Source organism: Chitinophaga sp. ARDCPP14 (assembly GCF_051362515.1).
Taxonomy (GTDB): domain Bacteria; phylum Bacteroidota; class Bacteroidia; order Chitinophagales; family Chitinophagaceae; genus Chitinophaga.
The window spans coordinates 346029-403699 of sequence record NZ_JBKIXB010000008.1; the positions used below are offsets into that span (position 1 = coordinate 346029).

The 57671-nt window shown below is 43.9% G+C and carries 39 protein-coding genes and 1 tRNA gene (2 of these 40 cut by a window edge); 20 read left to right on the plus strand and 20 right to left on the minus strand.

From position 1 onward, the window contains the following. The 3 genes from ACLHR0_RS22570 to ACLHR0_RS22580 all read right to left on the minus strand — a co-directional run. Positions 1 to 1520 carry the 5' portion of a hypothetical protein gene (locus ACLHR0_RS22570; protein WP_436489707.1) on the minus strand. 193 nt of this gene lie to the left of the window's left edge, so 1520 of the gene's 1713 nt are visible here — the first part of the coding sequence; the start codon lies at positions 1518 to 1520; its stop codon lies off the left edge, out of view. A 20-nt stretch (positions 1521 to 1540) separates the two neighbouring features. Continuing rightward, positions 1541 to 4732, minus strand: a complete 3192-nt coding sequence (locus tag ACLHR0_RS22575; protein ID WP_436489709.1) for a TonB-dependent receptor domain-containing protein — start codon at positions 4730 to 4732, stop codon at positions 1541 to 1543. Between the two features lie 150 nt (positions 4733 to 4882). Beyond that, a complete protein-coding gene (locus ACLHR0_RS22580) occupies positions 4883 to 5893 on the minus strand; it encodes a FecR family protein (protein ID WP_436489711.1) in 1011 nt (336 codons plus the stop codon). A 195-nt stretch (positions 5894 to 6088) separates the two neighbouring features. On the opposite strand from ACLHR0_RS22580, the gene ACLHR0_RS22585 reads away from it, so the two are divergent. The 3 genes from ACLHR0_RS22585 (at position 6089) to ACLHR0_RS22595 (ending at position 8548) form a co-directional block, all read left to right on the plus strand. Further along, positions 6089 to 6649: a sigma-70 family RNA polymerase sigma factor gene (locus ACLHR0_RS22585; RefSeq protein WP_429047101.1), complete on the plus strand. Its 561-nt coding sequence runs from the start codon at positions 6089 to 6091 to the stop codon at positions 6647 to 6649. 159 nt (positions 6650 to 6808) lie between these two features. Further along, positions 6809 to 7576 carry an SDR family NAD(P)-dependent oxidoreductase gene (locus ACLHR0_RS22590; RefSeq protein WP_436489712.1) on the plus strand — a complete coding sequence of 256 codons (768 nt, stop codon included), beginning with the start codon at positions 6809 to 6811 and terminating at the stop codon, positions 7574 to 7576. 69 nt (positions 7577 to 7645) lie between these two features. Further along, positions 7646 to 8548 carry a helix-turn-helix domain-containing protein gene (locus ACLHR0_RS22595; RefSeq protein WP_436489714.1) on the plus strand — a complete coding sequence of 301 codons (903 nt, stop codon included), beginning with the start codon at positions 7646 to 7648 and terminating at the stop codon, positions 8546 to 8548. A 61-nt stretch (positions 8549 to 8609) separates the two neighbouring features. On the opposite strand, the gene ACLHR0_RS22600 is transcribed toward ACLHR0_RS22595, so the two are convergent. Continuing rightward, positions 8610 to 10898, minus strand: a complete 2289-nt coding sequence (locus ACLHR0_RS22600) for a molybdopterin cofactor-binding domain-containing protein (protein ID WP_436489716.1) — start codon at positions 10896 to 10898, stop codon at positions 8610 to 8612. 29 nt (positions 10899 to 10927) lie between these two features. Further along, positions 10928 to 11383 (minus strand): (2Fe-2S)-binding protein, encoded by a 456-nt coding sequence (locus ACLHR0_RS22605; protein WP_370912998.1) that lies wholly within the window; start codon positions 11381 to 11383, stop codon positions 10928 to 10930. Between the two features lie 486 nt (positions 11384 to 11869). Between ACLHR0_RS22605 and ACLHR0_RS22610 the strand changes: the two genes are divergently transcribed. After that, a tRNA-Pro gene (locus ACLHR0_RS22610) sits at positions 11870 to 11943 on the plus strand. Positions 11944 to 12269: 326 nt separating this feature from the next. Here ACLHR0_RS22610 and ACLHR0_RS22615 read toward each other — a convergent pair. The 5 genes from ACLHR0_RS22615 to ACLHR0_RS22635 all read right to left on the minus strand — a co-directional run bounded on the left by ACLHR0_RS22615 (position 12270) and on the right by ACLHR0_RS22635 (position 19607). Then, positions 12270 to 15389: an efflux RND transporter permease subunit gene (locus ACLHR0_RS22615; protein WP_436489718.1), complete on the minus strand. Its 3120-nt coding sequence runs from the start codon at positions 15387 to 15389 to the stop codon at positions 12270 to 12272. 12 nt (positions 15390 to 15401) lie between these two features. Further along, complete coding sequence (locus ACLHR0_RS22620; RefSeq protein ID WP_436489720.1) at positions 15402 to 16460, minus strand: efflux RND transporter periplasmic adaptor subunit; 1059 nt, start codon at positions 16458 to 16460, stop codon at positions 15402 to 15404. 5 nt (positions 16461 to 16465) lie between these two features. Beyond that, complete coding sequence (locus tag ACLHR0_RS22625; protein WP_436489722.1) at positions 16466 to 17794, minus strand: TolC family protein; 1329 nt, start codon at positions 17792 to 17794, stop codon at positions 16466 to 16468. A 238-nt stretch (positions 17795 to 18032) separates the two neighbouring features. Then, the gene (locus ACLHR0_RS22630; protein ID WP_436489724.1) at positions 18033 to 18755 is read right to left on the minus strand and encodes a LytR/AlgR family response regulator transcription factor; all 723 of its coding nucleotides are present in this window, start codon (positions 18753 to 18755) and stop codon (positions 18033 to 18035) included. 96 nt (positions 18756 to 18851) lie between these two features. Then, on the minus strand, positions 18852 to 19607 hold the full coding sequence (locus ACLHR0_RS22635; protein ID WP_436489726.1) for a sensor histidine kinase: 756 nt from the start codon (positions 19605 to 19607) through the stop codon (positions 18852 to 18854). Positions 19608 to 20106: 499 nt separating this feature from the next. Between ACLHR0_RS22635 and ACLHR0_RS22640 the strand changes: the two genes are divergently transcribed. The 4 genes from ACLHR0_RS22640 to ACLHR0_RS22655 all read left to right on the plus strand — a co-directional run bounded on the left by ACLHR0_RS22640 (position 20107) and on the right by ACLHR0_RS22655 (position 24911). Then, the gene (locus ACLHR0_RS22640) at positions 20107 to 22479 is read left to right on the plus strand and encodes a TonB-dependent receptor (RefSeq protein ID WP_436489728.1); all 2373 of its coding nucleotides are present in this window, start codon (positions 20107 to 20109) and stop codon (positions 22477 to 22479) included. A gap of 16 nt (positions 22480 to 22495) precedes the next feature. After that, entirely contained in the window at positions 22496 to 23317 is an 822-nt protein-coding gene (locus tag ACLHR0_RS22645) for a DUF4249 domain-containing protein (RefSeq protein ID WP_436489730.1), read from the plus strand. A 242-nt stretch (positions 23318 to 23559) separates the two neighbouring features. After that, positions 23560 to 24594, plus strand: coding sequence for a macrolide family glycosyltransferase (locus ACLHR0_RS22650; RefSeq protein WP_436489732.1), 1035 nt, complete (start codon positions 23560 to 23562; stop codon positions 24592 to 24594). A 68-nt stretch (positions 24595 to 24662) separates the two neighbouring features. Next, the gene (locus ACLHR0_RS22655; RefSeq protein ID WP_436489734.1) at positions 24663 to 24911 is read left to right on the plus strand and encodes a hypothetical protein; all 249 of its coding nucleotides are present in this window, start codon (positions 24663 to 24665) and stop codon (positions 24909 to 24911) included. 61 nt (positions 24912 to 24972) lie between these two features. Here the strand turns inward: ACLHR0_RS22655 and ACLHR0_RS22660 are convergent, their stop codons facing one another. Beyond that, on the minus strand, positions 24973 to 27345 hold the full coding sequence (locus ACLHR0_RS22660) for a TonB-dependent receptor (protein WP_436489736.1): 2373 nt from the start codon (positions 27343 to 27345) through the stop codon (positions 24973 to 24975). 109 nt (positions 27346 to 27454) lie between these two features. Here ACLHR0_RS22660 and ACLHR0_RS22665 point away from each other — a divergent pair, with 109 nt between their 5' ends. Beyond that, entirely contained in the window at positions 27455 to 28051 is a 597-nt protein-coding gene (locus ACLHR0_RS22665) for a Crp/Fnr family transcriptional regulator (protein ID WP_429047131.1), read from the plus strand. 281 nt (positions 28052 to 28332) lie between these two features. Continuing rightward, entirely contained in the window at positions 28333 to 28863 is a 531-nt protein-coding gene (locus ACLHR0_RS22670) for a hypothetical protein (RefSeq protein ID WP_436489738.1), read from the plus strand. 41 nt (positions 28864 to 28904) lie between these two features. Here the strand turns inward: ACLHR0_RS22670 and ACLHR0_RS22675 are convergent, their stop codons facing one another. Further along, complete coding sequence (locus ACLHR0_RS22675) at positions 28905 to 29882, minus strand: GlxA family transcriptional regulator (protein WP_429047135.1); 978 nt, start codon at positions 29880 to 29882, stop codon at positions 28905 to 28907. 137 nt (positions 29883 to 30019) lie between these two features. Here ACLHR0_RS22675 and ACLHR0_RS22680 point away from each other — a divergent pair, with 137 nt between their 5' ends. The 5 genes from ACLHR0_RS22680 to ACLHR0_RS22700 all read left to right on the plus strand — a co-directional run bounded on the left by ACLHR0_RS22680 (position 30020) and on the right by ACLHR0_RS22700 (position 38142). Next, entirely contained in the window at positions 30020 to 30424 is a 405-nt protein-coding gene (locus ACLHR0_RS22680; protein ID WP_429047136.1) for a VOC family protein, read from the plus strand. A 96-nt stretch (positions 30425 to 30520) separates the two neighbouring features. Next, on the plus strand, positions 30521 to 30940 hold the full coding sequence (locus tag ACLHR0_RS22685; RefSeq protein WP_436489741.1) for a DoxX family protein: 420 nt from the start codon (positions 30521 to 30523) through the stop codon (positions 30938 to 30940). 416 nt (positions 30941 to 31356) lie between these two features. Next, entirely contained in the window at positions 31357 to 32460 is a 1104-nt protein-coding gene (locus ACLHR0_RS22690; RefSeq protein WP_429047140.1) for a glycoside hydrolase family 88/105 protein, read from the plus strand. 435 nt (positions 32461 to 32895) lie between these two features. After that, positions 32896 to 36186 (plus strand): SusC/RagA family TonB-linked outer membrane protein, encoded by a 3291-nt coding sequence (locus tag ACLHR0_RS22695; protein WP_436489743.1) that lies wholly within the window; start codon positions 32896 to 32898, stop codon positions 36184 to 36186. Between the two features lie 33 nt (positions 36187 to 36219). Next, entirely contained in the window at positions 36220 to 38142 is a 1923-nt protein-coding gene (locus tag ACLHR0_RS22700; RefSeq protein ID WP_436489745.1) for a RagB/SusD family nutrient uptake outer membrane protein, read from the plus strand. A gap of 80 nt (positions 38143 to 38222) precedes the next feature. Here ACLHR0_RS22700 and ACLHR0_RS22705 read toward each other — a convergent pair whose 3' ends face one another. After that, the gene (locus ACLHR0_RS22705) at positions 38223 to 38987 is read right to left on the minus strand and encodes a response regulator transcription factor (protein ID WP_429047146.1); all 765 of its coding nucleotides are present in this window, start codon (positions 38985 to 38987) and stop codon (positions 38223 to 38225) included. A 1-nt stretch (position 38988) separates the two neighbouring features. Then, complete coding sequence (locus tag ACLHR0_RS22710) at positions 38989 to 42207, minus strand: ligand-binding sensor domain-containing protein (RefSeq protein ID WP_436489747.1); 3219 nt, start codon at positions 42205 to 42207, stop codon at positions 38989 to 38991. Positions 42208 to 42409: 202 nt separating this feature from the next. Here ACLHR0_RS22710 and ACLHR0_RS22715 point away from each other — a divergent pair, with 202 nt between their 5' ends. The 5 genes from ACLHR0_RS22715 to ACLHR0_RS22735 all read left to right on the plus strand — a co-directional run bounded on the left by ACLHR0_RS22715 (position 42410) and on the right by ACLHR0_RS22735 (position 48170). Next, entirely contained in the window at positions 42410 to 42850 is a 441-nt protein-coding gene (locus tag ACLHR0_RS22715; RefSeq protein WP_429047148.1) for a (2Fe-2S)-binding protein, read from the plus strand. A gap of 18 nt (positions 42851 to 42868) precedes the next feature. Next, entirely contained in the window at positions 42869 to 44962 is a 2094-nt protein-coding gene (locus ACLHR0_RS22720; protein WP_436489749.1) for a molybdopterin cofactor-binding domain-containing protein, read from the plus strand. Between the two features lie 165 nt (positions 44963 to 45127). Beyond that, positions 45128 to 45454, plus strand: a complete 327-nt coding sequence (locus tag ACLHR0_RS22725; RefSeq protein ID WP_436489751.1) for a YdhR family protein — start codon at positions 45128 to 45130, stop codon at positions 45452 to 45454. Between the two features lie 138 nt (positions 45455 to 45592). Further along, the gene (locus tag ACLHR0_RS22730; protein WP_436489753.1) at positions 45593 to 46147 is read left to right on the plus strand and encodes an RNA polymerase sigma factor; all 555 of its coding nucleotides are present in this window, start codon (positions 45593 to 45595) and stop codon (positions 46145 to 46147) included. A gap of 439 nt (positions 46148 to 46586) precedes the next feature. Continuing rightward, positions 46587 to 48170: a hypothetical protein gene (locus tag ACLHR0_RS22735; RefSeq protein WP_436489754.1), complete on the plus strand. Its 1584-nt coding sequence runs from the start codon at positions 46587 to 46589 to the stop codon at positions 48168 to 48170. A gap of 82 nt (positions 48171 to 48252) precedes the next feature. Here the strand turns inward: ACLHR0_RS22735 and ACLHR0_RS22740 are convergent, their stop codons facing one another. The 6 genes from ACLHR0_RS22740 to ACLHR0_RS22765 all read right to left on the minus strand — a co-directional run. Then, positions 48253 to 49635, minus strand: coding sequence for a SusD/RagB family nutrient-binding outer membrane lipoprotein (locus ACLHR0_RS22740; RefSeq protein ID WP_436489756.1), 1383 nt, complete (start codon positions 49633 to 49635; stop codon positions 48253 to 48255). 28 nt (positions 49636 to 49663) lie between these two features. Then, the gene (locus ACLHR0_RS22745) at positions 49664 to 52705 is read right to left on the minus strand and encodes a SusC/RagA family TonB-linked outer membrane protein (RefSeq protein ID WP_436489758.1); all 3042 of its coding nucleotides are present in this window, start codon (positions 52703 to 52705) and stop codon (positions 49664 to 49666) included. A gap of 503 nt (positions 52706 to 53208) precedes the next feature. Then, the gene (locus ACLHR0_RS22750) at positions 53209 to 53481 is read right to left on the minus strand and encodes a DUF4242 domain-containing protein (RefSeq protein WP_370913016.1); all 273 of its coding nucleotides are present in this window, start codon (positions 53479 to 53481) and stop codon (positions 53209 to 53211) included. A gap of 183 nt (positions 53482 to 53664) precedes the next feature. Next, complete coding sequence (locus ACLHR0_RS22755; RefSeq protein WP_436489760.1) at positions 53665 to 54771, minus strand: DUF4998 domain-containing protein; 1107 nt, start codon at positions 54769 to 54771, stop codon at positions 53665 to 53667. A gap of 30 nt (positions 54772 to 54801) precedes the next feature. Beyond that, entirely contained in the window at positions 54802 to 55983 is a 1182-nt protein-coding gene (locus ACLHR0_RS22760) for a DUF5000 domain-containing lipoprotein (RefSeq protein WP_436489762.1), read from the minus strand. A gap of 26 nt (positions 55984 to 56009) precedes the next feature. After that, on the minus strand, positions 56010 to 57671 hold the 3' portion of the coding sequence (locus ACLHR0_RS22765; RefSeq protein ID WP_436489764.1) for a RagB/SusD family nutrient uptake outer membrane protein. The gene runs 240 nt beyond the window's last position; only the last 1662 of its 1902 coding nucleotides appear in the window; its start codon lies beyond the right edge, outside the window; its stop codon occupies positions 56010 to 56012.

Here is a 57671-nt window from a genome sequence, read left to right on the forward strand (position 1 = left end):
GGACCGCCTGCAATCACCGCGATCGTTTCCGCCCTGAGGTCCATTTTGTAAATAGTGGTGAACCCAAAAACAATATTCCCATCGAAATCGGTATCATAGGTAGTGATCGTATAGGGCAAACCTACTTCTTTGAAGGTGCCGGTCTCGTAATCACTGCGTTGTCCCTCCGGTAAGCCTACAATGGTGGAGGCCTCCCGGGTATCCAGGTTTATTTCTACAATGTTAGTGCCCCATCCGGCGCCATTACTGAGAACATAGAGTTTGCCATTGCCTGCTATTACCATGTTAGTAGCGTTATAGAAGCGTGCTTCATCACCAAATCCATCACTATGTTCCATGAGATTGATGTACAATACAGGATGGTAGGTAACGCCATCTGCGTCTTCAAAATCAAATACTTCCCTGCTAACTTTACCCATTATCGTTTTAATAGAGCCATCGGGTTTAAGCACCCGGAGCAATGTTTCCATATCCAGAAAATAGAGATTTCCATTTTTATCAAAAGTAAGCCCGTTGGGAGAAGTGATCATCGCTGAATCTGCAGGACCATCCTCCAATCCACGGTAGTTCATTACTGTATTCGAGTAATAAGCATCTATACTGCGTTTGTTATTACCGGCAAGGATGGTTACTTTACCGGTGGCGGGGTCTAAACTCTGGATCAGCGAGTAATCGGCTGGTTTTTCGTCAGGCGTTGCAGGCGCTACTGTAAACAGGTTCTTAAAGTATAATTTGCCGTCGGGCCCAGGTTTCATATCAACGGTATTGGCTGCACTGGGGCTAAAATCAGTTATTCCCAGTTTGAGTTTACTACCAGTGGTGGCAAAATAATCATCGCCTCCCCCTGCAATGGTGGTTACCATTCCGTTTTTGATCATCCGGATGCGTAGGGAGTTATCGCTCTGCTGAAAATCGATGAAGTAAAAGGTTTGGGTATTGCGATCATAGGTCAGCTGCTTCACTACGTTTACCACTGCCTGTCTGGAAGGACCGTCTTTCAGCTCAACAGGGAAAGTGTATTCGTATGCCCCGTCACTGTTTTTCAGGCTATCGGAATACGAGAAGAGGTAAGGTATTACTGTTACCTGGTTTGGAATAAGGATGTTCGGCCGTTTTACCACAAATGGAAGGGCGGGTTTTGCAAGTCCGTTCACGGAGAAGTAAATATTACCCGGACCAATGTGAGCCGCCTTGGGAACAGTGATATTAAAGGTGTCCATAGGTACCTGCACATGTTCTCCAATTGATGTTAAAAGCGTACTGTTGCCTTTACCGTGGGTGAGTACCTGGGCTTCCACGTCCGAAACGAATATTTTGACGACTGCTGCCGGATCTCCTATTTTGGCATATACCGTAATCGTTTCATCGATCTGTGCTTCCGTAATATTGACACCAGCCTTCACTACCTTAATAATGCCGGATTCGTTGTTTTGAAGATCCAGTTTTTCCCTGAATTTATTGCAGCAGCATAAGAGGAGCGGCAGCAGGAGCAGGTATACAGTGGGTGATTTTATTTGCATATGGGTACATATCATGACAATCAGAGAATAATGTTTAAAGCGAGTGAATAGTAAGGATGCTGGTAGTATCTGCGATATATAATGTCTGCCTGGTCAAAAGGGATTACCTGCCCAGGCTCAGGTGCAATACCTTTTAATTTATCAAAGTGATAGTTGTGTTTCCAGTCCTGGTAAAGCAGTACAGGCGTATTCAGCATATTCTGTACACCGGCGCCTATGCTCCACGTTTTATTGATGCGTTGCCTCCATGTCAGGTCCAGCTGATTCCTCGACTTCATCATGATGTCGGTATCCGCCCTTTTTCCCTGGTTGGCGCCCACTGCATAGATGTAGTCGGCCGCACGGTTATAGGTAATGGAAATTTTTGTGCCGAGGCCGGGGTTTTCGTAGTTGAGAGCAGCATTGATCAAATAGGGCGACTGGCCCTGCATGGGCCTGGACCTGGTGCCTTCATAGCCCACATACTGTGGCATGGAAGGCACATCTACATTGCTTTTGAACCAGGATCCATTCAGAACCACCGATAAATTCCGGAAGAAATTGCCTGAAACGAAATCCAGGTTCTTTCTTAGTTCGGCTTCTATGCCATAGACGTTAGCTTTGCCGGTATTCACATACACAAACTGGTCAAAACCTTCACTAAAGATCATCCTGAAACGTTCAATAGGCCGGTCGAGTTGTTTATAAAAGAAGCCTACATTTATCAGTTCATTACTACCGGCGCCACGGGGATACCATTCCAGTCGCAGTTCGGTGTTATGAATATTTACTGTTTTCAAATCCGGGTTACCGTTGTAGGTTTCCTGGTCCACGTAGTTAACATATTGCATAGGCGCGGCTTCCCTGAACTCGGGACGGTTCAGTGTTTTGCCATAACCGATACGGATAATCAGGGAGCTGTCTGCCTTAAAAGATGCATTCACGGAGGGCAGAATGCTGGTAAGCGGCTGATCTACAATAAGCGGATACGCAGCGAGGCCGTTTTCGTAGGATCCCAGGATACGGAAGTGGTTGTCTTCAATCCTCACGCCGCCAAATATATTAAGACGCTCCTGTAACAGGTTAATATCGGTACTGATATAGCCTGCTTTCAACGTATTGTCTGCATAGTATTGGTTATTGGGGGTTGTTTTTTCCAACCACCGGTAACCGGTTCCGTCTGTGCGGAACATGGAGGGATCAAAATAATGTTGGAGGTATTTTTCTTCAACGAGCTGACCATTTCCCATTACCTCCCCGTTGTCGCCATCATATTTTGAACCCCGGATGGCCAGGTTGGGGTCGTAGAGGTTTACACCGTTTACGATAATAAAGATCCGGTTGTTGAAATTCCTCATTCTTGACTGGTAATAGGCGCCTGCTTTAAACCCCCATACATCCGTAAGCCGGTAATTCAGGTCAGTGTTTGCCTGGTAGCTTTTTTCGGTAATGTCATTGAAAGAGCGGGATAGTGTATAGAAAGAAATCAATTCAGTGCTGAGGGCCCAGGGACTTTCTCCGGTATTGGATAGCTGCCTGTTGAATGTATAGTCGCGGTTGTCTGGCTCCTGCTTATGGATAGTGGAATAGCCTGCATTTGCTTTCAGTTCATTTCTTTTATTTTTTCCAAAAAGGTATGTTCCGGCAAATTGGCCGGAGTACAGGGTATTTTGTACATAGTAAAGATTGGTATGGCGGAATTCCTGACCCGGGTAATCATCCAGTTTGCGGTAATCTTCTACAGCAATACGCTGATTATTCACGTTGAGAAAATTATGAAGCGCCAGTGTCAGCCGGTCACTGACCTGCATTTCATTATCCTGTATTATGGAAATCCTGGCGGCATGAATACCTTGTGTGAGCTGCCCGTCATAGAATTTATATAGCGAACGTTGTTCTGAAAGTCTGTGTTCGTGGGTGTTTGAATAAGAAACGGCGCTAAGGTTTTTCAGGTATTTCCGTCCTGTTTTCCAGGCATCGTAGTAATTGAGATTCAGCCGCAGGTCCGGTAACGCCGTGTAGGTTTTATCCAGGACATAAATATTTTTGAACTGCTTTGAGTATCCGGCATTTTCTGCAGGGATAAGATGATTGAAATTTGCGGCTCTTGGTATCCCGGAGGGGAGTTTGCGCGTACCATCATCAAAACCCAGGAAATCATATTTACCGCCTGCATAAGACCAGACATTATCGAATGTAGAACCGGAACGGTACTGCGTAGAAAGCTGAAGATCCACCTGCCGGGTCATCTGGCTTTTCTTGGTATATATTTTTACAAGTCCGCCTGAAAACTCTCCAGGCAGATCAGGAGAAGGAGATTTATACACCATAATACGGTCAATTGCGTTACTACTGATCACATCATAGGAGAATGAACGGCTGTCAGCATCATTGGCAGGGGCAATTGCATCATTGAGATAGGTAAGGTTATATCTTTTGTTTAACCCACGAACGATAACAAAATTATCTTCTGAAATATTTACACCGGGCACTCTTTTTACCACTTCAGCCGCGTCACGGTCAAGTGTTCTGGCTATTTGCTCGCTGGAAATGCCGGACACTACTGATTTGGCATTGTATAGTTCCCGGATCAGCTGTGCATCTGTGGTATTGGCCACCCGTTTCCGTTTAATAGCAGTTACCACTACGGTGTTGGCAGTAGTGGATTTCACCTGTAGCTTTACATCCACCGTATTATTTCCCGCTTCTATCCGGATCATCTGGTGGGTAGTAGCATAGCCCGTATAGGTAACCGTCAGGGCGTATTTACCGGCTTGTATACTATTGATGTTGTAAAAACCTTTATCGTCACTGATGGTGATCTTGGCGGTTCCATCCAGTCGTAATGTTGCACCGGGCAAGGGCTGCGCATTTTCGAAATCAACAATTCTTCCTTTTAATATACCTTCTGCTGACGCTGTTTTTTTTTGAGGAACCGGGCTGACGGCAGCAACCTTTCTCACAGCAATATTTTTTCCGGCCACGGAAAATGCAAGACCATAATGTTCTTCCAGGTATTGTAATACTTTACCGAGGTTCGTTTTGGTAAAGTGCACGTCGCGGATGGTGATGCTGTTTAATACCGCTTTGTCTACAGAGAAAGTATAGTCCGTTTGTTTTTGTATGGATTCGAGTAACGCGGATGCGCTGATGGCGGCGGATGAATACTCAACTTTAGCTGTAAGCCCGGAGAATTTTTCCTGTGCTTGTAGCGTATAAATGGTACAACACATCAGCAGGCATAAACACCCTCGCTTTAATTGTATAGGAAGGAACTTGAATAGCAAAAGAATTTCATTTGCCTTATAGTACATAGAAAGCATACATTAATTTATTTTAAGAATAGATTATAGCGGGGATATGGCCCCGCTATTGGCGTTGGTTTAAGGCATATTGTAAACGGTGATATCCTGGCCGTGCTGTTGTATATAGCAGTTGGAGATGAAAAGTATATTATTTAAGATCTCGCTACTGCTTTCTTTCCGGAAGATGGCTGTTATCTTTTTATCTGACAGTGCTGATTGCGTTCCTTTTGCATAGTGTATAACCAGGTGATATCGTGCGGCTACTCTTTGTACCGCATCCGTGAGCGGCAGATCATTAAACACCAGTGAACCGCTTGTCCATTCTTGCGGATCATTGATTTTAATCTGCTGCCGTTTAAACGTATGGCTGCTTTTTTCGTAATCCATCACATCGCCGGGGTGAAGCCTTGTAGCCATATGATCGGCGCTGTCAGCAGATGCAACCGTAACCAGGCCACTTACCAACGACACTCTCACTGCTGCTTCATGGGGATAAGCTTCAATATTAAAGGTGGTACCCAACACACGGGTAGCCAGCTTATCTGTATACACCACAAATGGCCGGGAGGCATTTTGCGCCACATCAAAAAAAGCTTCGCCATCCAGTTTTATACTGCGCTGCCCTTTGCCGGTAAATGGCGTATAGGATAATTTACTGCCTGGCGCCAGCCACACCTTACTATTGTCAGGTAATACGGCTAGTTCGGGATTGTTATGATCATTATAAATGGTGGTCCAGGTAATGGGCGTCGTATGATTCCTGTTCGTAATAAGCCAATATGTAGTTCCTGTTACCATGAATACTACAGCAGCCGCTACGCGCAGCCAGCTTTTCCGCCATTTCTGCGAAGCACGTTCAATAGGAATAACCTGCTGCCTCCCATAAGTTTTCATTTCCAGTTGCATCAGCATACGCCGGGTAATGTCTTCGCCAATATTGCCGGCAGGCAGGTCATCCCATGATTGTTCCATAAGGGAAATGAATTCCTGATGGTCCCGTCCCGCCAGGTACTTAAGCACCTGTTGTTCTTCCTGTTGCGTGCATGTTCCGTCAAAGTATTTACTAAGCAAGGCTTTATCTATCATCATGAAGTGCATTTAAGATCTCCGCTAATAATAACACAGCACTGGCATACCAGAACCCTACCGCGAAAAGTGGAGTTAACATGGAGATAACATTGGTGAGTGGGCATGTGAATTAATCATTATCTTTTATAAGAGAAGCGGCAGAAGGTAAAACTTTTCCAACTTTGTAGCTCCCCGATAACGGGAAGTACCAGCAATATGGATATGCAATCACTTCACCTGGAGGAAAGGTTTAAGCGGATCTACCTGGACAATAAAGACCGCCTTTATCATTTTGTAAAACGATATACTAAAGATACCCTCGTGGTAGAAGACCTGGTGCAGGAGTGTTTTATTAAGGTATGGGATAACCTGCCCTCGCTGAAGGATGATGCGATGATCTATCCCTTGTTGCGCACCTATGTTTACCGTATAATAGTGAACCACAATCAGAAGGAAGCAAGGCGTTTGTTACGGGATATTGCCTTTAATGAGAAGCAACCGCTTTCTGTATCTTTCGAAGAAGACCTGATATTTAAAGATGGTTGGCGTAGTTTTCATGAAGTTATTAATTCCTTACCGGAGAAACGCCGTAAAATATTCCTCCTGAAACAACAACATGGCTATACTCACCAGGAAATTGCAGATCAGTTAAAGTTGAGTGTAAAAGCGATTGAAAAGCATCTAAACCTGGCCAACCAGGTACTGCGCAAGAAGTTTGTTGCGGATAAATTAGTGGTGGTATTGATATTATTGGGAATGCAGGCGGAGTTTATGTAGCGCCGGCAATTATGTGCAACTTATAGACATTGAATGAATAGTAGCTTCTCACCAGCGTTAAATACATTTCATTTCAGAGAAATGTATAAGTTTTACCGTTAAATGTTCAATTGCGTGACGAAAGGCTGATGGAACTTTGTGTTATAAAATTCAATGATTATGAACACAACAAATCAGCCATCAAAAATCGTCCTGGTGACCGGTGGCAGCCGGGGTATAGGGAAAAGCATTGCATTAAATGCGGCTAAACGTAATATCGGCGTCATCCTTACTTACAATAGCAATCCTGAACAAGGCCAGGCGGTAGCGGATACTATCAATGGCAATGGCGGAAAAGCTGTTGCTTTGCAGATGGATGCTGCTGAATTTAGCTCCATCAACGATTTCGTCAGCCAGGTTCAACAGGTACTTAAAAAAGAATGGAACCGGGAAGACTTCGACTACCTTGTAAATAATGCAGGGATAGCCCAGCGAACGCTGATTAAAGACACCACCCCGGAGATTTTCGACCAGCTCGTAAACGTAAATTTCAAAGGCGTATTTTTCCTGACGCAAAAGCTGATTCCCTTGATGAAGGAGGGCGGGCAGGTGATCAATATTTCATCCGGCCTGGCCCGCTTTGCTTTTCCCGGTGTTGCAGTGTATGGTGCGCTCAAAGCCGGGTTGGAAGGATTGACCAGGTATTTTGCCAAAGAATATGCGGAAAGGAAAATTCGTTTTAACAGTGTGGCGCCCGGAGCCATTGACACGGAGTTTGGCGGAGGTAAAGGGGATGAAAGTCACCGTCAGCAAATTGCCGGTATGACTGCCCTCGGTCGCCTTGGAGAGGCGGATGATGTAGGCGCTTTTGTTGCATCACTTCTTTCAGACGACAGCCGCTTTGTAAATGCCCAGCGAATTGAGGTTAGCGGCGGTATCTTTATCTGATTAACGACAGCGGCCACCTGTCAGATGGCCGCTATGTTATCGATATCTCTTTTTTTATTAATTTACTTTATGGCAACACCAACGAAGTATATCGACATCAAATCGATTTCGGAATTGCATGATTTTTTTCATTATGATAAGCCACTGCACCCGTTGATAAGCGTGGTGGATTTGTCTAAAGTGGACCGGTCGCACCGGAAGGCAGGGGCGGCCTACCGGTTGGATTTATATTCCATTGCGTGCAAGAAAATAGAAGGCTCCTTTAAATATGGGCGTACTTCTTACGATTTCTCCGAAGGTTCATTGATGTTCACAGCTCCTCAGCAGGTTTTATCGCCCGGCATAGAAAATAAAGTGGAAGGCTGGGCAATTTATATCCACCCTGATTTTTTGCACACCAGCAGGGGACAAAAGCTGACCGGCTATTCTTTTTTTGGGTATGATACCAACGAATGCCTGCATATTTCGGATGCTGAAAAAAGTGTGCTGGAAGATTGTCTGAAGAATATCAGCAGGGAGATCTCGATGAATCTGGATACTCATTCACACCATCTTATCCTGACTAATCTTGAATTGATGTTATCCTATTGCGCAAGGTTTTACGATCGCCAGTTTTTTACAAGAACAAAGGCAAGCAATGATATTATAGAGAAATTTGACAGGATTTTGAATGACTATTTCGCCCAGGATGCTCCAATAGCGTCCGGTGTACCGGATGTGAAATATTTCGCCTCGCGTCTTCATCTCTCCGCCAATTATCTTTCGGATTTATTAAGCAAATATACCGGCAAGTCGACACAGGAGCACATTCATCTGAAGCTGATAGACAAGGCTAAATCCCTGTTGTGGGGCACCGACAACGCTATTGCAACAATAGCCTACGAGCTGGGATTTGAACACCCATCTCACTTTACAAAATTATTTAAAAGCAAAACCGGTTATTCACCGAGGGAATACCGGAACTTGAATTGAATGAACAAGGCCCGTTGCAAAGCGGGCCTTGTTCATTCAATTATTTAACTATTTGCATACATCAGGCGCTCAAATCAATAGGCAGGGTATAGATGCGTTTACCTATTGCGGCATAAATCGCATTACATAATGCAGGGGTGAAAGGCGGCACGGGAGGTTCGCCAATACCGGTTGGCTGGGCATCACTTTCTATGATGTGCACATGTATTTCTTTCGGTGACTCCGGCATCCGGATAATCTGGTAGCCGTCGAAATTGTTCTGTTCCACCTGCCCGTTTTTCAGGGTAATAGCACTCTTCAACGCAAAGCTGGCCGAAAATTGCGCACCTCCTTCAAACTGCGATTTGATCCTGTCAGTGTTTACGGCCGTACCACAATCGACCGCATAATGGACGCTTGGAATCGTGATTTTGTTATTCGCATCTACCTGTACTTCCACTACGCAGGCAACGTACGTTAAAAAACTCCGGTGCGCAGCAAAGCCAAGTGCAGATCCTTTGGGCATTGTTTTTCCCCAGCCGGATTCCTTTGCAACCCGTTGGATAACGCCTTTCATCCGGCTGATTTCCCAGGGGTAATTGGCGATATCCTCTCCATAATTCGGATAAGTGGTTTTCACCAGTTCCTGGTTGAAGGTGATGTTACGGTCTTCTCCCAGAAGGTCAATGGCATTGGCAACAGCGTCCATTCCTCTTGCTTCCGCTACTTCGTCCAGCATGGTGGTAATCGCAAATGCCTGGGGAATGTTACGCACGGATCTCAGCCAGCCTATACGCATGTGTGACTTGGCATCATGCGTTTCTATTTGTATGGCAGGCGCGTTATAGGGGAAGTCAGAAGCACCCAGCGCCAGCTCTCCGTCACTGGGTTGCACCACGGAAATATCTTCTGTAGCCGAAATGGAGGGGTAGGCAATGTGGTGATTCCAGCCACTGAGCTTATTGTCGTGGTCAATGGTGGCAACAATGCGTTGTACGCTTAAAGCATGGTGGTAATCGTGATGGATATCATCTTCCCGGGTCCACTGTACTTTGATGGGAAGGCCGGATTCTTTTGCGAGTATGGCTGCTTCCAGCATGAAATCGGGCTTGGACTTACGTCCGAAAGCGCCGCCCAGCAGGGTAACATTTATCTTTACCTTTTCTGCGGAAAATCCCAATGCTTCTGCAATGGCATCCCGCGCTCCCTGTGGGTTTTGCGTGCAGGCCCAAACTTCGCAGGTGCCATTTTTTACCACTGCGAGCGCGCAGGGTGGCTCCAGGGTGGCGTGGGCAAGGTGTGGCGCCACGTAGGTATGTTCAATCACTTTTTTAGCTCCCGATTTTGCGGCGTTAAAGTCGCCCCGCTTTCTGCGCACCGTTCCATTTTTCGCGACTTCCAGCTTTAATTCCTCGATTTGTTTGGCTGAATCATAGGTAGCATTAGGTCCCAGGTCCCATTCCACTTCCAGCAGATCGCGGGCTTTGATGGCTGCCCAGGTATTTTCAGCAATAACCGCCACACCACTCAGGGGTTTTGTTAAAGTAGCCGGAAGACCCGCGCCCTTAATGGCAATAACTTTGATCACCCCTGGTATGCTGCGGGCTTTTGTATCGTTAAACGACTTTACAGAACCGCCTACTACCGGGCATCTTTTTATAACCGCCACTTTCATGCCTTCTGTCACGGCATCTATACCAAAAACGGCTTTGCCACTTACAATATCGTGCAGATCCACAATGGGAGTTGCTTTGCCAATCATATTAAAGCGGCTGCGATCTTTCAGTTTCACACTGGCCGCAAGGGGAACCGGTAAAAGGTTGGCGGCGTCCACCAACTCGCCAAAACCCAGCTGCTTATTCGATTTTTTGTGAACCACCTGGCCGTTGGCCGTGTCGCATTCCTCTACGGGCACCTGCCATTTTTTTGCCGCCGCCTGCATGAGTAAAAGTTTGGCGATTGCTCCTGCCTCACGCATCGGCTTATAGAACATCCTTATGGAAAAGGAGCCATCTGTATTTTGATTGCCATATTTCTTTTCATCGCCTTCTGCCTGCACAATCTGAACCTTGCTCCAATCGGCTCCCAATTCATCTGCTATAACCAGTGGGAGGGAAGTCCGGATGCCCTGGCCCATTTCAGAGCGGTGGGCAATGATAATCACTTCTCCGGCCGAAGTAATACGTAAATATACATTGGGAGCTAAAGTGGCAATCTTTTTTCCTTTTTCATTACAGCTAAAAATACTCACACCCAACACCAAACCTCCTGCGAGTAAACTACCTACTTTTAGAAAATCTCTTCTGGAAGCTCTGAAGATTTCCGATGCTACGGCATCGGTGTTCTTCTCAAATGGAGATATAACCTTCATGGATCTGTTCTTTTTGAATGACTGATTAATTAGACAGTAGCAGCACTTAGTATAGCTGCTTTAATCCTGTTGTAGGTGCCGCATCTGCAAAGATTGCCCTGCATCGCCTGTTCGACTTCCTGTTCGGACGGGTGCGGATTCTTTTTCAGCAAGGCTGCTGCATTCATGATTTGCCCGGTTTGACAGTAGCCGCATTGTGGCACGACCAGCTTTTCCCAGGCTTGCTGAACAGGATGATCCCCTTCTTCCGCCAACCCCTCAATGGTGGTAATCTTATCGGCGCCAACTGCGGAAACAGGATAACTGCAGGAGCGGATGGCTGTGTCATTGAGATGTACGGTGCAGGCGCCGCACAAGGCTTTGCCGCAACCGAACTTGGTTCCCTTTAAGCCAATGATATCCCGCAGCACCCATAACAATGGCATATCTTCTAACACATCCACTTCGTGTGTTTTGCCATTTACATGAATTGAATATTTAGCCATATTGCTTTATTTATTTAATCTTGATCTTGCATTGGAGGGTATATAGTACCTGGCAGGTAATGATCTGCACTTTAACATGAAAACAAAACTATTGATTAATATACTTAGGCAGTTAAGAAAAAGAAACGAATGATTATGATAATCAATCAATCGTCCTTCATCTGACAAGCAGTTATATCGATATTGAATATAATGAAAAAAGGCAACAATCTGTATTCTTACAACAAATAAGGCGGCGCGATATATCCGGAGTCTGAACAATAACAAAAATCGTCGCACAGGCATGGCCGCCTGTCGTTGCCGGAGCTGAACTTTTGATCCGTGGTAATACGGAAGAATCCCGGTGGGGGGAAAATGAGGGGTGGTCCGAAGCTTCGATGATTCCTTAGAAATGAATATTTTATAAAAAAAGTATACCTAATATTTTGAAAAATAAAATAATTAAGTACTTTTGCACCCCATCGAATGGGGAAATTACCGGTAAAACGGGACGTAGCGCAGCCCGGTAGCGCGCTTGCATGGGGTGCAAGAGGTCGCTGGTTCGAATCCAGTCGTCCCGACAAGCCTCAAAATCTTTATTAGTAAAGGTTTTGAGGCTTTTTTATTGCTGGCATTTTATACTTCCCTGCGTACGAGAAAGTAGCTGGAAAGCACAATACTTCACAAACAATTAAGCCCCGATAAATATCGGGGCCGTTTGTCTAACCTACAACTGATTACACTATATGTGTTATTGTTACCCATAAGTGTTCAGAAAGTATACATCTGCATTATGTTCAGGAGGAATGTTGGCCAAACGCAGCCCATAATACCTTAGCAACCGGCACCTATCACGATTCAACTACAAAAATTAAGGTTGCCCGGAATGAGGCGGCTTTCTTGCTGCTTATGAAGTACCCTCGATGGAAGGCTGCTTACGATGACGGGAAAGGCGGACAAGTATACCATCCACAATCAGGTACATTGCGGGTACCACAAAGAGCGTGAGTATCATAGAACTTGTCAGCCCCCCAATGATTACCCAGGCCATTCCGTTTTTAATCTCAGCTGCGGCGCCTTTTGCCATTGCTATAGGTAACATGCCAAAAATCATCGCGAGCGTTGTCATTAAAATTGGGCGAAGCCTTTCCCTGCCTGCTTCTATCAGTGCTTCTACAGTTCCATGTCCCTCCTCTTTGAGTTTATTTGCAAAGTCGACAATGAGAATAGCATTTTTAGCGACTAACCCCAATAGCATAATCATCCCAATAATTGTAAAGATGTTTAATGTTTCCATAGTTAGCGCCAGCGCCAGTAATGCACCAACCAGTGCCACTGGTATCGAAAACAGCACTACAAATGGATACACCGCGTTTTCATAAAGCGCTACCATGATAAGATATACCAGTACGATTGCGGTGATAAGTGCCAGACCAAGGCTTCCAAAGGCATCTGCCTGATTCCTGGAATCTCCCAGGTACTCAATATTAACCCCTTCCGGCACCTTTATAGATTTTGTCTTAGCTTTGATTTCATCGGCTACAGTACCCGTTGGCCGCCCGGAAACGTTTGCCTGCACCGTAATAGACCCGAGCCGGTCAATACGCTGAAGAGTGGTTTCCCCCAGTGTTTCTTTAACATCCGCGAATTGCCGCAGCAGTATTGTCTGACCATTAGCGTTTACCACCGGCAGGTCCATTATATTGCTGATATCCGATTTGCTAAACTGATCCAGCCCTGTCCTGATATCATACTCGTTCCCATTTTGTTTGAACTGGTTCTTATCATCCCCGCTAAAAGCATTCTGTAGCGCAACACCAACAGCACTCGCATTGAGTCCAAGGAGACTCATTTTTTCCCTGTTGAGCCTGATGTCCACCTCGGGTTTCCTGTCCTTTACCGACAGCTTTACAAACTGCGCTCCGGGAACATCTGCGACCACCTTCATATACTCCTGGGCAACCTGCCGAACGGCGCTCAGATCAACACCTTTGATGGCTATCTGTATCGGCGCATTGCTTACATTTCCGGTTATTGAAGTGGAGGCGACTGTAAACTTCACACCCGCTATGATAGTACTTAGTTCTTGCTGTAGATACATTCCGAGTTCCTCAGAACTTTTACTTCTCCCGTTCTTATCGACCAGGCCAACCGTCAGTTCAGCCAGGTTAGCATTTGCAGATGCTCCAGCCACACTTCCACTCACAAATCCTATGCTGGAGAAGATCTTCTTCACCTCTGGTTGTTCCCGGATAATCTTCTCCGCCTGCTGAACCTTCATATTAGTCTTGTAAATGCTTGCTGTTGGCTCCAGTTCCATATTCAGGATCAAATCACTTTGATCCGCTTTAGGAATAAACGCAGCGCCGATAAACCCCATCGGGACCAACGCAATTGATCCAAAAATCAGGCACATTACAAGTATCAGTAACCATCTCTTTTTTCTTAATACTGCTCTTAATAACCTGCCATATTCCTCTTTTATCATTTCGATAAAGTACTCGAACTTCAAATTAATCCTTCCCCAAATACTTTTTGCAGACAGCTGCTCCAGTTTACCAAACCTGCTTGCCAGCACAGGTGTGATGGTAAATGATACGAAGAGGCTCATCAGTGTTGAAAAAATAACGACGAGGGAAAATTCCCGTAAAATTGCTCCAATCATCCCGCCTGCTAATGCCAACGGCAGAAACACCACCACATCCACCAATGTGATAGATAAGGCTGTAAAACCAATCTCATTTCGTCCTTCCAGTGCAGCCTTCCGGCGATCCGCCCCCATCTCCATATGGCGGTAAATATTCTCCAGAACCACAATTGAATCATCCACAAGTATCCCCACCACCAAAGACATTGCCATTAACGTCATTAAATTCAAGGAAAATCCCATCAGGTACATGGCGATAAATGTAGGAATGATAGAAGATGGAAGAGCGATCAGTACAAATGACGCACTTCTTATACTATGGAGGAAAGCCAACATTACAATACCTACAATTATTACAGCCAAAAACAGATCGAACATAACTGCATTAGCTGCATGCAATGTATACACGCTCTGATCCGAGGAAACATTAAACAGCAGTTTCTGCCCCGAGTATTGTTTCTCTAGCTCACGAAAGCACTTCTTTACCCGATCGCTTACTGCCACTGCATTTGCGTCACTCTGCTTAATGATTTGGATACCAATTGATGGAATCCCATCTATGTGGTTGATGGCGGTAGGCTTTGCCGTCCCATCTGACACATCCGCAACATCTCCTAACTTTATGGTACCCTGAGTTGGGTGTTGTAAAATGATCAGATTACGAAGCTCCCCGATCGAATCCACATTTGCATCGTAGCGGATGGAAAGCTGTTTGTTTGTTGTTTCAATGCTCCCTGCAGGAAATGAAAGATTCGCTTTACCGATCGCATTTGTCACCTGCCCAATAGAAAGCCCATAAGCCATAAGCCTATCCTGCATTACATTTACCTGAATCTCCCGTTTTTCTCCCCCGATAATGTTAACCTGCCCCACTCCGGGAACGTTCTGTAATATTGGGCGCAACTGGTTATCAACCAGGTCAAAAATTTTCCGCGGAGGCAGGTTCCCCGTAACGCCGGCCTTAATAACCGGCGTTTCATCCAGGTTAACTTTACTTATCCCCGGCTTTTCAGCATCAAGTGGTAACTGACTAATAATTTGATCGGCTTTTCGCTGTACATCACGTTCTGCTTTATCGATATCGGTTCCCGATCTGAAAGAAATTGTAATTATTGAAAGATTCTCCTGGGAAGTTGAACTAATTTGATCCAATCCCTCAACTGAGGAAACCGCATCTTCCAATTTTTTTGTAACATTGGTTTGAACTTCAGCAGCTGCAGCCCCTGGGTAGATTGTGCTGGCAGAAACCGTAGGAACATCAATTTTGGGCAGGAGATTGTAATTTAAACCCAGGTACGACTGGACACCAAACAGGATCAGTACAGTAAAGATCACAATCAGCAGTAGTGGCCGTTTTATGGCGATTTCAGTAATTGACATACATCTTATTCTTTACTTAATAACATTAATCAAGGCACTGTCTTTCAGGTTAACCTGACCAGAAATAACCACCTTATCCTTGTCTTCCAAACCACCCAGTACCTCCAGTTCATCCCCATAATTTCTACCTACGCTGATTTCCCGCCGGATAGCCTTGCCATTTATCACCACATAAACAGCTGCATTAGTAGTACTTTCGATTAAGGCCTCCCGCGAAACAAGTAATACTTTCCGTTCAGTTTTCTTTGAGAAATCGGCGTTAACAAATGTACCTGCAAGCAGCGGCATGGATTTATCATTCGGTGCAGTAATCTCAACCTGGTAATTGAATGCCTGGTTAGCCTGGGGACTAATGAAAGTCACTAAGCCGGGAATAATTCTTCCTGGATAAACAGCTGTGGTGATACCAATTTTCTGGCCTTTAGCCACCTTGTAAACTTCATCTTCAGTCAAATTTACCTGTACTTTCAGCGACGACATATTCACTATTGAAGCCACTTCCGTTCCGGCCGCTATGAATATGCCCTGTTCAACCGGTTTGGAAGCAATAATGCCATCATCCGGCGCTTTAATACTCGCATCGGCTATCTGTTTTCGTATCTGTTGAGCAAGATTCAATGCGTCATTATAGCTTTGTTGCATACTCTCCACCTTTTCAAGGGTGACAGCGTTTCCTGCCAACAGTTCCCTGTAATTATTAATATCCCTCTCCAACTTTGCAACATTCGTTTCTGCCTTTTGCAGATCTAGCGCAAGCAACCTGCTATCAACAATAGCGAGTAACTGGCCCTTTCTTACATGGTCGCCCAGGCTGAACATCACTTTCTGCAACTGGCCGCCGGAAGCAGAAAACACCCTGGACGCTCTTAAAGGCGCCAGCGCGCCAGTTTTCACCAGCAGTTCCAGCATAATCTCCGACTTCACATTGGAGGTAGTGACAGGTATACGGATGTCTTCAATGTTAGCAGGCGAATTTTTCTCTGCAATTTTGGTTTTATTGTATGCCAACTTAAACACAATGGCAATTAACATTGCAGTAATAACCAGTATCAATACGATTCTTTTTTTCATCCCAGTTAAAGAGAATTTAAAAATGTTTTCAATGTACCCGCGGCTTTCTCAAGATCAACCCGAGCCTGGTAGTAGTTGTAGATAGCGTTCAGATAATTGTTTTGTGCTGACTTGAGGGAATTCTGGGTAATTAACCAGTCATTCAAATCAGTAGTGCCTTTCTGAAATTGAAGATTTGTTACCTTAAATACTGATTCGGCCAGGTCCATATTTCGTTTATCGTTTTCCATATTGGTCCGGGTTTGGGCAACTTTCGTCCGGGCATTTTCAAATTCAACGCTGAACTTACTTTCGGAAAGCTTCAAACTCTCCTCTGCATTGATCCGATTCAACACAGCCTGCTTATGTCTGGCATTACGTTTATAGAAGTCCAAGATTGGAATTGTAAGTTTTAAGCCGACTGTCGAATATGGCAATAATTCATCAAAGGCCCCTCTCAATTTTTCGCCAAATCCAACAGCGCCATAACGTGCATATCCCGTTAATTTGGGTAGTCCTTCGACTTTAATGCGAGCCTGTTCTATCTCTAATAATCTGATATTAGCGGATGATATCCGATAGTCAATCCGGGCTGCCGGAGAAAAACGCACCAGCGAATCCTCCGGACCAGCCAGCGGCGCTATAGCATCAACCAGATTAACGGGAAGTTTATCATCAATGGGATATCCCATCTCGAATTTCAATTGATTCTCCGCCAATTGAAAATTACTCTCAGCTACCCTGATCTGTGACATAGTGTTATTGAAATCCACGGACACCTTATCCAGGTCCTTCTGTAATACAACACCTTTAGCCACTTGCAGCCGGTATATATCCATCTGTCGTTCATATGTTTTGCTGTTAAATTCTAACAGCAGAATTTGTTGCCGGTAAACCAGCAATTGAAAAAAGGCAGCGCTAATATTGTAGATAATTGATTCCTGACTCTGTTGAATATTGAGATCCGCCAGTTCCCTATTGAACTTATTTGCTTTAAGCCCTGTCAACAATGACTGATCGTATAATACCTGGTCAAGTTGTGCAACGGCATTCGAGTTAAATTTTTGGGTAAGAGACACCTTGATTTCATTGGGTCCGAGAACTCCGGCTGGAATAACATTTTGCTGCAATTTGAGATTGTTGTCCAACATTGAAGTAAGGCTCACTTTGGGGAGATAATCTGCAAGAACCTCCCTGGCTTTAGCATCAGCAGCTATCTTCTGATTCGCATAAATGCTGGCATTCCGGTTATTTTGCAGACCATACGCTATACAATGCTTCAATGTCCAGCTCTCCTGGGCCTCAGCTTTGACATAGATGCAAAAGATGATCAGCATTAGAAAATTTTTAGCCATACATTCTAACTTATTCCTTCGTCTGTAAAAGGATTTCTGATAAAATGATGCTAAAATAGACCAGAGGAGAACGGCTTAAATTCATTTTATACCAAACCGGCTGGTTTTTATACAAAAGGGGATAATAGTAACCAATAGGGTGTTGTGAAGCTATCGTATCGCTAATCGGGAGGGTAAAGTTTCATCAAGGCTTCTTCTGGCTGAAAGCGCCTTTTGATACAGCAGGGAAATACGTATGCTACCTGTTCGCAATCTTTTTTGTTACAAATTCATTGAAAAAGAAATCCCTGTAAGTATTTCCGATGGGAATTTCGTTTGTACCTATGTACACTGTGTTATTATCCACAGAATCGATATGCTTAACATTAATGACATAGGATTTGCTTACTCTCACAAACATATCTTTTGGTAATTGATCGTAGATAGTTTTGATATTCATCGCCGTAATCACTTTCTGATTTTCGCTATGCATCACGACATAGTCTTTTAAACCCTGAATAAAAAGTATGTTATTAAAATAGATTTTAAAAATTCTCCGGTCTGCTTTCACAAAGAAAAAGTCGTCTGCTACCTGTTCAATATTGTTATCGGCGTAGTCCGCCTTGAATAATTTGGAGTAGGTGCGGGCTTTCTCAACCGCTTTTTGAAAACGGTCCGATTTTACGGGTTTTATCAGGTAGTCAATCGCATCTACTTCATAGCTGTCGGTAGCAAATTCGGAATAGGCGGTTGTGAAAATCACAAATGTTTCTTTCGGAATGGTTCGGGCAAATTCAATTCCGTTTATTCCCGGCATTTGTATGTCAAGGAAAATTAATTCAACTGTATTGTTTTCTATAAAATTTTTGGCGGTTTCGGGGCTGTTGAACGAACCGATTAAATCTAAATCATCGGTTTGGTCAATCAACATCTCTATGGCTTCTCTTGCCAATGGTTCATCATCTATAATAATGCAGTTCATAATTTATACGCTTTACTATATAACGAAATTATCGTTTGCGATATTTGAATTTGATCACGTTCATCGCTATCGGATCGTTATTGACTATTATGCAAGTTATAGCTTTATAGTTAAGGTTACGCAATACCTTTCTGAATCATCTTCTATATTTAAACGATGTGTTGCCGGGAACAAAAGTTCCAGTCTTCGTTTGATATTTGCCAGCCCCAATCCGCCTGTATTATTAACGGATTTAAGCACAGGTTTGGAATTGATACATTTAAAGAAAAGTTCATCGTTTCTAACATCGAAATACAGGTTTACATAAGATGCTTTTGTTGCATCATTGTTGTGCTTCACCGCATTTTCCACAAACGAAATGAACAGCAAAGGAGGGATTTGCACGCCGCTCAGATCTCCCTCTTTTGAAATCAGGAAATCAAAACTATCCCGCCTTACTTTCTCCAAATTTAAAAAATCTTCCAAGAAATGAATATCCGAAGTCAACAACACCTTATCTCTTGCACTGTCATAAAGTTGGTAGCGAAGTAAATCGCTCAACTTCATTAAAACCTGCGAGGCTTTTTCGGGATCTTTCTTTGTCAGAACATTGGCATTGTTGAGCATATTAAATAAAAAATGCGGGTTGATCTGGTTTTTCAATTGTTCCAGTTCTGCATCAGTTTTCGACTGCTTCAGCTCGTAGATCAATTGCTTGTCCATCATTCCCTTCTGAAACAGTTTTATGGAAGATGACGCTGCTAACAGCAGTACAGTAAGGAAGGAAAAAAGTGGAATATTCAGCGCATTTTCTTTATTAATAGGATTAAAAAAATAGCCACAAACAGCCATTACTAACAGGATGATGATCACTGATAAGCAGTATTTGATATTCTTATTCCTGAACAAAAGCTTTGGTACCAGCACGTACATATTTACATAAAACAATATTATAAAATATACAAATATCGCTATCGGGTTGGCAATTACGGAAGCGCTGTTGTACAATACACTACCTATAAAAACAATGAGCAGCAAATGACGGAATATCCTGAGGTCAGGTGAAACCAGGAAACGAAACAGCACGTTTTCGCTAATAAGCTGTTGATGGTTAAAATCATTCATTTATAAAATTGTATATAGCAAACTTAACAATTAAAGTGATGGTTTGATCCTGGTTTTATACGAAAGTGTACGCTTTTTATACGAAATCAGGACGCATTATAAAAACGCATAAGACAAGAAATATGTTTTGTAGTACCCCGGTATACTTTGCTATAAAAGATACCGCGTTTGGTATAATTAAAAAAAGGCGGTTATCCAAAGGGATAGTTTTGTAGCCAATTACAATTGTTAAATCGATTTTTAAAAGATGAGATACAAAATCATTTATACACTGCTGTTTATCGTGATTTCATTCGGGGCTTATTCACAACAGAAGGTCACATTGAGCGGAACAGTTACCATGAAAACAAACACCGAAACAATAATCGGTGCAAGTGTTTTCATCCCTGAAGCAAAAGCCTCGGCAGTTACCAATGCCTATGGCTTTTATTCTATCACGCTGCCGAAAGGAGCATATACAATCGTTATCAGTTGTATAGGATTTGAAAATATTGAGGAACATATCTCTCTGACAGAAAACACCAGGGCAAATTTTTCGATGCTTGAAAAAAGCAGAACTTTAAATGAGGTAGTGATAAAGGACATGAGTTCAACAAACAATATCCGGAATCCGGAAATGAGTGTGAATAAACTCTCTATTTCCACCATTAAAAAGATGCCGGCAGTGATGGGCGAGGTTGATATTTTGAAAGCTATTCTGCAGCTTCCAGGAGTTTCCACTGCCCAGGAAGGAGCAACCGGATTTAACGTCAGAGGAGGTTCGGTTGACGGTAATTTGATATTGTTAGATGAAGCCGTTGTTTACAATACTTCACACCTGTTCGGCTTTTTCTCCGTTTTTAATGCTGATGTGATTAAAGATCTGAAATTGTATAAAGGTGGAATACCAGCAAATTTCGGTGGACGTACTTCGTCTGTTCTGGATATTTATCAAAAAGAAGGGAACAACCAGGAATATCACGTAACGGGTGGAATTGGAGCGATTTCGAGCAGATTACTGGCAGAAGGCCCTATTGTAAAAGGTAAAAGTTCGTTCGTGGTTGCTGGTCGTACTTCTTATGCTCAATTGTTTATGAAACTGGCAGACAACCCCAATTCTGTTTCTTTTTATGATTTGAATGCGAAACTGAATTATAACATTAATGACAATAACAGGATTTTCCTTTCAGGATATTTCGGCAAGGATAAAATGGATTTCAGTAATTTTTTCAGCAACAATTATGGAAACTCATTCTTTAATCTTCGCTGGAATCATATCTTTTCCGATAAACTTTTTTCCAATGCATCGATCATTTACAGTAAGTACGATTATGGCCTGAAAATAAAGTATGTTGGCATTGATTGGGTATCGGACATCCGTAATTATAATCTGAAATATAATTTTAACCACCGTCTGTCTGATAAGCTGGTTTTGAATTATGGCATCAATTCCATCTACTACCAATTCAATCCCGGCACAATAAAGCCCATGGACGATAAATCGTCTATCAATGCCGACCAGCTTGAAAAAAAATATGCCTGGGAAAATGCGTTGTATATCAGTGCCGAGCAAAAACTCACCAATAAAATATCATTGAATTATGGTCTGCGATATAGTAATTTCATGCGGTTGGGGGAACAGAACGTAAATAATTATGCTAATAATCAGGCAGTGGTTTTCAATCCCGGCTTACAAATTTATGAGGAAGGAACGCCTACCAGTATAACGCATTACAATAAAAACGAAAAGATAGTTGGGTTTGGAAATTTAGAACCTCGTTTGGCAGTTTCTTTTGCCATAAATGACGACCAATCCATTAAGGCGAGTTACAACCGGATGAGCCAGTATATCCACTTAATTTCCAACACAGCTTCCGTTTCTCCACTCGATATCTGGGCGCCGAGCGACCAGTTTTTGAAACCCGAAATTCTTGACCAGGTTGCATTGGGCTATTTCAGAAATTTCAACAATGGAAAATATTCTTTGGAAACAGAAGCCTTTTACAAGAAAATCAAAAATAAAGCGGATTACATTGACGGAGCCGAATTGATCGCCCAAAAAGCCATAGAACAGGTATTGCTAAACGGGGAAGGAAGGGCTTACGGACTTGAGGTGATGCTGAAGAAAAATACCGGAAAACTCACAGGCTGGCTTTCTTATACACTTTCTAAAGCAGAGCAGCGCACACCGGGAAGAAACGCAGGAGAACCTGGCATTAACAACGGCGAATGGTATCGTGCCAACTACGATAAAACACATAATTTTTCGCTTACAGGCGCTTATCAACTGACAAAAAAATGGAGTTTTGGCGGCATTTTTACCTACCAAACAGGGAAAGCTGCAACTTATCCTATTGGAAAATATGAGTATCAGGGAATTACAATTGGGAACTACGGAGAGCGAAACGCCAATTCGCTTCCGGCTTATCACCATTTGGATTTATCGGCCACCTACACGCCAAAGCCTGACAGCAAAAAAAGGTGGAAAGGTGAATGGGTGTTCAGTATCTACAATGTTTACAGCAGAGGCAACGCCGCATCTATTATGTTCGAGCAAAACAGGGAAACAGGGTTGAGTGAAGCAAAGAGGATATCGATTTTCGGTATCATTCCTGGTGTAACTTACAATTTCAAATTTTGATTCTAATAATTACAAAATGAAAAACATACTTAAATACCTGATTGCTTCATGTTGTTTTTTTCTTCTGTCCTGCACAAAAGTAGTGGAAGTGGATTTGGAAACGGCAGCACCAAAATTGGTAATTGACGCATCGATTGATTGGGTGAAAGGTACAACAGGCAATGAGCAGAAAATTAAACTCTCCACCACAACGGGATATTACAGTGCGAAATTTCCAACAGTTTCCGGAGCCAATATAGTTATAACAAATTCAGCAAATACTGTTTTTAGTTTTATAGAAAATCCCGGTACGGGGGAATATATCTGCTCCAATTTCCATCCGGTTATCGGGGAAAACTATGCATTAAAAATGGTTTTAAATGGAGAGATTTATACCGCAACCGAAACTTGTATTGGTGTGCCGAATATTGACAATAATATTGTACAGAATGATAAGGGCGGATTTGGGGGTGATGAAGTGGAGATCACCTACTATTACCAGGATAACGGCAATGAGGAAAATTATTATCTGCACCGTATTCAATCACCTGTATCAACGTTTCCGGATTATAAAGCTAAAGACGATGAGAACAGTCAAGGTAACCTGATACCGGAATATTTCTCTGACGAAGATCTGAAAGCCGGAGATCCGGTAAACATCCGGCTGTATGGAATTTCCAGGAGATATTATGATTATTTCAGGAAATTGTTAGCAGCATCCGGAGCTGGTAGCGGCCCGTTTCAAACAACGCCAGGTTCGGTGAGGGGAAATATCATCAATCAAACCCATTTCGCAAACTTCGCTTATGGATATTTCAGGTTATCTGAAGTAGACACAAAGGATTATACGATAAAGTAATGAATTGCGTTCACAGACATTGCATGGTAAACGGAAAAGTGTAGATTTGGAAAAGATACCATGTTCACATCGAAATATAAAAATATGGCCACTTACGTTTTTTTCAATATTTCAGCATATGGTCATGTGAACCCAACGCTCCCCATCGTGGCAGAACTAAGTAGACGTGGCCATAAAATTTATTATTTTATTGGCGAATCCTTCACCGGGGCTGTGCAAAAAGCAGGGGCATCCCGGTCACATTGTCAGGAACTTTACGAAGTCAAAATACACCGCCACCGGGGGATAAAGAGATTGCGCTTTTACCGTTTTTAATGGCGCGTGAATCGCCACGTATAGTGCCGGAAATAGTAGAAAAGTTAAAAAGTATACGCCCTGACTGTATTGTATTTAATACCATGCTGCTTGCAGCCAGACTCGCAGCACGGATATTGCGGTTACCTGCGATCGGCTTCCGGCCATTCCATAGTCCCAGACAATCGCAAAAGATTATCGAAACGTTTACTGACCCGAATTTCAAACTACTTGCACATACTGCTAATAAAGCGCTTGCAGAAGTTACCACATTGTACCAGATTCCTGATCTTACCCTTCAGGAGCTGTTTTCAGAAGTGCCTGGATTAACGTTGGTATTTCTACCAAAAATATTTCAGGTTAATGCCGCACAATTCGACGAGCGTTTTTTGTTTGTAGGACCATCCTTTATGGAGCAACCACCAGTCCCATGGCCGATAGCGCAAAGCAGCAAATCACCAGCAATCAGGATCTATATTTCATTGGGCACATTACGAAATAATGAACCTGATTTTTACCGGATGTGTTTCTCTGCTTTTTCAGCACCCGGTTGGAGCGTGGTAATGTCGGTTGGAGATCAGGTTGACTTACATACGCTGGAACCCATTCCCGATAATTTTGTTGTAAGGCGCTCTGTTCCTCAGACCGCGCTACTCCCTCATGTGGATGTTTTTGTCACTCACGGCGGCTTAAACAGCACCATGGAAAGCCTGTATTATGGTGTGCCTTTGGTTGTGCTACCATCCATAAAGGAACAGGTAACAACAGCAGAACGTATACGGGATTTGCATCTGGGCCTTATTCTTGACCGTACAGAGTTTACTGCTGAAGCACTTCGTGAGGCTGTCACAACAGTATTCCAAAGTGAATCGATCCGGTATTCTGTACACAATATAAAGGACACAATCCATAGTGCAGGAGGCTATTTGCGTGCTACTGACGCAATTGTTGCATTTCAGCAGGAAGTGCTTCCTCCATGTTGAAGTCCGGCCCCATTATTTATCTGCCAGATGTGCACCGCCGTTTGGCTGACTGGGTAAAAAAGGGAGGGGTGTTGATTTATTGTGGCAGGGATAACGAGCCATTTCAATCCATAATGGAATGGTGGAATACCAATGGCATGCATTGCAATGTACCGTCTATGCATCTTTTCGGCTTGCTGGGTATCCATCCGGATTCCAGCAATGGCCAATCTTTTAAGGTAACGGTATATGTATTGCGGCAAAACCTGAAAGAGGTTGTGATGGGAGCCGGAGGAGCGCTCAAACCCCCAGGTATTGATGAGGATAGTTCGAAGTGAAAATCCTTTTAGTGATCGTTTTTTGGGTTTTTGAGACGAAACCCAATCCTGGTCAATTTCATTAAAAAGTAAACCTTACAAACGGCACAGGGAAAAACCCCTGCTGGTAATTGTTTACGACTTGTCCGGTACGGGCGTTCCAATCCTGTCTGAAAATATTATTGTTATTGGTAACGTTTTGCAGGTCCAGCGAAATTTCTAAAGATGATTTTCTGTATTCCTTCCGGTAGGATAGCTTTACATCCGAGCGGAAATAAGCCGATTGCCTTAATGAAAAAGCCTCTTCTTCAGTAAACTGTATTTCGCCGTCTGCAATAGATGCTGTAATGTCCACAGGTGAAAGATAGCGACCTCCGACAGCAGAGATCTTCATTGAAATGCTGAAATATCTTTCCCTGTTGAACTTCCATTCCTTGCCTGCAAGGGCATTGATTACATAACCCATATTAAACGCCGTATTTCGCAATACCCCATCGCTTCCCTGGTATTTGGAATCAAACAGGGACGTGGTAAACAGGTAATAAAGCCCTTTTGAAAAATTCCTTTCAAGGGTAAACTCTACACCGAAATTTCTTCCCTTGCCCTGGTTGATAAGACTGTCCCGCAATGTAGGAGTGGCCTCTGCTCCAAGATTGACGGTCGAAAAAGAAGACGGATGACTTTCCACAGGAAGGTCATACAACGACTGGTAATAAAGTTCGGTCTTCAGGTTTGTATTATTGTTTAATTTCCAGTTGTGTGACAACACAGCATGGTTGCTCCTTATAAACCCTAAGGATTCATTTGTATACAAGTGGCCGGAGGGAGTGGATGTTACAACCGTGTAATTTAGCAGGTTGTCCATTTGGCTGTGCATTCCGAAACCGAAGCCTAAAGTATGCCTGTTGTTTATTTTAGCATTTAGCCCTATTCTTGGCTCTATGCTTTGGCTCTGGGAAATATCCAGATATTGGTAGTGCATCCCTGCAATAAATGTCCACACATCGTTCATCCTGTATTTCCATTGAGCGTAGCTCTGCAACAGGTCCAAATCGCGTTGACGGTCAGCAATTACCAGGTCGTGCACGCCGGCGTAGATCCGTTTGTTGAGAATGGAGAAGTTGGTATAGTCATTGTAAACCCCTGCAATAAAGCTATGCCTTGCATTTAACTTATGATTCAACTGAAAAACAGCAGAATATTTTCGCGTGGAGAATTTCCAGTGCCAGTCGGGAGTAGCGATATCGGGTTTTACCGTACTGATAGAATCCCTGTCAAACCATTCGTTTGTACTGCTATAACCGACTGTTATTTTCGCAGTAGTCTTATTGCTTAGCAGATGCTCGTAACTAAGTCCTGTAATGTTGGTTTCGTAATCGGCAAAACGATTGGAGTAGCTATTTCCATAAGCCTGTCCGCCGGGATCATAATCTTTGCCCAGGCTTACAAATGAACTTCTGCCCCAAATACCGAACAAACTCAGGTTTCCTTTCGCCCCGACTGATGAGTGTACTTTATAATTTACATCGTAGTAGTCGGGTTGCCCTCCGCCAGTACCAAAGTTGAGCCCTAACTGCCGGAATACAGAAAGGGTGGAATATCTGGCATTTACGAGATAGGACGCTTTTTTACCTTTCCCGGTCGGCCCCTCTGCTCCGGCTTCAAATCCGTTGAAACCTACTTGTCCTACAAATTCATGCTTGTCTTTATTTCCATTTCGCAACCGTAAATCAAAGACGCCTGCAACAGCGTTACCATATTGGGCGGGGAAAGCACCTGATATAAAATCAGACTTGGCTATCAGGTTGTTGTTCAGCATGCTTACAGAACCTCCCATACTGTTCAGCGCACCGAAGTGGTTAGGATTGGGAATGTTAAGACCTTCAAACTGCCACAGCATAGCATTGGGGGAATTGCCCCGTATAATAATGTCATTTCTTGTGTCATTGGTGGATACCACTCCGGCAAAGTTTATAGCCATCCGCGCAGGGTCGCCAAAAGAGCCGGCATATCTTTTGGTTTCTTCCATATTGAACGTGCGGACGCTTACCGTAGCCATTTCATTGTTGGGTGATTTCCTGTTAGAAGCGCTAATGACCACTTCATCCAACATCTTAATTTTTTCACGCATTGCCACATTATTAAGTTGAAGTTCTTTCCCTGCGGTGATCAATAAATCGGAAAGAAACAAGGGTTCGTATCCTACAAACGTAATGATAATAGATTGCCTGCCTAAAGGAACTCCCATAAGCCGGAAACTTCCAAGCGAGTCCGAAAACGTATTTATCCCCGGGTAATTTGCCATTTGTATTGTCGCACCACCGATAGGAGCGAACGAGGCCTCGTCAACTAATTTCCCGTTTATAGTTTGGGTTTGGGCTTGTACATTGCTGAAAAAGGCAATGAGGAACACAGCCAATAAAGTGGCCTTATAATAGATTGATTTTGCTGCCATAATTCGCTATATTTATCTCAGGAAATTATTTTGGACAAAAATCCACAACAGGATCTTCCTGTTCATTGATCTGGGTCAATAAAGAAAGTATCCTTGGAAAAACAGTCTATTGAAGCCGGCTAAGTTTATGTTTGAAAATATTCATCAGTATTTTTTGCAATTTTTACCCAACCTTTCTGCCGGGGCGTGGGAGCCTCTTACTGAGCTTTTGGTAGTGAAGTCTTACAAGAAAGGGGAAATTATCAGTGATTTGGGTGCTGTAAACAAATGGGTGTCCTTTATTGAGAAGGGGGCGGTGATCGCATTTGATTTGTCTGACCGGAAGAAGACCGTCTACGAGTTCTTTTTTGAGCATCAATTTACTGGAGATTATGAAAGTTTTTTGACGTCCCGTCCTGCTAATTATGGAATAGAAGCCCTGGAAGATTGTGAATTGTATCATCTTCATTTCAACAGCCTGCAAAAGCTGTATGAAAGATTTCCTGAGTATGAACGCATTGGCAGGCTCATTGCAGAAGCCCAGTTTTTGCGTGTTACCCAAAAAAACGCCAGGTTGATGGGAGAAAAGCCCGAAGAGCGGTATTTGAATCTTATAAAAGAAAGGGAAGAGTTGATTCAAAGAGTACCGCAGTATTACGTGGCATCTTATCTTGGAGTTACGCCCGAAGCATTAAGCCGGATCAGGAAAAGGCTGGTTTCAAAATAGTTGAAACACCATGGTGGATAATGGAGACATTGGTTGGAAGAAAATTAAGAAGGGTCCTCTCCATGTTTTGCAAACACAACTTAATCCAATAGGAATAGCGGCTTTATTTCATTGTTAATAATTTTTGTGCTGATTTCTGATGGAAACTATCAATTCTAATTAAGTCTGCCATAAGAAAGTTCGAATTGTGTCCGGTTTTTCTAACTTACCACTACAATTGAAGGTTTAGAACCTAAGAACAGTTTTACTATTAAAAACACTTACCTTGTTATGAACAATATATGGAAACAATAATCATTGCAGAACGCAAGAGAAAATATATAGCAGATTTGATCATTTTTGCTATATTATTGGCTGGAGGACTGATTTCTATTATACAATATTCAGCTTCATTACCATCCATTATTTTTATCGTCTCATTAATCATCCCTTCAGTTGGAATAGTGAAATATTTATGGGATGTACCATCACAAATAAAACTATCAGAAGACGAGATGGTCATATACTATGGCAGAAGTATTTTAGAGGATGTAGATGCGCGAGGCAGCTTTGCTTTTCCATCAATTGTAAAACTTAAATGGGGAAATATCGCAGACTTTGAGGTAAAATCCTATACGTACTGCATCCCGGATAACGGTGGTGATAGAGGAGCCATCACAACGAACTATGAGTATCTTATCATAACCCTTAGTAATATAGATAACCTGAACCCAAACAGCAACCAGAGGTACACAGTCGTATTAAATCACTTTGAAAAGACACCGGAGGAAATTCTTGCCATTTGTAAACAATTTCAAATGGCATGGTCCTGATCCTGTACCGTGCGTTTTCCATTCCTAATATCAACCCACATCTATACTTCTGCAGTAACCTTAGCATATTTGTTCCTGTATTCTATAGGCGTTAGGCCGGTTACTTTTTTAAATGCATCCCGGAAAGCTCTGGTATCGGTGTACCCTACATCAAACATTACTTCGCTCACATTTTTCCGGGAAGCCTCAAAGAAGCGCTTAGCGGCCTCTACGCGTACTCTTTGTATATATTCCAAAGGAGTATTGCTTGTTGCCTGCCTGAACCTTCGCTCGAAGGTCCTTCTCCCGGAATTAACTATGGCCGCTAACTCGTCTATCGACATTTTCTCGTTGTAATTCATCTCGATGTAATCCTGGACCTTCATGATTTCTTCATCGGCATGTTTCTTTTGCCCCTTAAACACTGTAAATACGGCCTGGCTGCTGCGGCCAATATCTAAGGCGAAGCTCTTTGAAATTAATACGGCCGTTTCCCTGTCGGAAAATTCCTCAATCAGGTATAGGACCAAATTCCAAAGGCTGCTGGCACCTCCGCTACTATATATGTTTCCTACTTCAGTAATAATAGCGCCATCCACTACCTCAATTCCAGGGTACCGCGCTCTGAACTCGTCAAGGTAGGCCCAATGTGTAGAGCACTTTTTGCCGTTCAACAACCCGGTCTCAGCCAGCAGGAAAGCGCCTAAACACAAACTGGCAACGCTACAGCCCTTTTCATACAATTTCCTGATGTGTGGAATGGCGTCAGCATTTATTTCTATTCCGTCAGCAATATTGCCATATACAGGAGGAATTATTAATAAATCGGTTTTACTCACATCCCGGAGCAAGCGGTCGGTCCTTATCGTGTATTCACCGTCGTTTGCCGAAACAAACGGGGTAAGACCAACATATTCAACCTCAAATATCGCCTCTTTTCCCAGGGCCATAAGAAAATCATTGGCTGTCTTAAAAGCACGGTAGGGTGGCGTTACCGCTTCTATTACGCCCTTCTCTGGTGCAAAAACTGATATTAACATAGACGTTGTAAGATTAAAAGTAAAGATAATACATCCCTGTCATTTTCACCCCCCTAATTTGACGCATTTATGTATCCTCAGTCCCATGTATTTAGACCACCTTTGTCTCATCGAACTAACAATTAAAATTACACATCATGGCAAAGAAAATCTTTATCAATCTACCGGTAACTGACCTTAAAAAGGCAATGGAATTCTATACCAAAATTGGCTTTACCAACAATCCGGATTTTACGGACGACACTGCCGCCTGTATGGTACTAAGTGAAGAAATTTATACGATGCTATTGACCCATGACAAGTTCTCGCAGTTTACAAGCAAAAAAATCATTGACACTAAAACAGACATTGGTGTGATCAACTCCATTTCAGTCGACAGCCTGGAGGAAGTAAATGCCATGGCAGATGCTGCCTTAAGCGCCGGTGGAAGCGAGCCCAATTCGCCAAAGGACTACGGCTTTATGCAGCAAAGAAGCTTTAGCGATCAGGATGGTAACCATTGGGAGGTATTATATATGGATATGAGCAAGTTCCCCGGTTAACCATGATGTAGGCCGAAATCCCAGCCCGTTGGTTAACGTCGTTGACATGTACTATATCAGTTTGATATTAAGTGTTCAAAAATAAATTATACAAAAATGAAAAAGGCTAAAATTATTTTTTGGGTGTCAACTGTTTTTATATTCCTGTTTGAAGGTATCATGCCCATCAGTACCTTATTGTTTGCACCACAGTATACCAATGCAGGAACGAAGCCACTTGGTTATCCTGACTATTTTGCAGTTGCGCTGATCATTCTGAAATTTTCAGGCGCATTAGCTATATTGTTGCCCCCGATCCCGGACCGGTTAAAGGAATGGGCCTATGCGGGACTTACGTTCAACCTGGTATTCGCTATCATCAGTCATGCCGTTGTAGATGGGAACATAGGGTTTATACTACTGCCTGTGGGTGTGATGGCTGTGCTGGCGCTATCTTATTTTAACAGAAATAAAATGCAGATCGCTAAGAGCGAGAGAAAGGAGGATGGTGTGGTAATGCGGGAAAGCATAGCTTAAAAAGAATGTTCCCCTAAAGCCATGCAGAAGTAAGTTCGAATTTTGTACAGTAGTCAGGGCGACAAAGAAGGAGCTGTCTCATAACTAAATGAGGCAGCTCCTTTTTATTTTATCCACGTTCTTCATACGGGACAGAAAAAAGGCCCTGAATCTATCTTTTGCTAAGTAATCCATTGGTTATAAATATTCCTGCCATCCACGGCTGTTGCCTTACATTCCCGCTATTCTTCCTCACGCTGGTTTTTAGGATCAATTCGACAAAAAACTGAACAAAATTTAAAAGAGATATTTCATTTCTTCGCACGATCTCAGAACTGAAATATACCAGCAGCATACACTGGATGAAGTATGAGGCGGTCGTTCAAAGCATTGGAAATAATCACTAAAATTTAAATAAGTTCTACAAAAAAAGCGTTATGAGTAAATTATTTTTATCGTTGCTGGCAATGATATCTTTTCAGTTTTTGTTTGCCCAGCAGGATCATCTGACCAAATTTCCAAAGGGAGCTACACCTGGCGAGGTGGGCAAACGATTGGCCTATCACTTTGTGGACGGCAGGCATGAACTCTATGCAGGAAGGTACATTCACTATGCCGAAGTTTGTACCTGGAATGGCGCCTTGGACTACGCTATAAAAACAAAAGACCAAAAGCTGATCAGGCTTTTACAGGATAAATTTGAGCCCTTCTTCTCCCGGGAGAAAGTATTACTGCCTCCCATGAATCACGTGGACTACAATATGTTTGGCAGCGTTGCGCTGAAACTTTATCAGGTAACAAAAGACGAACGCTATAAGAAAATCGGACTGGCCTACGCCGATACGCAGTGGGAAGTGCCAAAGAATGCGAATCCGGAAGAAAAAGCCTGGGCGGATAAAGGATATTCGTGGCAAACCCGTTTGTGGATCGATGATATGTATATGATTACTGTTGTGCAAAATGAAGCCTATAAAGTAACCGGCGACCGCAAATATATTGACAGGGCGGCAAAGGAAATGGTACGCTACCTGGATGAGCTGCAACGCCCGAACGGGCTTTTCTATCATGCTCCGGATGTTCCATATTACTGGGCAAGAGGAGCTGGCTGGATGGCAGTAGGTATGCCCGATCTGCTTCGTGAGTTGCCTAAAGATCACAAAGACCGCCCGCGGATTATGGAAGGGTATCTTACCATGATGAAAAGCCTGAAGGAGCACCAAAGGCCCAATGGAATGTGGAACCAGCTTATTGATGAAGCAGATTTCTGGCCGGAAACATCCGGCACCGCTATGTTCACGTATGCTTTTATTACAGGCGTTAAGCAAGGATGGCTGGATGCGGCGGAGTACGCTCCGGCGGCGCGAAAAGCATGGACAGCTATGGTTTCGTATATCGATGAACGTAATAATGTGACCGAAGTTTGCGTTGGCACGGGCAAAAAGAATGATAAACAGTATTACCACGACCGCCCACGTAATGCGGGTGACCTTCACGGCCAGGCACCCTATCTCTGGTGCGCAGCTGCACTTTTAGGAAAATAGTTGGAGAGTTTTATAACTGCCGTTGGCGTTGGCGCCCCTGCACAGGGGGCATGACGCCAACGGCTTATCCTGAAAAGCTGTTTTCGCGTACCTGTGATTTAACACCTCCCTTTTCTATGCTTCCTTATTTTGGAATGATTCGACAAAAAGTTGAATAAAACGTATCAAAAAAGAATTTTTACTTCGCGTTACAGTATTAATATTAATAATTATCCACAAATATGTGTGTCCACTTATGAATTGGCCAGGAGTCGCGCCGGTGAATATTCCACGTATCTCAAAGAATGAAAACTTTCAAAGAACTACGTGCCTTGGCGGCGTATGTATATTATTCTATTAATCTTTTTAACGATTGTGGCTATTAAAACAACCATGGGTCTCTATAACCCAATACAGCATTATAAATTTCACCGCGATAACGACTAACTGATCATTATGGAGAAAAATTATACAGCAACCGGGAAAAGCAATGCCTCTTCTTTGTGTAAGATGTTCTTATTGCCTGGATTATTCTGGGCTTTATTGTTGCTGCTGTTTCCCTTTTGTGCCCATGCACAACATCAAAGTATAACCGGCAGGGTTACTGACTCTCTCGGTCATGGAATAGCTGATGTTACAATCGCCGCTAAGGGAACAACCGTGATTGCAAAAACAGATGTATCGGGTAATTTTAGCATTCAGGCTGCCAAAGGAGTGCCCCTGAGAGCATCACACGTAAGTTATGTCAGCAGAGAGGTGATACCGGATGGAAAGCCTTTGATTATTATACTGCAACAAGCTACCAATGACCTGAACAATGTGGTGGTGATTGGTTACGGTACTATGAAGAAAAAAGATCTTACCGGGGCAATAACTTCTATCCGCCCAAATAAGATTGCAGACGAGAATCCTAAAACAGTTCAGGATATCATACGCGGAACACCTGGTGTGAGTGTAGGTTTCGATGCCTCTGCAAAAGGAGGAGGTACCATACGAATCCGCGGGCAGCGCTCCGTTTATACGGATGGCGGACATAATGATCCTTTGCTGATACTGGATGGTATGATTTTTTATGGAGAACTGTCTGAAATTAATCCCGATGATATTGATCAGATTGATATCCTTAAAGATGCATCAGCTGCTGCTATTTATGGAGCGAAATCAGCTAACGGGGTGCTTATCATCACTACAAAAAAAGGGAAAAAGGGGAAGCCGACTGTTAATCTGACAACCAATTTCGGGCTTTCTGATATGGCCGCAAACAGGAAGGTTTTTGGCCCCGACGGTTATATGAAATACAGGCAGGACTGGTACATGGCTGGTACCTACGGCATCAATTCAGCAACAGGAGCCTATGAACCTTATATATCAGAAACGGCAACAGCGGGTAAACTGGGATACTATGAAATGCCTACCGATGAAACGCTGAAGAAATACGGTATCACTATCGACGAATGGAGAACCTATTCAACAAACACAGGTAACGCATCTGATAACGAAATCCGGGCTAAACGGTTAGGTCTTCAATATACAACATTGGATAACTATCTGAAAGGTAAAACCTTCGATTGGTATGACCATAGTTTCCGTACCGGTTTTAACCAGGATTATAATCTCAGCGTATCAGGCGCCAGTGATAAAATAAATTATTATTTGTCTGCAGGTTATTTGTCTAACCAGGGAGTGGTTGTGGGTGATAACTACAGGGCAGTACGCTCCAACTTAAAAGTGGACGGAAAGGTCACCGATTGGCTGGATATTAGTGCCAATGTTAATTTTCAGGACCGGTCCGACGGAAATATTGCGGTTAACTGGGGATCACAGATTATTAATAACAGCCCTTTTGCATCTTATAAAGATGAGGATGGAAACCTGGAAGTACATCCTATGGGCGATGAAATGACTGCCAGTAAAGGATATAATTTTGATTTCAATAAACAGTATATGAAATTGGAAAGAGGCTATACTGTTCTGAATACCATTCTTTCTGCCAAAGTAAAACTGCCCTTTAATATCAAGTACTCTTTTAATGTTTCTCCCAGGTATCAGTGGTATTATAACCGCTATTTTGAATCCTCGGAGCATCCTGACTGGCTGCCAATTAATCATGGTGTTGACCGGAACTGGGGAAAGCGTTTCGACTGGTCTTTGAATAATACGATCAGCTGGGAAGAAACTTTTGCCCAAAAACATAAGGTAAATATAACCCTGGTTCAGGAAGCAGAAGAACGGCGGTATTGGAGCGATGCTATTAATGCACGTAATATTTTACCAAGTGATGCCTTAGGATTCCACGAAACTTCTACCGGCGATCCGCTTAACAGCAGTTTTAATACGGACGATTCTCATGAAACCGCTGATGGTATGCTTGCGCGCGTGTTTTATTCGTATGATGACCGTTATATGCTGACAGCCTCTGTGCGCCGCGATGGCTATTCCGCTTTCGGGACTTCGAATCCAAGGGCTACTTTTTTTTCGGCAGCTTTGGCCTGGACATTTAGTAATGAAAGATTCTTTCAATGGAGTCCATTGAGCAATGGTAAATTGCGCTTGTCCTATGGACAAAATGGAAACAGATCGCTTGCTAATCCCTATATAGCATTGGCAAATCTTGCAAATGGTGCAACCACTCAGGGATACGTAGATGCCAGCGGTAATTATATCCAGTATTACTATTTAAGAATTGACCGTATGGCAAATCCCAATTTGCAATGGGAAAAAACTACAGCATATAATATCGGACTGGATATCGCTTTCTTAAATAACCGGATCTCCGGTACGCTCGATTATTATTACATGCCCACCACTAACATGATCATGAGCCAATCGTTGCCTGATTTTTCAGGATTTACGAGTATTACCACCAACTTAGGGGAAGTACAAAACAAAGGTTTCGAAATTTCAGTCAACACACAAAATATAAGAACACCCAACTTTACCTGGAATACCACAGTGGGGTTTTCGAAATATAAAAACACGATTAAGCATCTTTATTACCGGTACGAGGATGTGTTAGATGCCAATGGAAATGTAGTGACTTCCAAAGAATCTGATGATATATCCAACGGATGGTTTATCGGGCAACCGGCCAGTGCCATCTGGAACTACCGCGTAACGGGAATATGGCAGGTGGACGAGGTTGCAGAAGCTGCTAAATACGGCCAACGTCCCGGGGATCCTAAAGTAGCCAATAATTACACGGCAGATGATATTAAAAATGGTGATGGAACTACAACGGCGGTTTATAATAATAAGGATAAGGAATTCCTGGGCCAGACTACACCACCTACTATGTGGTCGTTGCGAAATGATTTTACCTATAAAAACTTCAACTTCTCATTCAATATCTATTCTTATTGGGGCAGTAAAAGCTTAAGTACTTCTTACCTGAACCAGGATAATAGTGTTTCGTTGGTTACATACAATGCCAATACCTATCAAAAACAATATTGGACGCTTGATAATCCGAGTGATTTTTTTGGGCGGTTGGATGCGAGAGGTCCTTCCGGAGTTGCTGCCCCCAGCAGAGTATTCGATCGTTCTTTTATCAGGCTTGATAATGTAACAATTGGTTATACAATGCCCCGCAAACTTATTTCACGGGCGGCGATTGAAAACCTGAAGCTATATGCAACCGTTCGCAATGTAGCTGTCTGGAGAAAAGATAAAAACTGGGATTACTGGGATATAGAAACTGGTGACATTGCACCGAGAATTTACACGCTTGGATTAAATGTGACATTCTAAACCTTTTACGAAGGGAAAATAAAAAAAACAAAAATGAAAAATAACTTTATAAGAAAAGTTTTCTTCCTGGTGGTGGCATCAACAATGATTACTGCCTGTAGTAAGAAATATCTTAAGCCGGATCCTTTATCTTTTTATGAGCCTGAAACTACTTTCTCTACCAAGTCGGGACTGGATGCTGCCATAGCGATGTGTGACAAGCATTTGCGGAGCTATTGGAGCTACATTACGACCAGGGATATTTCGGTACCTATTAACACCGAGTATATGTTGTCAGACATGGCGGTAGCCGGTAAAACAGATGATGGAAGCATCTTTGCGGATGTAGCTACACGTCTTACTCCAACTGACGGCATGTACACTAATGATGTGAACATGTTGAGCTATTTCTGGGGGGAAACTTATAATGGTATCAAGTATGCCAATACAATCACCTCGTTTATTGATAAAGTTCCCGGCCTGGATGAAGCTACAAAACGTGAATATATTGGCAGGGCTTATTTTCACAGGTCCTTTCGTTATCTCGCCCTGTGCTTTCAGTTTAACAATGTTCCACTGATAACCCAAATCCCTTCTTCTCCAAAGCAAAACTATAAAAGCACCAGTCGTGACGCTATTTTAGAAATGATTACTAAAAATATGGAAGATGCCGTGCAATGGGTGCCTGATCAGTCCAGTATGTCATATATAGGCATGATTAATAAAGGCGCCTGCCGCCAGTTATTGATCAAATGCTATCTGGCTACCGGTCAGTGGGACAAGGCAATTGCACAAGCTGATTCTTTAATTAATAATTCGGGTTATTCCTTAATGACAAATACATTTGGTACGTTCGAAAGCCCGCTGGAAGGCACCTGGCATATTACGCGGAACGTGATATGGGACCTGCACCGCCCTGTGAACAAATGTATCATGACAAATAAGGAAGCCATTCTTGCTATGCCCAACCGTGATAATACAGATGCCGCAATAAAAATGCGCACCATGCGGAATTGGGGCCCGATGTGGAATATCTCTACATTAGTATCGCCTGCAGGAAAATTTATGCAATGCTACGCTTCATCAAGCAGTTCCTACCGGGCCAACCTCGATTATAACTCGGCTGTTGGTCGTGGTATTGCAATGATTAGCCCTACCTATTTTGCACAACACGATCTTTGGAATGTAAACGGAATTAATGATGCCGGGGATCTGCGACATAACAGCAGCGTGGGCAACTGGGCCAGAATGGATTCCCTGAAATACAATGATCCTTCAGACGCATTGTATTTCGGTAAAAATTTGCGGCTTTACAATGGAAACAAACTTTTATGTACCGATACGGTGCGTAACTGGTTCGATTGGCCGCATTATAAAGTTTTTGTAAATGATCCGGATCATATTGGCAATGCTGCAAGTAATAACAATAAGGGCGGCGCGGCCGACTGGTATTGCTATCGTCTTGCGGAAACCTATCTGCTCCGTGCCGAGGCCCAATTTTATAAAGGGAATATAGGCGCAGCTGTAGCAGACGTAAATATTGTAAGACAAAGGGCAAAATGCCAGCAGCTATACACTACTATTACTATTGGTGATATCGCGAATGAACGTGCCCGTGAATTATGGATGGAAGAATGGCGGCACATGGAACTAAGCCGTATGTCATATAGCCTGGCCTTAAGTGGTAAAGCAGATGAATGGGGAAATACTTATAACGTGAATACGCTTTCAGAAAACAGTTATTGGTATCAGCGCATACAGCATTATAGCAATTATTACAACAAGAACAAAGTAACTGTAAAGGGCAGGTCCTATACCATAGCACCACATAATATCTATTGGCCCATTCCTCAATCGGCGATCGATGCAAATTTGTATGGGAAACTACGCCAAAACCCCGGTTATAACGGTTATGGTCAGAGCGTGGAGATGTGGACGAAATGGGAAGATGCCGTTAATGATGAAAATAAGAATTAAGAAGAGAGGTACAGCCATGGTCATCTCCCAGGGTAATGGAAATACTTGGACGCCTTCATTTGAAAGCGTCCAAGGCTTACTTACTCTCTTGGCAATGAATCAAAGTATTCGAGTGGCGACATTTTGAAATACTTCTGAAAGTTGCGACTGAAAAGACTTTGCGAGCTGTAACCTATCATCTTTGAAATTTCGTAAAATGAAAACTCATTTTTAGCAATTAAATCGGCGGCTTTTTTAAGACGCGTGATGTCGATAAGTTCTTTTGGAGATAGCGAGGATAAAGATTTGATCTTGCGGTATAAGGTGGTGCGGCTCATGAACATGTGTGCGGCAAGCATGTCAATATCAATATTGGGGTCTTCAATATTTGTTTTGATATATTCATCCAGTTTCTTTAGAAAGGCTTCATCCGTTTTTGAATGCGCCATTACCCTCACATCCTCAAAAGGCGAACTGGCAAAATGATCTTTTATTTTACGACGGTTTTTAAGCAGGTTAGCAATCTGTACCTGCAGCAATTCTGATGAGAATGGCTTCTGTATATAAGCGTCTGCGCCTACCTCCAGTCCTTCGATGTGAGCCTTATACGTATTTTTAGACGTTAATAAAATGATGGGGATATGGCAGTATTCAACATTGGATTTAATGAGCCTGCACAACTCAAATCCGTCAATTCCAGGCATCATAATGTCTGATATGATGAGGTGAATAATTTCTTTGTCCAAAATGGTTTGTGCAATTTCTCCATTGGCGGCAAGATGTAACTGGTAAGCATCTCTCAAAACCATAGATAAGAATTCCAGGATATCTTCATTATCGTCAATAATAAGAATATTTTCGGTCATACTATTTTATCTTTTTCCAACTGCTTAATTGAAATTCAAATTTTTGATGTATGGGCAGTTGCAGTTCAAATATAATTAAATCAGTTTCGCCGGAAATCAATCGCAGCGATCCGTTGTGCAACTCTGTGAGCGATTTTGCAAGCGACAGCCCGATACCGGTGCCCGGCTTATTATTTCCACGTACTCTTACAAAGGGTTCAAATATCTGGTCTTTAAACTCTTCTGGTATGCCTTTGCCATCGTTGTGAAAGCTAATCTTAAAATATTCGTCGGAATCGCTTACCGTGTTTATATTAACGGTGGCCCTGGTGGCTGCATACTTAATAGCATTTGATATTATGTTGGTGCATATTTTAATGAGCGCCTCTCTGTCTACAAAAGCCGTAAGGTGTTTTTCCGGTAATGCGATATCCAGTTCAATATTGTTGGCGGCAGCCTGTGTTTTAAGGCCCGCTACCAGATCGGTTATCAGCCCGGCAATATCTGTTTTTACAAAATTCAGGCTGAACTGGTCCGCCTCCGTTTTTCTAAAGTCGAGTAGTTGACTGGCCAGCTCTATCAGGCGCCGGGTATTTTTTTCAGCTATGGCGAGCGTTTTCTTAACATCTGGGTCTTTATCAAATTTTTTGCTCAACCATTCTATGGGGCCCGCTATCAGTGTAAGCGGCGTTTGTATTTCATGGGTAATATTGGTGAAAAATTCTATTTTGGCCTGGTAAATTTCTTTTTCCTTTTCATGTTCAAACAACTGTAGCTTTCGCAAATTTTTACGCTCCAGGTATTGACGATATAGGCGGTCCGTGATGAATATTATAACGCCTAAAAGCAGCAGGTATACAATATATGCGAAGTTGCTTTTCCAGAAAGGTGGAAGGATTTTGATGATCAGCCGCCGTTCCTTGCCCGTCCAGCTTCCGGTGTTGCTTTCAGCCTGGACAATAAATTCATAAGTGCCATGGGTAAGATCGGTAAAGTACGCTTTGCGGTTAGTATTGAGATAGGTCCAGGGCTGGTCAATGCCTTTCATAAGATATTTATACCGTGTTGCTTCGGGCGAGGAAAAGTTCAACGCCGCAAATTCAATACTAAAATTGTTCTGATCATATTTCAATATAACGGTGTCTGTGTATAAAACAGACTGGGAGAGGGGGCTGTTATGCCCGCCAGGTATTGCTTCTTTGTTATTAATTTGGAAACCGATGATATAGGTAGGCGGGCTTGGCTCTCTTTGGTTAAATAAAACCGGGTCAAAACCAATCATACCCTTAACAGAGCCAAAGTACATTTTACCATCGGTATGTTTATACGCTGAGTTGTAGTTGAATTGGTCCGTTATCAGCCCGTTGGCTTGTGTGTACACTTTTACCTGTTCTGTATGCAGGTCAAAACAAATAAGACCTTTGGATGAGCTGATCCACAAATGTTTTGAATTGTCTTCCAGGATACTGTATAATACATTGCCTGGCAGCCCGTTTGCGGTTGTATATCTTTTGATGGTTTTCCGGTCGGAGCTTAGTTTTATAAGCCCACTGCCGGTTGTGGCAAACCATAAAGCATGGTTGCTGTCTTCAAAAATATTGTACACAGGGAATTCGTTGATGGTCTTTCCCTTAGTGGTATCACCAAAATGTAAATTCCCGCGGCGGCCGGTTTTAGGATTATAATAAAATGCGCCTTCCTTTACACTGCCTGTCCAGATATTTCCTTCTGAGTCTTCAAATATATCATAAACATAAGTGTTGTATGGTATCTGGCTGATGCGCTTAAATGTTTTGTGTTGTGGGTCATACTCAAATAGTCCTGCATTACGGTATGCAGTACCCACCAGTAGTTTATTGTTTTTTGTGCGGTAGATTGAAATTACAAAATCACTTACCGGGCCGTTCCTGTCACCAATAAGTTTAAACCGGTCTGTAACCAAACCTTTACGCATATCCATTATTTCCATGCCCTGTAAAAAAGGGCCGATAAATAACTCGTTCCCCCAGGATAGCAGGCCATGTATATTGGAGTAAGAGATGCTTCCTTTTTTGCCTGTGGCTGTATAGTTTGTAAATATGCCCGTTTTTAAATTCAATTTGTTAATACCTGCATCTTCGGTGCCCACCCATAAGTGGCCGCTGCTGTCAGCACATATTTCTCTTACCGCATTTCCTGAAATAGCATTAGCACCCGGTAGCGGATAATATTTTTCAAATCGTGCATTGACCTTCGAATAGTAATTTAACCCGCCAAAAAAAGTACCGGCCCACATACCACCCTGGTTGTCCCTGCATACTGCATAAACAGCATTGTCTGCCAGGGCATAGGGGTCGCCTGGCCGTTTTCTCAGGCTTATGCTCTTGTTGGTGGCTAAGTCGTAAATGTAAATTCCCGATTCAGTAGCTATCCAGTATTGCCCGTCGTTACCCGTTGCAATATCGCGGACAAATATGTCTTTGTTTTTATCGGTATCCAGTGATAAAGATTTAACGATGCCTGTTTGGGTATGATAGCTTTTTAATCCCTGTTTAAAGCAACCTATCAACAGTTCGTTATTATTGATAGGGTATATTTTGCTGATAGACCGGGCATTTGCAGGGGCACTTTTATCAACGATCCTTATCTTTATGCCAGGCTTTGTTTTCGGGTTGTAAATATGAATATTACCGTCATTATCTCCCATCCATAAATTCATATTTGAATCCAGCGCAATACAGGATGCTTTTGTTTTTAAATCCTCCACCCGGTTCTCTGCCTGTATGTATTTGTATAGAGAAAACTGGATGAGAAACCAAAGATTGTTATCCTTGTCTATTACAAGATTATTGGTATATTCTTTCGGGACGGTTTCCAGTTCAGTGAGTACTTCTTTGTACGGGTTATATTTAAAAATGCCTTTGCCGGTGGCTATCCAGATCATCCTGTTTTTATCCTCAGCGATAGAATTGATAACATCATTTCCCAGGCTGCCGAATTTATCGTTATTGTTTTTGTAGGCTTTAAAAGAATACCCGTCAAAACGGTTCAAACCACCACGGGTCCCCACCCATATCAACCCTTTACTATCCTGTATTACAGCGGTCACTGCATTGTGCACCAGCCCGTCATCCACCTGGTAGTGCTTAAAATAATATTGCCCATAACATGGAGAAATGGTGACTGGTAAGAATAAATTCAGCAAAACAATATAACCGAGGAATTTCATAATACTGAATTCAAATATAAATAATGATATCAAAATACTATGGGTTTTAAAATAAAATTGTATCACTTGATTGCGGTGCATGCTATATTTGGTACGATTCGTCAAAACATTGAACAATCCGGGGGGAGTATGGCAAGCCCTGGAATGATAGTTAGAAAATAGGTATAATACCTAATTTTGATTAAGTTTAGTTATAGAATAAAAATGGTTTTCCCGTCATTCTAAATCATCTCTTATGAAAATCAATGTAAATGGCACAGATTATACCCTGAACGTGCCGGCTAACACCAGCCTTCTTGATGCCTTAAGAGTAAATTTAAATCTCACCGGTAGTAAATACGGCTGCGGAGAAGGCGCCTGTGGTGCATGCAAAGTGCTGATAGACGGTCATGCTACACCTTCGTGTATTACCCCCGTAGCAAGCGTGGAAAATAAAATTGTTATCACCATAGAAGGATTGGAAAAAGACGGTCAGCTGCATCCTATACAGCAGGCGTTCCTGGATGAAGACGCCTTCCAATGCGCCTATTGCAGCTCCGGCATGATCATTTCAGCGGTTGCCTTAAAAGCAAGAAATCCAACACCCACCAGGCAGGAGATCATAGAAGCAATGCAGGGAAATATTTGTCGCTGCTGTGTTTATCCACGTATTATAAATGCCATCAGCAAGGCTTAACGTTCAAAACCCAAGGTTATGAAAAATTCAGGCACAAGGCAAACTCCTGTGGAAGGAATCAACAGACGGAATTTTCTGAAACTGCTGGGCGGCGGTATTGCGGTTGCCCTTACCTATTCTGATCTGAACGCATTATCGAAGCATACAGCTTTCGTTCCTCCCGGTGATGACGCTATCGCCGCCTGGGTGCACATCCTGGAAAACGGAACAGTAACCGTTTACACCGGCAAAGTGGAAGTAGGACAAAACATTCGTACTTCCTTATCGCAGGTGGTGGCGGAAGAGTTGTCTGTTCCCGTGACCAGCATTGAAATGATCATGGGCGATACCCTTCTTACCCCTTACGACCGGGGTACATATGGCAGTCTCACTACACCTACTATGGGACCGAAGTTGCGGAAAGCGGCCGCCTCGTTAAAAGAGGTGCTCACGGATATGGCTGCGAAACAATGGAACGTAGCCCAACAAACGGTGACTGTTAAAAACGGCCAGGTTAGCCACGCCGCATCCGGTAAAACCGCGAGCTTCGGCGATCTCACCAAAGGGAAGAAAATGCTCTTAGCCGTAAACGACCAGGTGCAGCTCACTCCTGCTGAAAAATGGACCGTAGCCGGTACACCCGTGGCAAAGGTTAATGCGAAAAGCTTCGTTTCAGGAAAGCATCAATATGTATCAGATATGGTGATGCCAGGCATGGTGTATGGGAAAATGCTCCGTGCGCCGTCTTATGGCGCATCCCTGGTTGCTGCTGATGTAGAAAAGGCAAAGATCTCTCCAGGTGTAAATGTTGTTAGAGAAGATAACTTCATTGGCGTAACTGCCCCTGATCCCCAGACAGCCACTAATGCTTTGGCCCGAATAGAGGCCCGCTGGAAAACTACCCCGCAGCCTTCCAGGGCGGAAATTTTCACTTATCTTAAAACGCACGCACAAGACAAGGAAAAAAAAGCCGGGGAGGCCGTTGATAAAGCCTTTGGGGCAGCCCCGGTGCAGGTACAACAACATTTTGAGGTGCAATATATTGCCCATGTGCCATTGGAGCCGAGGGCGGCGCTGGCGGTGTGGGAAAATGGGAAGCTGACCGTATGGACCGGCACCCAACGGCCTTTTGGTGTGCAGGAGGAACTGGCGGAAGTATTTTCCATTCCGAAAGATAATATCCGTGTAATGATGCCGGATACCGGCTCCGCCTATGGCGGAAAACACAGCGGGGAAGCCGCGGTGGAAGCGGCGCGCCTTTCCAGGGCCGTAGGTAGACCGGTAAAAGTAGTGTGGACCCGTGAAGAAGAATTCAAATGGGCTTATTTCAGACCGGGCGGACTTATAGAAGTAGCCGCCGCAGCCAGCAACGAAGGACTTTTGGCGTCCTGGGAGTTTCATAATTATAACTCCGGCGGTGCTGGTATTGAAATCCCTTATGAAGTGCCACACAAGCACATCCAATACCATCCATCTGATACACCGTTGAAACAAGGCTCTTACAGGGGCCTTGCCGCTACGGCCAACGTCTTTTCCATAGAAAGCGTAATGGACGACCTGGCCCGGCAATTAAAACAGGATCCATTCCGGTTCCGGCTTAATAATTTAAAAGAGGAACGATTAAAACAAGTGTTACAGGCAGCAGCATCCAAATTTGGCTGGACACGGCAAAAGGAAGCTGGTCGTGGTTACGGTATGGCGTGTGGATTTGTAAAAAACGCCTATGTAGGAACCTGCGCGGAAGTAGCCTATAATAAATCCAACGGGCAGTTGCAATTGCTCCGGCTCGTAGTGGCTTTTGACTGCGGCGCCATTGTGAATCCCATGCACCTGGAAAATCAGGTGATGGGTTGCGTGTTGCAGGGACTTGGTGGCGCTTTATTTGAAGCCGTGGACTTTAAAGATGGCCGCATTTTAAACCCATCGCTTTCCAGCTACCGGGTGCCCAGGTTTGGCGATATTCCGGAACTGGACATTGTGCTTGTTGACAGAAAGGACATGCCGTCTGCAGGAGCAGGTGAAGCACCGATTGTTGGTGTTGCGCCTGCCATCCGTAACGCAATTGCGGATGTTACCGGCGTAAAGCTGAATACGCTGCCATTGCTGCCACATGGAATGACATTAAAAACCTGAAAATAATGCAGAAACCATTAAGAAAACCTAACTTTAGATAGTAAAGGGCCCCGCACATCTCATTCAGAAAAAAACCAACTTAGGGTTGTCAGTTTGGAATAAAAATCGCTGATCACTTTGAGCGAAAAATCCACGTATAAAATTGTTCACCAAAAATCAACCACCATGACACAGAAAATTTTGATTACAAAGTTTAATTACAATTTGTCTCATGCCGAATTGAGGGACCTTCTTCTTACCGTTGCAGGAGATTTTGCTGCAGTACCCGGCTGCTTATGGAAAATCTGGCTTATAGATGAAGGGAAAAATGAAGGCGGGGCAGTATATCTGTTCAATAACAACGACGCACTGGAAGCATTTAAAGCAAGTCCTTTGGTGCAATCGGTCATGTCACATCCAGCTTTAAGTAATTTCGATTTTCGAATTACGGACATTGTAGCGCAACCCAGTGTGGTTACAAGAGCACCACTGACGGCGGCAGTTACTATATAAGGCCTGAAGCAAGGGGGATCCAGTGTTTGGGAAGGCCACATACTAAAATACCCCATTTGTTATCCAATAAATAATTTTAAGTTTACGGGTGATAAATCGCGTCTTCCGGTATATAGTATGGACCAAGTTCACCATCGTATGCAAACAATATCAGACCACACATTGCTCAATATGCTCAGAAGTGAGGACAATGCTTCTTTTGAGGTATTGTATCAATACTATTTTCCAACTATTGCCGCATATATTATTAATAACTACGGGCAAAATAAGGATGCGGAAGATATTTTCCAGGAAGCAATGATTGTATTGCTTCAAAAAGTAAGGCAACCTAATTTCTTACTTACGGCTTCCCTGAAAACTTATCTTTTTGCTATTTCCAGGAACCTCTGGCTGAAACATCTCCGGGATAATAGGTTATTGCCCGTAGAGGATGTATCCCTGTATCCGTGCGCGACAGCGGACTTTCCAACGGAATTACACCAGGAGAAAACCGAAGATGAAAAAGTACAAACCTGGATATCCAGGATCACAGGGCATTGCCAGCGTATACTAAAAGCCATCTTTTTTTACCGGGAGCCTATGGAAGTTTTAATGAAAAGAATGGGCTGGAAAAACAGGCATACAGCAGCCAATCAGCAATATAAATGCATTCAACAGGTTAGGAAAATGAAGGCAAAAGAAGAAAGCATATAGTTTTTGGGTGATAAATCTTATGAACGGGTATTAATAGGAAATCACCTTTAAACAGTTTAATTATGTCTGTAAAAACAAAAATCATTCTTTGTATTGTCTCTTTAGTATTAACTGGTATTTGCCTTTATCATTTCTTTGGTTGATTAAAAAACAGTTAGAATGAAAACAGCTGTCAATATTCGGGGAATAAGGGAATATGAAGGAGATGGTAAAAGCTGCCCTGTTGTTCCCGTTCATCTGCCCTGGTATAAGAAAGTGGCCCTAACATTTTTCCGCTTCGGGGTATGTCCCATTTGTATTACTATGAGTATATCGTATAATATCGGCAGGTTTTTTAAGGGAATAAAAAAGTGAAATGTTGCCGGGTGGCCCATCTGCAAACAATTTTTGTTTATGAAGGTGCAATTGATTATTTTTTGTATAAATAGATGCATCCCATATGTCATCAGGCTTCCTCAAAATACCTGTCCCTGCCGCTTCCCGTGCAGCTGCAAATCAAACGGTTCCCCGTAGTGGAATTGCCTATCCGGCCGTTATAACGCCACCTGTATTACAACAACAGGGGATCATGCAGCTCAAAATTGACAAGTTATTGGACAACGGAAGTGATAAGCAGGCGATTGAACGTTATATGAAAGGCGCCGTGAATTCACGGGGCCAGACTTTTGAACAGGCGGTGGAAGAAGTGATGGTATTGTTCCCGGCGTTGAGTGATAAGTTGGCAATCTCCAAAACCTGGCTTTTACTAAAGGAATCCTTGTCTGGTGAAAAAATTGATGTCATAACAGACTGCATTATCCGGTTGTCTAAAGACGTGAATACGATCTTCATGGAACATACGCCCTATCCCAACCTGAGATCTCATGACCTCAGGCCGGACAAGCCTTTTACCATTCCGCAAAGCGAGAAAAGCCAGGAGCGCTCGGAGACACTGTATAAAGAGATTGATAAGGAAGCGAAACGCTTGTTTGAACTGGTGAAAAAGGAAGATAATGGGGCAAAAACGAAATTGGGAAACTTGCTGCGTTATGATAAAGAGCACGACACCTACAAAGGATATATGCTGGGTGTACTTATTATGGATGGGCAGGTGTTTGCTACCTGCTCCGGTGGTCAGTCGGCCGGTTTTGAGCTCATCGCCAAGTCACTGGGGATGCAGTACGTGAGCTCCGTAATGAATGTGGAGGAAGCAAGAGGAATTATCGTCAAAGAAATAGGGCCGCATAGTTTTGGAACCGGAGAGGAGAAAAACATTGTAAAAGAACATACGGGGAGCGAGGAAGTGAAAACCGGGCTTGCCGGTACCTGTGCTGCCCCGAAGCTGATCTGGTCTATCATTGATGGAGGCCATGTGAAATTGCATCCCACCACTATGCAGCATGCATCCATGACGGAAAGATGGGTGTCTCCACTCAATGCCGACAGTACGGTTCCTATAATTGATGCACATGGCAAGATTATAAAATATGGCAGTGGTGATATTGTACCTTCCTGTAAGGCTTGCCAGCATTTAATGCATGGACTGGAAGAACGTCTGCAGCGGCGGCTGGCCCACAGTAAAGAAATGAAATCACTCTGGGAAAAGGAAAATTCTGCAGAAAATATAGAAAGGAAAAGAGTGGAAAAAGAACAAAAACAGGCGCTGGACAGGGAATATGAAAGCCAAACCCTGACTGGAAACTCAGGTGAAGTACAGGCATTAAACCTCGCCTTAGAGAATTTATTAAATACCATTATAAAAGGGGACGATTCCATTTTGAAAGACGAACTCAGTTTCCTGAGAAGCAGCACTGACAGATTAGAAGAGTTACGTTTTGACCTGCGGGCTTTTGCAAAGATCCCACTGGGCGATAGCAGGGCAGCTGTATTGGATACCCTGGAACGGCTGAAAGAAGGACAACGCGTTATTGCTACCATGGTGGACGGTATCAATCAATTTTGGGCAACGCAGGAAAAGCCGGCGGCAGCATCATCCGGAAAAGGTGGCGCAACGGAGAAAAGGTCCGGAAAAAATAAGAGGTAGCCACACCAGCTTTTGTTTTAAAAAAAAGGGGCATCTCAAATACTTTTGAGATGCCCCGTATTACTGTTTTACCTTTCTTCTCTTAATTATCCCACCAGACCTTTGTACTCTGGATAGCTGTTTGTTGTGGTTGTGCATTCGTTAATATCTCGTTTTGCGGATATAACAACCGGCGGGGGATATCTATCAATGCTCCATCTACTTTCTGCAATTTTGGAAAACCCGTTCTTCTCCAGTCGTTATACGTTTCAAAGTTGAAGATATTAGCTACTGCTTTTTCCTCCATGATCAGCTGTAGCGCATTTCCGGCGGTTAGTTTGCGGCGGTTTACATAAGCAGTGGCCGCAGCGCTGGCAGTATCAATCCCGAGTTTGGACAGATGGGAATTGATCGCATTTACATATACCGGCTGCGCAGCGGCATAACCGCTGGTGATCAGCAGGGCTTCTGCCTGTATGAATAGTGCTTCAGAATAATTGAAGATGTAATTGGACGATGCTTTGGCGCCATAAAATGCAGCGGGGTAAGAGTACTTAGCCAGGTCTCCTGTGGGCGTACCGATTTTTCTGCCGGTAAACAGTCCTGTTGCCGTGGCGGGAGCAATCATCTTTGGCAGCCGCGGATCATTCCGGTTGCGTAAGGTATCGATCAGTGTGGCATTCATCACGTAGGTAGTTACCGGTGTAAAGGTGAGGTACCAGATGTTTTCCGATCCTGCCGCGCCGGAGTAGGTGAACTTAAGATCATCGTTGTTGGATGTCATGCCTTCTTTTAAAGCAGCTATTGCGCTTTCGGCCTGCACCTTGGCGGTGTATCCGGGTGCTTTGGTGAGATGTATATAATACCTCGCTTTCAGCGACCATGCGAGCTTGCGCCAGGCGTTCATATTGCCGTTGTAGAAGTAGTCGTCACCTGTTGGGCTCTTTGGACTGCTGTTTTTGTCGATGTTGGCTATGGCATCGGTGAGCAATGACTGGATGCTTTTGTAAATATCTTCCTGTTTATCGTAAGGTACTGTGAAAACGCCGCTGACAAACGCTTTAGAATAAGGAATATCTCCCCAGAAATCGGTGGCAGTGCCGAGGGTGTAAGCCGTAAGTATTTTGGCAATGGCCGCATAGTTCCAGTTGTTATTCGCTTCCGCCTTTTTATTCAGTGTGATCAGGTTGTTGAGTGAGGTGACGTAGAAGTTGGACCAGTCGCCATCCATATCAATATTAAACAGCTGGTAACTGCCCACATAAGGATTCAGCTGGTTGGCGGCTATGTTCTGCACATAGTTCTGTATAATGATTCCCGCATTGCCGCCATGGATATTGTCAGAAATGTTCAGTTCCGCCGGCGCCAGGATCAGTGATTCCTGCACATCTATCGGATTATTGGGATCGGTGTTTATATCCAGGAATTTTTTACATCCCTGTAAACAAAGACCGGTGAGCAGCAGTATATAAAGAGACTTTTTCATGTTGATAAATTTTAGTGGTGCCGGCATACTAAAAACTAAATTTCAATGAGAAGTTGATTGAGCGTGATGTTGGCGTGGAAAACGCATAAATACCCTGTGAGCTGTTGCCTGTGCCATAGGAACTTACTTCCGGATCAGCACCGGTAAAATGCGGGCTGTAGATCCAGAGATTCCTGCCGGCTACTGCCAGGGAAGCGGTTTTGAAAGGTGTTTTAGCCACAAAGGAAGCAGGCAGGAGGTAGGAAAGACTTACATTCCGCAACTTGATATAAGTACCATCCTGGATGGTGGATTCGTATTGCCTGGTCTGGTAGTAGGTTTGCGCATCTACTGCCACGGTGTTGGGCTTTCCGTCTACTTCGCTGATTCCTTTCACCACCATTTGGCCGCGGGTGGCAGTTACCTTTGCAGTGCCGTAGTAGAAACCGGCTGACTCAACATCATTTTGCACATCGCCGCCTTTTTTCATATCGAAGAAAAAGGAGAGGCTGAGCTGTTTATAACGGAAGGTATTATCCATGCCGGCCAGCCAATCCGGGTTAATATCGCCCACAATGCCTTGTTGCGGATCTACTACCGGTAGTCCACCGGCGTCGATGAGTAGTTCCCCGTTGTCGGCCCGTTTATAGCGGTTGCCAAAGAAGATGTTATAGGGTTCTCCTTTGATCAAACGTCCCAGCTGGTCAACGCCCGGCGCCAGGGAAAGTACCTCGTTTTTGATCTTCGAAAAATTCAGGGTAACATTCCAGCTGAAATCTTTTGTCTTTACAGGAGTAGCGCCCAACAGCAGCTCTATTCCTTTGTTGGATATTTCGGCAGAGTTAATAGTAGTGCTGTTGAAACCGGTTGAAGGGGGGATTTGTGACCCTGGAATGAGCCCGCTTTTGGAGCGACGGCTAAAATAAGATCCTTCAAAGGTGATCCTGTCTTTCAGGAAACGCATTTCAAGCCCCGCTTCATATTCATTGAGCCGTTCATTGATGAGCGTGGGGTTACCCAATGCAGTTGTCAGTAAAAAGCCTTGCTGTCCCTGGAACGGGAACTGGAAAAAACCGGCGTTTGTATTCCTGCCTGCCTGCACATAAGGGGTAGATAACGCATACGGACCTACGCCGTCGTTACCCACCGTAGCATAGCTCAGGCGTACCTTTCCGAAGTTAATGACATTGGAGGCTTTAGGTCCGAGGAATTCGGAAAAGATAAAGCTGGCAGCGGCCGATCCGTAAGGGTAGAAATTTTTATCGGGATTGAGCACGGAGCTGCCGTCGTACCTGCCGGTTAAAGACAGGTTCAGGAAGCGGTTGTACTCAATATTAGCCTGGGAGTAGAAGCCTACTTTTCTGAGCTGGGTGTAACTTTCAGTACCTGTGATAGTGGAGCCGGACGATAAGTTATTAAAGTCGTTAATATTGAGCCCGGTGCCGTTAATATTCATATACTGGCTGTAAGTAGTATAGATATTATTACCGACTAACAGATTTACGTTGAATTTGCCAAATGTTTTCGTGGCGCTGATGATCAGGTCATTATTGAATTGCCGGAAGTTGATGTTCTGGTTCCTGATTTGTCCTGTGAGGCCAATCTGCGGACTTGGATGTTCTATATACTTATCAGACTCCGTGTAGATGTCCGCGCCAAGTCTTTCTGTAATAGTAAGCCAGCTGGTAGGAGTGATGTTGGCGGTAAATACCGGGAGAAACCTGTTGACTTTAGAATCATTGCTGATGTTATCGAGCGTCCACAGCGGCATATTCCTGGAGTAGCGGTAGCCGCGCTGGCTACCGTCGGGCAGGAGCACAGGGTATGGATTCCACGATACCGGTTGTAGCAGCAGCACAAATAAAGGCCCGTTGCTGGCGCCTTCCGGCAGCCTTTCCTGGTCGGAGTTGTTGTATCCCATCTGGAAAGTAGTGCTCACATATTTGCCTATTTTGGAATTGTACTTTGCAAAGAAGGAGTGCCGCTTAAAATCATTTCCCGGCATTACACCTTTCTGGTTGAAATAGGAATAGCTGAGAAAATAGTTGGAATTATTGGTACTGCCGGAGGCAGAAATAGTATTGTTGGTAGTAATACCCGTGCGGAAAAAATCGTACGGGTCGTAGGTAGGTGCGGGCTGGCCGTTTACTTTGAGGGTATCCATGAGGGGACCCCAGGAAAGGCTTGTTTTTTTGTCGGCGTCCTCACCGTTATAAAAGATACCGGTGGTACCCTGTCCATATATATTTTGCCGTTCCGGCAGGAGTGGATGCTCAAAAGAAGCATCTGACGAAAAGTTGAATACCGGTTTCTTATCCACACCGCCATTTTTAGTGGTAATGAGTACTACACCCCGGGCGCCGGAAGACCCATACAACGCCGTAGCGGCAGCGCCTTTCAGGATGTTCACATTTTCAATGATAGCGGGATCAATATCTGCGATACGGTTTACGCCGGAGCCCGCGGCTCCGCCGCTGATATTGCCGGTTTCCGTGTTATCAACGGGCACGCCGTCGATTACAAACAGCGCCTGGTTTTCCCCGGTGGGAGAAGAGTTACCCCTGATCACAATGCGGGAGGAGGCGCCTGCATTACCGGAAGAACTGGTAATCTGTATGCCCGGCACCTTGCCGGCCAAAGTATTCACCAGGTTAGGTTCCTTGGTTTTTAATAGTTCTTCTCCGTTCAGCTGCTGGGAGCTGAAGGTAAGGTTGCGTTTTTCCCGTTTCACTCCCAATGCCGTTACTACCACGGCATTCAGCGCCGAGGTGTTGCTGGCTAAAGTAATAGCAAACGTTGTTTTGCTACCCACCGGTACTTCCGCACTAAGAAATCCAACACTGGAAATGACCAGCGAATTTTTTTCGTCCACGGTTAATTTAAATGTACCGTCGGCGCTGCAGGTGGTGACGGCCTTCCCGCCTTTCTCCCTGACGGTGGCGCCTATAACAGGCATGCCGGACGAATCGGCGACAGTGCCCGTAATCGCTTTCTTCTGCGCAGATGCAGACAAGGAGAAGAAAGCGAGAAAACATACCATATATAGCGGTACGAAGCATCCTGATACTGCTGATTTTGCTGATAGTGCCATTTGAATAAACGTTTGGTTGACAAGTTGAGGGCTGCATAGAATAGTTAGCGGAATAAAAGTAGGTGTAAGCCGTAAACATGGATTCAGAATAATTAACCGATTGTAAACGTATTTTATCCCAAAAGCCGGTAGAGTATTAATATGCGTCTATGTTAAATGTCATATCGACAATAATATGAATAAGAGAGGGTGTGTGGGTTTTTATAAGCGTTGTTTTGACACTAATTGGGGAGATGTGCCAGCCTTGGTATTTAAATATATGGTCAGTTTGCAGTTGGTTGTCTTGAATTAGAATAATATCTGCCGACCGGGAATTGGATGATTCAATATCAGATGATGCAATAATTACCCGATGTAAGGAATGGAGTTTATCCTCACTAGCCATTACTACTATTTTCAAATATGGACGACCAATAAGCATACCACCGCAGTGCAGGAAATTTTTTCTAATGGTGGGAGAGGATCCTTAATCCTAAGTTTCCCTTTTAAAATACTATAACCTTTTACTCCGCAGTTGTAGGATCAATAACAGTAGCCACCTCACTGACAGCATTGGCCGGAAATCCTCCCTGCTTCGCGTGCTCACGAACCATTTCTTCATTAGGGGCAATGTAAACGCAATAAATTTTATCAGCAGTCACATAACTATGGATCCATTGAATTTGCGGACCCATATTGCTTAATACGCCACAGGAAGCTTGTGAAATAGCTTTCAACTGTTCTCCTGAGAGTTTACCTGCACCAGGAATTTCGCGTTCGATAACATACTTAGGCATAATGGTAGATTTTAGTTTTATCCTATGAAGTTAAATCTTGCTTCTTGCCGGGGTTTTGACAGGTAGTGGAGTAGTACGAATGTATATCCTAAATATAAGCATTTATTCTAAGAAATCGTTCAGGTAAAACCGAAAAAAGGGCGCAGGTACAACACCTGCGCCCTTTTTATCAAAACAGCTCCTTTAACGTTTATACACACCCACTTCCGCCAGCGCAGAGAAATTTCCGTTCTTATAATCCGACCGCACAATCACCCTGAAATACCTGAAACTTACCGTTTCCGTCAGGTCTATGTATTGCTTATCCGCTGCGGATAACAAGGTAAACGCACCCAGCGGTTGCCAGGTGGTATTATCGTCGCTCACTTCAATTTCAATCAGTTTCAATGGTCCGTCCAGCGGGGTACGTTGTATGAAGGTAAAGCCGTAGGCCAGGTTGATGGTACCCATATCTACTGTAATGGTACGCGGATAAGTAAGACCTGCAACTTTCGACATGTGCCATACGGTAGATGCTTTGTTATCGATCGCATTGGCGGGCCCGCGGCCGGAGGGTTCGTCATAGTCAGATGCGGTGGCCGTCCACCCTGTTTTGGCATATTCCACCGGCGGACCCTTTACCGCAATCGCCTCGTAGGCCGTTTTAAACAAGTCGATGGCACTGGAATCCGGCAGGTATACCGTAGTGTATGCGAGATCGGTATTATCACTGAAAAGAAAGTTGGACAAGGTGGTGGTATTGGAATCTACCGGTACGCGGATGTGCTGCACCGTACCACCAGCATCTGTATACCTTATTTCTGTACCTGTTACGTGGGTATCTGCGCTTCCCCAGGTAATGGCCACTTTGCCGTCGGAGTAGAGCGCGCTTTTAACAGGTCGGGGTAACAACGAGCTGATATAACGCTCACCATACACCTGGCCGGTAGTACTTACTTTTATGGACTTGTTTCCCTCATCATCAAAAGTGTAGATATCGAAAGAGTAAGCGCCTTCGGCTATAGGGGAGAGGATCACGTTGATAGTGTCTACGTCATATTGTCTTTTCAACACCATATCCAGGGAATCACTTTTGTTATTCCAGTAAATTTTGGCTTTAGTGACCCTGGGATCGCTGACCAGCCACGATAGCCGGATCCGGTTATCACCCGGAAAAACCTTTACGGAATCCACTGAGCCGGCGTAAGGGATTTCTCCGTTTTTAATGAACTGTTTGTAGGTGTCGTCCATTTTGCTGCAGGCAGCAAACAACAGGAGCAGCGCTAATAAACAGGCGTTATATATTTTCATGACCAGTTATTTGTGTTAGATGATAACATTTTACTTCACATTGCCCCAGAAGGTAAGTTCCGCGATGTAGATATGATCCAGCGCGCCCCATACTTTGACGGTTTTAAAGCGCAGGTATCTTACAGGTGGTACATCGGGCGGAAAATCAAAATCCTCCCCGTCTACAGTGGCAAATTGTTTGTCTTCCGTGGTGATGGTGCCATCGGGCGTACCGGAGGGTTTTACGGATTCAAAACCGGATAGCAATACCCAGTTGTCCCAGCTGCCATCGCTGGATGGATTATTACTGCCCCAGATCTCATATATTTTGGGATCGCCGCCGGTATAAGACCCGTCGGCGGTGCTGCCGTCACGGTGATGCAGCTTGAAGCGGCTCAGCGTAGCAGTAACGCCCATGTCGATCGTAAACCACTGCGGCAGGCCGCTGCCTGGTTTGGTATGGAAGATGGAGGTACCGGCGTTGCCCAGCTTGTCATCCCAGAGGTAGGGGATTTTACTGCTGATATGCCCTGCATAGGTATCTGTCGGAAGATCTACTTCTTTGAATTTTGTTTTTTCCAGTTTTTGTTCAAATAAAGGCGATAGTTCAGCATACAGCGTGTCGGAGTGATTGTTCCATCGGTCACGCACAAAGGCGGCAAATTTTCTTTTGGTAGTATTAAAGCCCCTGGCGGCAAACGTGCCGGTCTTTCTTTTGGTATAAAATGTTTCCGCCGGTACCAGGTCGTTCGTGGAATCGGCCGCCAGTACGGTAATCACCACATCTGCTTCTGAATTATTTACGAAGTTGACCCTTACGCCGCCGAAGGTAGCAGCAAGCGTCAGTTGCTGGAATACTTGTTTTACCGGTGGCGTAAGTGGCTTTACGGAGATGGTGACCGGCTCCGATATATTTTCGCCACGACTCACAGCATAAAGTTTTACCGGGTATTCCAGCGTGTCGGGAAATCCGTCTATGGTTAGCATATGCTGGTAGTAAGATGCTTTTACTTCCCGCTCTATACCTGGCCGGATGGAGTACACGGCTTTTATATACAGGAGGTCTTTGTCTTTCGGGCGACTATAACTGATATTGGCGCCGCCGGCAATACTTTCGGCGCGTACGTTGGTAACCGGCCCCGGCGCCTGGTCTTTGTTAAGCGGCTGAACGCCTTCCTCTTTACAGCAGTATAAGCCAGCACAAAGCAGAACAGGTATGATATATTTTTTCATAGTTAATTTCTTTTTTTGTAAACAGATTACCAGCCGGGATTTTGATTGATCTTTTTATTACTCAGCAACTCTGATTCGGGTATCGGCCATAAATAATCCCTGGTGGTGAAAACCTGGTTATAGATCACTTTTTCACGATAATAAGCGGTGGCGTCTTCCTGCGCCAGATCCCACCCGGTAATGGGTTTGTTAAGTTCGTCCACAGCTTTTTTCCATCTCCGGAGATCCCAATAGCGTTGTCCTTCAAAGGCTAATTCAATCAGCCGTTCCCGTTGGATAATATCACGCATGCCCTCTTTTGTGGTGAACTTGGCAGGGTTACGCGCATAGTTGGTCCAGGCGCTTTCCACGGATGTTAAGCCAGCCCGCTCGCGGATAAGATTGATATACCGGTATACCTCTGCGCTGGGGCCATTGGCTTCATTTTCGGCTTCTGCATATAACAGGTACAGGTTCGCCAGTCGCAAAATAGGCCACGGATAGTTTTGAATAGTGTAGGTGGTACCGTCGCCGATTACGTTGTTGAAGTTCACCAGCTTTTTGGGCCAGTAACCGGTAACGGAGTACGACGACTGGTTCTGCGCACTGGCTGGTTGTCCTTTTTTGCTGGATACAAAAAAGAGATTGGCATTGTCGTTAAATAAACCCTGCCCGTACCAGATGCCGCCATCAAATCCCAGGTCGGCATAAAAGCGGGGTTCCCGGTCGAAATGGAGGGCTGCGGTCTGATATCCTTCCTGCAGGTCGTACCGGTATGCATGCGTGCCGGTACGCAGTTTAAAACGGCCGTTATAGTCCCATGTCTTATCTTCTGTGATCGGTACGCCATGATTGGTGTAAAATAGCTGCGCTATTTTCAGGGTAGGGGCGATGTTGCCCACCGTAGCGCTGTTGGCCGTTTTAGAAGGATCGAGTCCGCGCGGAGTGGCGCTGGCCTGTATGCTGCCGGCCAAACTATTGGTATGGCCCCATATAATTTCGGGATTCCATTTCTCACATACAGCATTACGGATACTGAGTTCTATCCGCGTGGTGTCGGAGATTTTATATTGAAAGAACTGCGGATTGAAGGTATATAGTTTGTATCCCTGCGATTCGCAAAGCGTGAGCGCAGCTTTGCAGGCAGCGGCGGCGCGTACCCATTTCTGCGGATCATTGGTTTGGGCAAACAGCAACCTGCCATCGGGACCTTTAAAACCGGCGTGGTCGGAGTTGCCGTTAAACAGCGGGCTGGCTGCCAGTACCAGCACCTGTGCTTTCACCGTTAATGCAATGGCTTTGGTAACACGGCCCAGCTCTGATACTTCATTCTCTATTTTGTCCGGCAGTTGTGCAGCAGCTTCGTCCAGCTGCTTGGCAATGTAGTTCACACAGGAATCTACCGGTTCTCTGGCTGGATATACTTCCTCCTCGCCGGCGCTTACCGGCACATTGTTTTTGATGAGTGGAACAGGGCCATACATCTGGAACAGCCAAAAATGATAATAGGCTTTCAGGAATTTTGCTTCCCCTGCCCAGCGTTCTTTTTCGGTGCTCTCCATATCGGGCACCTTACCAATGTTTTCCAGGAAAATATTGCATTGCCGGATTCCTTCAAACAAATCCTTACCTCCGGCAGTACCCTGCCAGTAATTCATATAGCAGTTCACTACATTCTGGTTGCCACGGGCAATCTGCCAGGCATTGGA

Coding starts and splice junctions, on each gene's coding strand:
- ACLHR0_RS22625 (WP_436489722.1), bottom strand. CDS start 17,794: ATGGCTAAAAATTTTCTAATGCTGATCATCTTTTGCATCTATGTCAAA.
- ACLHR0_RS22670 (WP_436489738.1), top strand. CDS start 28,333: ATGGAAACAATAATCATTGCAGAACGCAAGAGAAAATATATAGCAGAT.
- ACLHR0_RS22705 (WP_429047146.1), bottom strand. CDS start 38,987: ATGACCGAAAATATTCTTATTATTGACGATAATGAAGATATCCTGGAA.
- ACLHR0_RS22715 (WP_429047148.1), top strand. CDS start 42,410: ATGAAAATCAATGTAAATGGCACAGATTATACCCTGAACGTGCCGGCT.
- ACLHR0_RS22605 (WP_370912998.1), bottom strand. CDS start 11,383: ATGGCTAAATATTCAATTCATGTAAATGGCAAAACACACGAAGTGGAT.
- ACLHR0_RS22720 (WP_436489749.1), top strand. CDS start 42,869: ATGAAAAATTCAGGCACAAGGCAAACTCCTGTGGAAGGAATCAACAGA.
- ACLHR0_RS22695 (WP_436489743.1), top strand. CDS start 32,896: ATGGAGAAAAATTATACAGCAACCGGGAAAAGCAATGCCTCTTCTTTG.
- ACLHR0_RS22740 (WP_436489756.1), bottom strand. CDS start 49,635: ATGAAAAAGTCTCTTTATATACTGCTGCTCACCGGTCTTTGTTTACAG.
- ACLHR0_RS22745 (WP_436489758.1), bottom strand. CDS start 52,705: ATGGCACTATCAGCAAAATCAGCAGTATCAGGATGCTTCGTACCGCTA.
- ACLHR0_RS22735 (WP_436489754.1), top strand. CDS start 46,587: ATGTCATCAGGCTTCCTCAAAATACCTGTCCCTGCCGCTTCCCGTGCA.
- ACLHR0_RS22760 (WP_436489762.1), bottom strand. CDS start 55,983: ATGAAAAAATATATCATACCTGTTCTGCTTTGTGCTGGCTTATACTGC.
- ACLHR0_RS22685 (WP_436489741.1), top strand. CDS start 30,521: ATGAAAAAGGCTAAAATTATTTTTTGGGTGTCAACTGTTTTTATATTC.
- ACLHR0_RS22690 (WP_429047140.1), top strand. CDS start 31,357: ATGAGTAAATTATTTTTATCGTTGCTGGCAATGATATCTTTTCAGTTT.
- ACLHR0_RS22580 (WP_436489711.1), bottom strand. CDS start 5,893: ATGATGATAGATAAAGCCTTGCTTAGTAAATACTTTGACGGAACATGC.
- ACLHR0_RS22725 (WP_436489751.1), top strand. CDS start 45,128: ATGACACAGAAAATTTTGATTACAAAGTTTAATTACAATTTGTCTCAT.
- ACLHR0_RS22575 (WP_436489709.1), bottom strand. CDS start 4,732: ATGTGTTGTACCATTTATACGCTACAAGCACAGGAAAAATTCTCCGGG.
- ACLHR0_RS22680 (WP_429047136.1), top strand. CDS start 30,020: ATGGCAAAGAAAATCTTTATCAATCTACCGGTAACTGACCTTAAAAAG.
- ACLHR0_RS22660 (WP_436489736.1), bottom strand. CDS start 27,345: ATGGCAGCAAAATCAATCTATTATAAGGCCACTTTATTGGCTGTGTTC.
- ACLHR0_RS22645 (WP_436489730.1), top strand. CDS start 22,496: ATGAAAAACATACTTAAATACCTGATTGCTTCATGTTGTTTTTTTCTT.
- ACLHR0_RS22595 (WP_436489714.1), top strand. CDS start 7,646: ATGGCAACACCAACGAAGTATATCGACATCAAATCGATTTCGGAATTG.
- ACLHR0_RS22730 (WP_436489753.1), top strand. CDS start 45,593: ATGCAAACAATATCAGACCACACATTGCTCAATATGCTCAGAAGTGAG.
- ACLHR0_RS22750 (WP_370913016.1), bottom strand. CDS start 53,481: ATGCCTAAGTATGTTATCGAACGCGAAATTCCTGGTGCAGGTAAACTC.
- ACLHR0_RS22630 (WP_436489724.1), bottom strand. CDS start 18,755: ATGAACTGCATTATTATAGATGATGAACCATTGGCAAGAGAAGCCATA.
- ACLHR0_RS22585 (WP_429047101.1), top strand. CDS start 6,089: ATGGATATGCAATCACTTCACCTGGAGGAAAGGTTTAAGCGGATCTAC.
- ACLHR0_RS22590 (WP_436489712.1), top strand. CDS start 6,809: ATGAACACAACAAATCAGCCATCAAAAATCGTCCTGGTGACCGGTGGC.
- ACLHR0_RS22755 (WP_436489760.1), bottom strand. CDS start 54,771: ATGAAAATATATAACGCCTGTTTATTAGCGCTGCTCCTGTTGTTTGCT.
- ACLHR0_RS22600 (WP_436489716.1), bottom strand. CDS start 10,898: ATGAAGGTTATATCTCCATTTGAGAAGAACACCGATGCCGTAGCATCG.
- ACLHR0_RS22620 (WP_436489720.1), bottom strand. CDS start 16,460: ATGAAAAAAAGAATCGTATTGATACTGGTTATTACTGCAATGTTAATT.
- ACLHR0_RS22615 (WP_436489718.1), bottom strand. CDS start 15,389: ATGTCAATTACTGAAATCGCCATAAAACGGCCACTACTGCTGATTGTG.
- ACLHR0_RS22700 (WP_436489745.1), top strand. CDS start 36,220: ATGAAAAATAACTTTATAAGAAAAGTTTTCTTCCTGGTGGTGGCATCA.
- ACLHR0_RS22640 (WP_436489728.1), top strand. CDS start 20,107: ATGAGATACAAAATCATTTATACACTGCTGTTTATCGTGATTTCATTC.
- ACLHR0_RS22675 (WP_429047135.1), bottom strand. CDS start 29,882: ATGTTAATATCAGTTTTTGCACCAGAGAAGGGCGTAATAGAAGCGGTA.